The organism is Neobacillus sp. C211, from assembly GCF_051842875.1.
In the GTDB taxonomy this organism is placed as follows: Bacteria; Bacillota; Bacilli; order Bacillales; family Cytobacillaceae; genus Neobacillus.
Genome location: NZ_JBPXRO010000031.1, coordinates 1 through 55,532, shown reverse-complemented (window position 1 = coordinate 55,532; position 55,532 = coordinate 1). Strand labels below are relative to the sequence as shown.

The 55,532-nt window shown below is 39.3% G+C and carries 73 protein-coding genes; 70 read left to right on the top strand and 3 right to left on the bottom strand.

Translation table 11 applies throughout. From position 1 onward, the window contains the following. Window positions 1–297: 297 nt before the first annotated feature. A complete protein-coding gene (locus ACSU6B_RS23430) occupies window positions 298–696 on the bottom strand; it encodes a helix-turn-helix domain-containing protein (protein ID WP_410888674.1) in 399 nt (132 codons plus the stop codon). Between the two features lie 269 nt (window positions 697–965). Between ACSU6B_RS23430 and ACSU6B_RS23425 the strand changes: the two genes are divergently transcribed. The 59 genes from ACSU6B_RS23425 to ACSU6B_RS23135 all read left to right on the top strand — a co-directional run bounded on the left by ACSU6B_RS23425 (window position 966) and on the right by ACSU6B_RS23135 (window position 44,600). Then, window positions 966–1,193, top strand: a complete 228-nt coding sequence (locus ACSU6B_RS23425; protein ID WP_410888672.1) for a helix-turn-helix domain-containing protein — start codon at window positions 966–968, stop codon at window positions 1,191–1,193. A gap of 96 nt (window positions 1,194–1,289) precedes the next feature. Beyond that, complete coding sequence (locus tag ACSU6B_RS23420; protein WP_410888671.1) at window positions 1,290–1,532, top strand: hypothetical protein; 243 nt, start codon at window positions 1,290–1,292, stop codon at window positions 1,530–1,532. A gap of 88 nt (window positions 1,533–1,620) precedes the next feature. Further along, on the top strand, window positions 1,621–2,583 hold the full coding sequence (locus ACSU6B_RS23415) for a YqaJ viral recombinase family protein (protein WP_410888670.1): 963 nt from the start codon (window positions 1,621–1,623) through the stop codon (window positions 2,581–2,583). Further along, on the top strand, window positions 2,580–2,720 hold the full coding sequence (locus tag ACSU6B_RS23410; RefSeq protein ID WP_410888669.1) for an aspartyl-phosphate phosphatase Spo0E family protein: 141 nt from the start codon (window positions 2,580–2,582) through the stop codon (window positions 2,718–2,720). The genes ACSU6B_RS23415 and ACSU6B_RS23410 overlap by 4 nt, the downstream gene beginning before the upstream one ends. 1 nt (window position 2,721) lies before the next feature. Then, window positions 2,722–3,543, top strand: a complete 822-nt coding sequence (locus ACSU6B_RS23405; protein WP_410888667.1) for a recombinase RecT — start codon at window positions 2,722–2,724, stop codon at window positions 3,541–3,543. A gap of 57 nt (window positions 3,544–3,600) precedes the next feature. Then, the gene (locus ACSU6B_RS23400; RefSeq protein WP_410888665.1) at window positions 3,601–4,431 is read left to right on the top strand and encodes a hypothetical protein; all 831 of its coding nucleotides are present in this window, start codon (window positions 3,601–3,603) and stop codon (window positions 4,429–4,431) included. Beyond that, window positions 4,373–5,170 (top strand): ATP-binding protein, encoded by a 798-nt coding sequence (locus tag ACSU6B_RS23395; protein ID WP_410888663.1) that lies wholly within the window; start codon window positions 4,373–4,375, stop codon window positions 5,168–5,170. The genes ACSU6B_RS23400 and ACSU6B_RS23395 overlap by 59 nt, the downstream gene beginning before the upstream one ends. Window positions 5,171–5,245: 75 nt before the next feature. Then, a complete protein-coding gene (locus ACSU6B_RS23390) occupies window positions 5,246–5,551 on the top strand; it encodes a hypothetical protein (RefSeq protein WP_410888662.1) in 306 nt (101 codons plus the stop codon). 74 nt (window positions 5,552–5,625) lie between these two features. After that, complete coding sequence (locus tag ACSU6B_RS23385) at window positions 5,626–5,805, top strand: hypothetical protein (protein WP_439277753.1); 180 nt, start codon at window positions 5,626–5,628, stop codon at window positions 5,803–5,805. Next, entirely contained in the window at window positions 5,799–5,990 is a 192-nt protein-coding gene (locus ACSU6B_RS23380; RefSeq protein ID WP_410888659.1) for a hypothetical protein, read from the top strand. Before ACSU6B_RS23385 ends, ACSU6B_RS23380 begins: the two co-directional genes overlap by 7 nt. Window positions 5,991–6,006: 16 nt before the next feature. After that, window positions 6,007–6,558 (top strand): Holliday junction resolvase RecU, encoded by a 552-nt coding sequence (locus ACSU6B_RS23375; protein ID WP_410888658.1) that lies wholly within the window; start codon window positions 6,007–6,009, stop codon window positions 6,556–6,558. After that, on the top strand, window positions 6,559–7,005 hold the full coding sequence (locus tag ACSU6B_RS23370) for a DUF421 domain-containing protein (protein ID WP_410888656.1): 447 nt from the start codon (window positions 6,559–6,561) through the stop codon (window positions 7,003–7,005). Window positions 7,006–7,026: 21 nt separating this feature from the next. After that, a complete protein-coding gene (locus ACSU6B_RS23365; protein WP_410888655.1) occupies window positions 7,027–7,494 on the top strand; it encodes a sigma-70 family RNA polymerase sigma factor in 468 nt (155 codons plus the stop codon). 1 nt (window position 7,495) lies between these two features. Beyond that, on the top strand, window positions 7,496–7,720 hold the full coding sequence (locus tag ACSU6B_RS23360; protein WP_410888654.1) for a hypothetical protein: 225 nt from the start codon (window positions 7,496–7,498) through the stop codon (window positions 7,718–7,720). 16 nt (window positions 7,721–7,736) lie between these two features. Then, the gene (locus ACSU6B_RS23355; RefSeq protein ID WP_410888653.1) at window positions 7,737–8,285 is read left to right on the top strand and encodes a hypothetical protein; all 549 of its coding nucleotides are present in this window, start codon (window positions 7,737–7,739) and stop codon (window positions 8,283–8,285) included. Between the two features lie 75 nt (window positions 8,286–8,360). Beyond that, entirely contained in the window at window positions 8,361–9,185 is an 825-nt protein-coding gene (locus ACSU6B_RS23350) for an ATP-dependent DNA ligase (RefSeq protein ID WP_410888652.1), read from the top strand. 211 nt (window positions 9,186–9,396) lie between these two features. Then, complete coding sequence (locus tag ACSU6B_RS23345) at window positions 9,397–10,122, top strand: alkylmercury lyase family protein (RefSeq protein ID WP_410888651.1); 726 nt, start codon at window positions 9,397–9,399, stop codon at window positions 10,120–10,122. Window positions 10,123–10,199: 77 nt separating this feature from the next. Next, on the top strand, window positions 10,200–10,598 hold the full coding sequence (gene merR1 / locus ACSU6B_RS23340; RefSeq protein ID WP_152116499.1) for a mercury resistance transcriptional regulator MerR1: 399 nt from the start codon (window positions 10,200–10,202) through the stop codon (window positions 10,596–10,598). Window positions 10,599–10,611: 13 nt separating this feature from the next. Next, a complete protein-coding gene (locus tag ACSU6B_RS23335) occupies window positions 10,612–10,881 on the top strand; it encodes a transporter (protein WP_410888650.1) in 270 nt (89 codons plus the stop codon). Next, entirely contained in the window at window positions 10,878–11,180 is a 303-nt protein-coding gene (gene merT / locus ACSU6B_RS23330; RefSeq protein ID WP_410888649.1) for a mercuric transport protein MerT, read from the top strand. Before ACSU6B_RS23335 ends, merT begins: the two co-directional genes overlap by 4 nt. Before the next feature lie 18 nt (window positions 11,181–11,198). Further along, window positions 11,199–11,570 carry a mercury resistance system substrate-binding protein MerP gene (gene merP, locus ACSU6B_RS23325; protein ID WP_410888648.1) on the top strand — a complete coding sequence of 124 codons (372 nt, stop codon included), beginning with the start codon at window positions 11,199–11,201 and terminating at the stop codon, window positions 11,568–11,570. Between the two features lie 14 nt (window positions 11,571–11,584). Continuing rightward, window positions 11,585–13,480: a mercury(II) reductase gene (merA, locus tag ACSU6B_RS23320; protein ID WP_410888647.1), complete on the top strand. Its 1,896-nt coding sequence runs from the start codon at window positions 11,585–11,587 to the stop codon at window positions 13,478–13,480. A 260-nt stretch (window positions 13,481–13,740) separates the two neighbouring features. Continuing rightward, window positions 13,741–13,926 (top strand): hypothetical protein, encoded by a 186-nt coding sequence (locus ACSU6B_RS23315; RefSeq protein ID WP_410888646.1) that lies wholly within the window; start codon window positions 13,741–13,743, stop codon window positions 13,924–13,926. Between the two features lie 7 nt (window positions 13,927–13,933). Beyond that, window positions 13,934–14,077 carry a hypothetical protein gene (locus tag ACSU6B_RS23310; protein WP_410888645.1) on the top strand — a complete coding sequence of 48 codons (144 nt, stop codon included), beginning with the start codon at window positions 13,934–13,936 and terminating at the stop codon, window positions 14,075–14,077. 310 nt (window positions 14,078–14,387) lie between these two features. Beyond that, window positions 14,388–14,882, top strand: a complete 495-nt coding sequence (locus ACSU6B_RS23305) for a ParB N-terminal domain-containing protein (RefSeq protein WP_410888644.1) — start codon at window positions 14,388–14,390, stop codon at window positions 14,880–14,882. 8 nt (window positions 14,883–14,890) lie between these two features. Then, window positions 14,891–15,949 (top strand): DNA cytosine methyltransferase, encoded by a 1,059-nt coding sequence (locus ACSU6B_RS23300; RefSeq protein WP_410888643.1) that lies wholly within the window; start codon window positions 14,891–14,893, stop codon window positions 15,947–15,949. Beyond that, complete coding sequence (locus ACSU6B_RS23295) at window positions 15,921–16,448, top strand: ParB N-terminal domain-containing protein (protein ID WP_410888642.1); 528 nt, start codon at window positions 15,921–15,923, stop codon at window positions 16,446–16,448. The genes ACSU6B_RS23300 and ACSU6B_RS23295 overlap by 29 nt, the downstream gene beginning before the upstream one ends. 11 nt (window positions 16,449–16,459) lie before the next feature. Further along, entirely contained in the window at window positions 16,460–16,963 is a 504-nt protein-coding gene (locus tag ACSU6B_RS23290; protein WP_410888641.1) for a hypothetical protein, read from the top strand. Beyond that, a complete protein-coding gene (locus ACSU6B_RS23285) occupies window positions 16,944–17,066 on the top strand; it encodes a hypothetical protein (protein ID WP_410888640.1) in 123 nt (40 codons plus the stop codon). Before ACSU6B_RS23290 ends, ACSU6B_RS23285 begins: the two co-directional genes overlap by 20 nt. A 20-nt stretch (window positions 17,067–17,086) precedes the next feature. Then, window positions 17,087–18,229, top strand: a complete 1,143-nt coding sequence (terL, locus tag ACSU6B_RS23280) for a phage terminase large subunit (RefSeq protein ID WP_410888639.1) — start codon at window positions 17,087–17,089, stop codon at window positions 18,227–18,229. Window positions 18,230–18,242: 13 nt separating this feature from the next. Further along, the gene (locus ACSU6B_RS23275) at window positions 18,243–18,479 is read left to right on the top strand and encodes a hypothetical protein (RefSeq protein WP_410888638.1); all 237 of its coding nucleotides are present in this window, start codon (window positions 18,243–18,245) and stop codon (window positions 18,477–18,479) included. 70 nt (window positions 18,480–18,549) lie between these two features. Next, window positions 18,550–19,533, top strand: coding sequence for a S8 family peptidase (locus ACSU6B_RS23270; RefSeq protein WP_410888637.1), 984 nt, complete (start codon window positions 18,550–18,552; stop codon window positions 19,531–19,533). 11 nt (window positions 19,534–19,544) lie between these two features. Further along, complete coding sequence (locus tag ACSU6B_RS23265; RefSeq protein WP_410888636.1) at window positions 19,545–19,856, top strand: hypothetical protein; 312 nt, start codon at window positions 19,545–19,547, stop codon at window positions 19,854–19,856. 31 nt (window positions 19,857–19,887) lie between these two features. Beyond that, complete coding sequence (locus ACSU6B_RS23260) at window positions 19,888–21,354, top strand: hypothetical protein (protein WP_410888635.1); 1,467 nt, start codon at window positions 19,888–19,890, stop codon at window positions 21,352–21,354. 20 nt (window positions 21,355–21,374) lie between these two features. Continuing rightward, window positions 21,375–22,199: a phage minor head protein gene (locus tag ACSU6B_RS23255; protein ID WP_410888634.1), complete on the top strand. Its 825-nt coding sequence runs from the start codon at window positions 21,375–21,377 to the stop codon at window positions 22,197–22,199. 23 nt (window positions 22,200–22,222) lie between these two features. After that, window positions 22,223–22,426: a hypothetical protein gene (locus ACSU6B_RS23250; RefSeq protein ID WP_410888633.1), complete on the top strand. Its 204-nt coding sequence runs from the start codon at window positions 22,223–22,225 to the stop codon at window positions 22,424–22,426. An 11-nt stretch (window positions 22,427–22,437) separates the two neighbouring features. Next, the gene (locus ACSU6B_RS23245; RefSeq protein WP_410888632.1) at window positions 22,438–23,694 is read left to right on the top strand and encodes a hypothetical protein; all 1,257 of its coding nucleotides are present in this window, start codon (window positions 22,438–22,440) and stop codon (window positions 23,692–23,694) included. Further along, window positions 23,694–24,098, top strand: a complete 405-nt coding sequence (locus tag ACSU6B_RS23240) for a hypothetical protein (protein ID WP_410888631.1) — start codon at window positions 23,694–23,696, stop codon at window positions 24,096–24,098. Before ACSU6B_RS23245 ends, ACSU6B_RS23240 begins: the two co-directional genes overlap by 1 nt. Window positions 24,099–24,255: 157 nt before the next feature. Beyond that, window positions 24,256–25,170, top strand: coding sequence for a phage major capsid protein (locus ACSU6B_RS23235; RefSeq protein ID WP_439277741.1), 915 nt, complete (start codon window positions 24,256–24,258; stop codon window positions 25,168–25,170). A gap of 21 nt (window positions 25,171–25,191) precedes the next feature. Further along, window positions 25,192–25,485, top strand: a complete 294-nt coding sequence (locus ACSU6B_RS23230) for a hypothetical protein (RefSeq protein WP_410888629.1) — start codon at window positions 25,192–25,194, stop codon at window positions 25,483–25,485. A gap of 3 nt (window positions 25,486–25,488) precedes the next feature. After that, window positions 25,489–25,893: a hypothetical protein gene (locus ACSU6B_RS23225; protein ID WP_410888628.1), complete on the top strand. Its 405-nt coding sequence runs from the start codon at window positions 25,489–25,491 to the stop codon at window positions 25,891–25,893. 85 nt (window positions 25,894–25,978) lie between these two features. Continuing rightward, a complete protein-coding gene (locus ACSU6B_RS23220; protein ID WP_410888627.1) occupies window positions 25,979–26,464 on the top strand; it encodes a putative minor capsid protein in 486 nt (161 codons plus the stop codon). A 65-nt stretch (window positions 26,465–26,529) separates the two neighbouring features. After that, window positions 26,530–26,940: a phage tail fiber protein gene (locus tag ACSU6B_RS23215; RefSeq protein WP_410888626.1), complete on the top strand. Its 411-nt coding sequence runs from the start codon at window positions 26,530–26,532 to the stop codon at window positions 26,938–26,940. A 6-nt stretch (window positions 26,941–26,946) separates the two neighbouring features. Next, window positions 26,947–28,944 (top strand): hypothetical protein, encoded by a 1,998-nt coding sequence (locus tag ACSU6B_RS23210; RefSeq protein ID WP_410888625.1) that lies wholly within the window; start codon window positions 26,947–26,949, stop codon window positions 28,942–28,944. Between the two features lie 78 nt (window positions 28,945–29,022). Continuing rightward, window positions 29,023–29,424 carry a hypothetical protein gene (locus tag ACSU6B_RS23205; protein ID WP_410888624.1) on the top strand — a complete coding sequence of 134 codons (402 nt, stop codon included), beginning with the start codon at window positions 29,023–29,025 and terminating at the stop codon, window positions 29,422–29,424. Window positions 29,425–29,539: 115 nt separating this feature from the next. After that, complete coding sequence (locus tag ACSU6B_RS23200; protein WP_410888623.1) at window positions 29,540–29,671, top strand: hypothetical protein; 132 nt, start codon at window positions 29,540–29,542, stop codon at window positions 29,669–29,671. After that, on the top strand, window positions 29,672–30,034 hold the full coding sequence (locus ACSU6B_RS23195) for a hypothetical protein (RefSeq protein ID WP_410888622.1): 363 nt from the start codon (window positions 29,672–29,674) through the stop codon (window positions 30,032–30,034). 22 nt (window positions 30,035–30,056) lie between these two features. Beyond that, the gene (locus ACSU6B_RS23190) at window positions 30,057–31,550 is read left to right on the top strand and encodes a hypothetical protein (protein ID WP_410888621.1); all 1,494 of its coding nucleotides are present in this window, start codon (window positions 30,057–30,059) and stop codon (window positions 31,548–31,550) included. Beyond that, window positions 31,543–32,349 carry a hypothetical protein gene (locus tag ACSU6B_RS23185; protein ID WP_410888620.1) on the top strand — a complete coding sequence of 269 codons (807 nt, stop codon included), beginning with the start codon at window positions 31,543–31,545 and terminating at the stop codon, window positions 32,347–32,349. Before ACSU6B_RS23190 ends, ACSU6B_RS23185 begins: the two co-directional genes overlap by 8 nt. Window positions 32,350–32,408: 59 nt before the next feature. Continuing rightward, window positions 32,409–32,942, top strand: coding sequence for a hypothetical protein (locus tag ACSU6B_RS23180; protein WP_410888619.1), 534 nt, complete (start codon window positions 32,409–32,411; stop codon window positions 32,940–32,942). After that, a complete protein-coding gene (locus ACSU6B_RS23175) occupies window positions 32,831–33,262 on the top strand; it encodes a hypothetical protein (RefSeq protein WP_410888618.1) in 432 nt (143 codons plus the stop codon). Before ACSU6B_RS23180 ends, ACSU6B_RS23175 begins: the two co-directional genes overlap by 112 nt. Before the next feature lie 20 nt (window positions 33,263–33,282). Next, complete coding sequence (locus tag ACSU6B_RS23170) at window positions 33,283–35,808, top strand: phage tail protein (RefSeq protein WP_410888617.1); 2,526 nt, start codon at window positions 33,283–33,285, stop codon at window positions 35,806–35,808. Between the two features lie 4 nt (window positions 35,809–35,812). Then, the gene (locus ACSU6B_RS23165; RefSeq protein WP_410888616.1) at window positions 35,813–37,873 is read left to right on the top strand and encodes a hypothetical protein; all 2,061 of its coding nucleotides are present in this window, start codon (window positions 35,813–35,815) and stop codon (window positions 37,871–37,873) included. A 7-nt stretch (window positions 37,874–37,880) separates the two neighbouring features. Next, window positions 37,881–41,936, top strand: a complete 4,056-nt coding sequence (locus tag ACSU6B_RS23160; protein WP_410888615.1) for a GH25 family lysozyme — start codon at window positions 37,881–37,883, stop codon at window positions 41,934–41,936. 14 nt (window positions 41,937–41,950) lie between these two features. Continuing rightward, window positions 41,951–42,250, top strand: a complete 300-nt coding sequence (locus tag ACSU6B_RS23155) for a hypothetical protein (protein ID WP_410888614.1) — start codon at window positions 41,951–41,953, stop codon at window positions 42,248–42,250. A gap of 13 nt (window positions 42,251–42,263) precedes the next feature. Beyond that, on the top strand, window positions 42,264–42,617 hold the full coding sequence (locus ACSU6B_RS23150; protein ID WP_410888613.1) for a holin: 354 nt from the start codon (window positions 42,264–42,266) through the stop codon (window positions 42,615–42,617). A gap of 77 nt (window positions 42,618–42,694) precedes the next feature. After that, window positions 42,695–43,354 carry an HNH endonuclease signature motif containing protein gene (locus ACSU6B_RS23145; protein WP_410888612.1) on the top strand — a complete coding sequence of 220 codons (660 nt, stop codon included), beginning with the start codon at window positions 42,695–42,697 and terminating at the stop codon, window positions 43,352–43,354. A gap of 46 nt (window positions 43,355–43,400) precedes the next feature. Next, window positions 43,401–44,273, top strand: a complete 873-nt coding sequence (locus tag ACSU6B_RS23140) for an N-acetylmuramoyl-L-alanine amidase (RefSeq protein ID WP_410888611.1) — start codon at window positions 43,401–43,403, stop codon at window positions 44,271–44,273. Between the two features lie 12 nt (window positions 44,274–44,285). Further along, a complete protein-coding gene (locus ACSU6B_RS23135) occupies window positions 44,286–44,600 on the top strand; it encodes a phage holin (protein ID WP_410888610.1) in 315 nt (104 codons plus the stop codon). A gap of 887 nt (window positions 44,601–45,487) precedes the next feature. Here the strand turns inward: ACSU6B_RS23135 and ACSU6B_RS23130 are convergent. Next, complete coding sequence (locus tag ACSU6B_RS23130; protein ID WP_410888609.1) at window positions 45,488–45,715, bottom strand: hypothetical protein; 228 nt, start codon at window positions 45,713–45,715, stop codon at window positions 45,488–45,490. Window positions 45,716–46,233: 518 nt separating this feature from the next. On the opposite strand from ACSU6B_RS23130, the gene ACSU6B_RS23125 reads away from it, so the two are divergent. Further along, complete coding sequence (locus tag ACSU6B_RS23125; RefSeq protein WP_410888608.1) at window positions 46,234–46,830, top strand: tyrosine-type recombinase/integrase; 597 nt, start codon at window positions 46,234–46,236, stop codon at window positions 46,828–46,830. A 67-nt stretch (window positions 46,831–46,897) separates the two neighbouring features. Here the strand turns inward: ACSU6B_RS23125 and ACSU6B_RS23120 are convergent, their stop codons facing one another. Further along, complete coding sequence (locus ACSU6B_RS23120; RefSeq protein WP_410888607.1) at window positions 46,898–47,218, bottom strand: hypothetical protein; 321 nt, start codon at window positions 47,216–47,218, stop codon at window positions 46,898–46,900. Window positions 47,219–47,571: 353 nt separating this feature from the next. Between ACSU6B_RS23120 and ACSU6B_RS23115 the strand changes: the two genes are divergently transcribed. The 10 genes from ACSU6B_RS23115 (at window position 47,572) to ACSU6B_RS23070 (ending at window position 55,348) form a co-directional block, all read left to right on the top strand. After that, on the top strand, window positions 47,572–47,826 hold the full coding sequence (locus ACSU6B_RS23115; protein WP_410888606.1) for a hypothetical protein: 255 nt from the start codon (window positions 47,572–47,574) through the stop codon (window positions 47,824–47,826). Window positions 47,827–47,997: 171 nt separating this feature from the next. Further along, complete coding sequence (locus ACSU6B_RS23110) at window positions 47,998–49,887, top strand: DNA methyltransferase (protein WP_410888605.1); 1,890 nt, start codon at window positions 47,998–48,000, stop codon at window positions 49,885–49,887. Beyond that, window positions 49,880–52,513 carry a DEAD/DEAH box helicase family protein gene (locus tag ACSU6B_RS23105; protein WP_410888604.1) on the top strand — a complete coding sequence of 878 codons (2,634 nt, stop codon included), beginning with the start codon at window positions 49,880–49,882 and terminating at the stop codon, window positions 52,511–52,513. Before ACSU6B_RS23110 ends, ACSU6B_RS23105 begins: the two co-directional genes overlap by 8 nt. A 171-nt stretch (window positions 52,514–52,684) precedes the next feature. After that, window positions 52,685–52,849 (top strand): hypothetical protein, encoded by a 165-nt coding sequence (locus tag ACSU6B_RS23100; RefSeq protein WP_410888603.1) that lies wholly within the window; start codon window positions 52,685–52,687, stop codon window positions 52,847–52,849. Continuing rightward, window positions 52,830–53,087, top strand: a complete 258-nt coding sequence (locus tag ACSU6B_RS23095) for a hypothetical protein (protein ID WP_410888602.1) — start codon at window positions 52,830–52,832, stop codon at window positions 53,085–53,087. The genes ACSU6B_RS23100 and ACSU6B_RS23095 overlap by 20 nt, the downstream gene beginning before the upstream one ends. 20 nt (window positions 53,088–53,107) lie before the next feature. Continuing rightward, on the top strand, window positions 53,108–53,278 hold the full coding sequence (locus tag ACSU6B_RS23090) for a hypothetical protein (protein ID WP_410888601.1): 171 nt from the start codon (window positions 53,108–53,110) through the stop codon (window positions 53,276–53,278). A gap of 120 nt (window positions 53,279–53,398) precedes the next feature. Continuing rightward, a complete protein-coding gene (locus ACSU6B_RS23085) occupies window positions 53,399–53,668 on the top strand; it encodes a hypothetical protein (RefSeq protein ID WP_410888600.1) in 270 nt (89 codons plus the stop codon). Between the two features lie 316 nt (window positions 53,669–53,984). Then, window positions 53,985–54,275 (top strand): hypothetical protein, encoded by a 291-nt coding sequence (locus ACSU6B_RS23080; RefSeq protein WP_410888599.1) that lies wholly within the window; start codon window positions 53,985–53,987, stop codon window positions 54,273–54,275. Beyond that, window positions 54,272–54,439: a hypothetical protein gene (locus ACSU6B_RS23075; protein WP_410888598.1), complete on the top strand. Its 168-nt coding sequence runs from the start codon at window positions 54,272–54,274 to the stop codon at window positions 54,437–54,439. The genes ACSU6B_RS23080 and ACSU6B_RS23075 overlap by 4 nt, the downstream gene beginning before the upstream one ends. 69 nt (window positions 54,440–54,508) lie before the next feature. Then, window positions 54,509–55,348 (top strand): hypothetical protein, encoded by an 840-nt coding sequence (locus tag ACSU6B_RS23070; protein ID WP_410888597.1) that lies wholly within the window; start codon window positions 54,509–54,511, stop codon window positions 55,346–55,348. The last annotated feature ends 184 nt before the right edge of the window (window positions 55,349–55,532 follow it).

Genomic DNA, 55,532 nt, shown 5'->3' with positions numbered 1-55,532 from the left:
CTTTTCAAATAATATATCGTAAGTTGGTTATAGGTCTAATGTACTCTATTCGAGAATATAATCAATGTTTTTGTTTGTTTTTTCTTGCAAAACCAAACAAATTGTTAATATACTAGAGAAAAAGTTCTCTAATTGTTAACTATTTTATCAGAAAATAAGTATATTGATAACTAGATATTAAATAAAAATTTCCAATTCTAAAAATTTAATATTATTAAAATCTTTGTCAAAATCGAGGAAAATTTAGGCATAAAAAATAAGCCTTTAAAATTCAAAAAAAAAATAAAAGTTTCTGAATTATATATGATTAGGTTTAGGTTCAGGTTCTTGTTCTAAATTTGAGATTTCTAAATCTTTATTAGGATCCATTTTATAGATTGTATCTAAGTATTTTAATAAAAGTTCTAAATCGTCATTTGTTAATTTTCTGCCTTTATAATGATAATCAGGTTCTTTTAGGATCTTCTCAATATCTTTAGAAGGTTCTTTTGGTGTTTTATCATTAGAAATTCCAAGTAAATAGTCAGCAGATGTATGAAATATTTCAGCTAGTTCATTGATCACTTTTATTTTTGGCTTTCTAAATCCCTTCTCATATCCTGCTATGGTAGATTTAGCCACACCGATTTTTTCTCCAAGTTCTTGTTGATTCATACCAGAAGCTTTTCTTAATTCTTTTAGCCTTTGAGCAAACATGCTCTCATACCCCCATTAACGAAATCTTAAACCTCATTTAATCAAATAATACCATAAAAATTCTCGATTAGTGATTCAAAGTTTACAAAAAGAGAAGTTTTTTTATTATATACCACAAATAGAGAACTTTTAATCCTAGTATTTTAAAGGATTATGTTACAAAAGTATCATTTTTATTTTTCTGATTATTTGGGTGGACAGGTTCCCACTTTGTGATTAAAATTAAAAATGGAAGTTCTCATTATGTGTATTAATTAGGAGGTTGTCAAATGGGAAAGAGAGAATGGATGATCCAAGCCCGTAAGGATAAGGGATTTGCTCGACAGAATCAATTTGCTGAGGCGGTTGGACTTTCCAAGAACTATCTTTCTGCAATTGAAAATGGGGAGCGAACGCCTTCTGGAAAGGCAGCGTTAAAAATTGCGAAAGCTTTAGATATACCAATGGAGCGCTTTTTTGAGGAAGATCAAGAAGTGTGCGAAAAAGTTCTCGATTAGTGAATTATTTTTGTGAAATGTACTTACAAATAGAGAATAACACGGCATTATTAATATTGTAGTTAATATTCGATATTGGTAATGGAGGTGTGGGATTTGGATAGATTCAGTGTTCCTATGTCTTGGGAATATCGAAGAAGATATGAGGATCCATTTATTGAGCCTGAGGAAGATGAAAATATTGTTACGTGTGCTGGATGTGGTGAATTGATCTTCAAGAGTATTGAAGAATGGGAAGAAATTGATACGGATGAAATTGTTCACCGTGATCATGAATGTATCGAAATGTTCCTTGAAAAAGAAAAGAGAGCAGCCGGCCAGGGCAACTCTCAAGGTTAGTCAAATCATCTTAAAGAGGACTGACCATATAATAGTTCGCATTTAGTGTAACATATGGCGGTCCTTCAATCAATTGGGGGAAGCTGGAATGATATTGAAGCTAAAAGCAAAAAAGTTTGCGGATTTAAGAGGTAAAAGCCATAAAGAATGGTTGGAGCTTAGATCTGCAGGAATTGGCGGATCAGATGTTGGTGCCATTCTTGGTTTAAATAAATGGAAAAGTCCTTTAAATGTTTATTTGGACAAAGTGGAAGAACCGGTGGAACAAGAAGAAAACGAAAAAATGTACTGGGGTAACGTTTTGGAAGATGTTGTAGCCAAAGAATTTCAAAAACGAACTGGATATAAGGTACAAAGATCCAATTTTATGTGGCAACATCCGGAGCATGAATTTATGTTGGCCAATGTAGATCGCTTTATTAATATTCCAGGCGAAGGCTGGGGAGTGTTGGAATGTAAGACAGCCTCAGAGTATAGGAAATCCGATTTTCAAGGTGAAACCGTAGATGAATCTTATTTATTGCAAATAACGCATTATATGGCCGTGACAGGGCTTAAAGTAGGCTATCTCGCTGTTTTAGCGGGTGGAAATGAATTTAATTATTGGAGAATTGATCGTGATGAAGAATTAGTGCAATTAGTCATAAATGAGGAAAAGAAGTTTTGGTTTGATCATGTACAAGCTGGGATTCCACCAGAGCTGGATGGATCTGACGCTTCAACGGCTCTTTTAAATATTCTATATCCTCCGGTTAGTGTGAAGGATGAAGAAGAAATTTTGCACTTGGACGAAAAGGCGGCTGAATTATTGGCTCAGTATGATACGGCTAAGGATTTGGAAGCTCAGTATAAAGAGCAAAAAGAGGAAGCAGCTAATAAGTTGAAAAATTTGATTGGTGATTATCAAAAAGCGGTGTGGGATGAACGGAAGATTTCATGGAAAAAGATTGAATCTTATCGTTTTAATAGAAAAGCTTTTGAAAAAGAGAATCCAGACGTTGCAGAAAAGTATTTAGAGAAATCAGTTTCTAGGAGGTTTTCTGTTACATGATGATAGCTGAGCAAATTGAGAAAACAAGAGAAATGATGGTTACAGCGGGGCAGATTTTTGGCTATACTGCCCCCGAAACTTTGGCTTTATCTCAGGAATTGGACGAACTTTTAAATACTTATATGGGGGAACAGTAAAATGACAAACCAAGAAAACAAAGTAAATCAGCAAAGCACGAAAGAAAAGTTAATGAATAAGCAAAATGGACAGGCTCCACAAGAAAAGAAGCAAAGCGGTCAAACGATCGGTGAAATTATCGACAAAATGATGCCCGCCATTAAACAGGCGTTGCCTCAGCATATCAAGCCTGAACGTATGGCACGGATCGCAATCACGGTTTTTAGAAATAATCCAAGGCTTCAAGCATGTACGCCAGTTTCATTCCTGGGGGCGGTTATGCAATCGGTTCAGCTTGGTTTGGAGCCAAATACAAATCTTGGTGAAGCTTATATTATTCCGTATGGTAATCAAAGTACCTTTCAAATTGGTTATAAAGGGATCTTAAAGCTTGCTTATAATACAGGGCAGTATCAAGCGATTTATGCTCATGAAGTGTATGAGAATGATGAATTTCATTATCAGCTTGGAGTAAATAAGGATATTTATCATGTTCCGGCGGATGTGCCTCAGGGTGAGCCGATCTATTATTATGCGGTTTATAAGCTGAAAAATGGTGGTTATGATTTTGCGGTTTGGAGCCGTACAAAGGTAATTCAGCATGCGGAAAAGTTTTCGGCGGCGGTAAAAGGCAACAGGGAATCTCCGTGGAAGTCTGATTTTGATTCAATGGCGAAAAAGACAGTGCTTTTACAGGCGTTAAAATATGCTCCGAAGTCAATTGAGTTTGCTAATGCGATTGAGCAGGATGAAACGGTTAAAACGGATCTTTCTGAAAAGGCGAAAAAGTTGGATGAAATTATTGATATTCCATTTGACGAAGGCGAACAACAGGGAGCCTAAAAGGATTAGGAGAGGCTTCTGGCCTCTCTATTTTTGTATATGGGGGGAGGGGGTATTGTGCAAGGCTGGATAAAGCTTCATAGGGAACTAATGAACAAACCTATTTGGCTCGAATCAACTCCTGAGCAAAAGGTGATTCTTGTAACTGTTCTTATGATGGCCAATCACAAAGGAAATGAATGGGAATGGAAGGGCCAAAGATATAAGGCAGAACCGGGCCAATTTGTTACAAGCTTGGAAGCAATAGCGAAAAATTCAGGCAAAGGCATTTCTGTGCAGAATGTGAGAACTGCTTTAAAAAGATTTCAAAAATATGAATTTTTAACAGACGAATCAACAAACAGAAATAGGCTTATAACCATTGTAAACTGGGGGATTTATCAGTCCGAGGAAGATGAAGCTAACAGGCAAACTAACAGTCAGCTAACAGGCAACCAACAGGCAGTTAACAGGCAACTAACAACTAACAAGAATGATAAGAATGAAAAGAATGAAAAAGAAGATATAAGTTCAAAATCCAAAAAGCAGAATTTTGAACAAGTTCATATGGATTTGGCTGAGTATTTATTAAACGCAATTAAAGAAAATCATCCTGAGTTTAAACAGCCTACTAATCTTGGAAATTGGGCAGTTACTTTCAGGTTAATGATAGATCGTGATAATCGAACAGAACAGGCTATTAGGAATTGTATTGATTGGGTGTCAGGGCATGATTTCTGGCACAAAAATATTTTGTCAGCTGATAAATTACGAAAGCAATATGATCGGTTGGTGATTGAAGCAAAAGAGGATAAAGCTAAATTTGGCGTTATCAATGGGGGGAAAAATAATGAGGACCATAGGTCAAGTTATGGGAAACGAGATTTTTCAAAGTACAAGTTTAGGTAAAGAGACTTGCGCAGGGTGTGGGCGCGAAGTGGAGATTATCGAAATGCCGTTGATGGGCGGTCCAAATAAGGGAAAGCTGATCCAAATGAGGCAAGGGTGTAAATGTGAAGATATAAAGCTCGCACAGGAAGCCATGGAGACGCATGAGAGGCTTAAAAGCAAAAAGCTGATAGAAGTCTTTGATACTTATTCTTTAGTGCCTCCAGAGCTAAGGGAAACGACGCTGAATGATTATAAACCACAGAATAAGGCTCAGGCTAATGCCAAGCAAGGGGCGGTCGATTATGTCCGTCTGTTTGATCCGAAGGTGCCAAAGAATTTGATCTTTTATGGTCCGTATGGAACCGGGAAAAGTCATTTATGCCGTTGTATTTCGCGGGGTGTTATGCAAAAGGGATATAGCAGTATTTTCATTTCCGTTCCTAAGCTGTTGCGAAAGTTGAAATCTACTTATAACAAGGATTCTGAGGTTACGGAAGATAAATTGATCTCAGCATTGGAAACGGTGGATCTGTTGGTGCTGGATGATATTGGAGCGGAATCGGAAACAAAATGGGTATCTGAAAAGCTGTTTGATATTGTGGACAGCCGGCAAGGGAAATCCACTTTATATACGACCAATCTTTATCCTGAGCAGTTGCTGGAGCGGGATGAACGGAACTTTTCAAGGGTGCTGAATTACGATACTACTCCATTTGAAATGGAAGGCGAGAATTATCGCTTACGGAAGTTTAAGTGATTGCTAGGTTGGGAGAAGCCTGGCACTCTTTTTTACAAAAAAACAATTGGCAAATGAGGAAAGGAACGGAAATTCATGGCTGAACATTATTATGGGGATCTCAACTTAAATTATGTGGCAATTGCTTTAAAAGATGTGATGAAGGAAAGAATCAGGCAATATGAAAAGTTTGGTTTGCAGGCGGATTTGTCCTGGGGTGAGCATATTGCCATTTTAGGCGAGGAATTTGGAGAAGCATGTCAGGCTTTAATGGGTGTCATGCAGCTGGATTCGGTAAAGGAAACGGATCAAGATGATCCAGAAATGGAATTGATTCATGTGGCAGCGGTTGCCGTGAAAATGGTTGAGCTGCTTCGTTTGAAGAAGGAAGGGCGGCTTTAATGTTATTTTCGCCTATCAAGCATTATGAATATTGTCGGCGGAGTATTTACGTTGCTTTGGAGGATGTGCCTGATTTGGATTTTTTCTGGGATTCAAAAGAGATTAATATGTTTGAAATTCTATGGAATCGGGAGCTTCCTATATCAGAAATTGCCGAAATACTTGGAAAAACAGAAATTAGTGTTTTGTTTTTATCAATGGATAGGATCTTAAAAGAAAAAATTGAGCCGAGAAAAGGATGGTGTTTATGGTAAAGCCACAATTAAAGCTGATCGTGATGGAAAAATCTACAATTAAGCTGCCAGATGAATTAATTGAAAAATGGGGAGAGTTTTATACGTCGGAGTATGTGAAAAATCATAGGCCAGATGTATATGAACTGGAGTTTATTGAGTTTATTCAAAAACAGGCGATCCGTTATGGCTATGCAGTTTCATAAAAGGGGCTGAGGCGATTTGAACTATCCGGGCAATCCGAAGCGAACGTATAAAAGAAGGGTGAATTATGCCAATCGAGGAAAAGCCTTTGAAAACGGGCTGATTGCTACAAATAACGGTTATCTGGCGAAGGGCTGGGGGTTTGTGGAGAAGGTGGAACCGGCGATTCAAATTCAGCAGGAGATTCCTCCAAATAAAGTGATCGGGTTCAAGAAGGAAAAAGGCTTTGTGGATTTCTTTGGCTGCTCCCACGGGAGGGCGTTGGCATTTGAAGCGAAGAAAACCAACAGCAGGACTAGCTTTCCTTTAAAGAATATCAAGGATCATCAGATGGAGGCTTTGAGATATTGGCAGGATCAGGGTGGTATTGCTTTTTTTCTGATCAATTTTGAGAAGTTGGAAGAATGCTATTTTGTGAAATATGAGCAGGTGGAAAAGTGGTGGATCGGACAGAAGCGGGGCGGCCGAAAGTCTATTCCTTATCAGTTTTTTTTGCTGGAGTGTGAGCTGGTCAAAAATCAGAGGGGTGTTCCTTATGATTACCTGGCATGTATCGGGAGGTTAGGATAGATGGATTATTTATTGATCATGGGAAAGCTTGCTTTTGGGTTTGCGGTTTTAATGATCATGATTCGATTAACCGGAAAGAAGGAATTGGCTTCTGCAAGTCCGTTGGATGTGGTTTATTCCGTTGGGCTGGGGGATCTGATTGTGGATGGTGCTTATGATGATAAGGTTACAATTCTAAAAATAGCCATTTCGATTGTGTTCTGGACTGTTTTTATATATGGCTTGGATTTTTTGGCTAGGCAGTTTAAATGGTTTGGAAAGCAAGTAAAGGGCAATGCTGAGGTTTTGATTATGGAGGGAAAGATTCTCAGGGAAGTACGAGACAGGCACAGATTGAGCCAAGATGAAGTGGAAAGCTTATTAAGGCAGAAGGATGTATTTGATATAAAAGAAGTCAAATTGGGGGTACTGGAGCCAAATGGCAGCCTATCAATCTTAAAAAAATAAAGGATCTGGAGGTGTGGCAGTATGTCCAAAGCGAAGCAGAGAAAACAGCAGCGGTTTAAGGTGATTGAAAATCACTTGCGAAATTACCGTAATTATCAGGCTGGCATTAAGAATCTTCAAATACAGTTGGATTACATATTGCCGAATATTACGGCCAAATATGAGATTTCAGAAGGATCCGTGGGTTCATTTGTCTTTAAATCAACGACAGAGGATTTTGCGATTGATCGGATCGAGGGAAAAAGGGCGTTACAGTTGCATGAGGATATAGCCATTTTTCAGCTGATCATTGATAGTATCGACAATGCGATTAAGGAGCTAGAGCCTCACGAAAAGGAGTTTGTGAAACTACGATACTTTCAAAACTGGACGTATGGGAAAACGGCTCTTGAAATGGGTTATACGGAAAGGAATCTGTTTTTTGTCAGGCAGAATGTCAGGGATAAGCTGATGATAAGTTTAAAAAATATCCTCAATTTGGAGGTTTGATATGAGGATTTATATCGAGGGGGAAATTTATGATTCACGATTTACTCCTATTTTAATAGAGTTGGATCCGGAGGAACAGATGGGCATGGGGCTTCCTGTTAATCGTATTCTGGCCACTCCTGTTTATATGACGGAAAAGGCAAAAATTGATCTGGCTACAAAGGATATTTCTCGGCTGGGGTATCTTGAAATGTTTATGGATACGGATGAAAGAAAAAAGAGGTAAGAGGGGGAGTTTAGGGATGATGGAGAGGCCTGAATTTAAAAAAGAGACGATTGCTAAGCTGGGCAGGGGTTTCCGTTTTTATAAAATGATGGTTAATGCCAAGGATATTAAGATTTCCAGTGATCATATTAAGGATTATTTTAAGCAGTTTTTTAAGGATGCGATGGCTGATATTCTTCAAAAGGATGATAATTTTAAGAAGCTGCAGGAACTGGAAAATGAGTTGATGGAAAGAATAACAGCGTATGACGCGACTTTAAAGGAAATGGAAACATTGGCGGGCATACAGTTGATGTTTTTGCACCATTTAGAGGACAGCTTATCATGGAAATTACGAGCGGAGTTAATGCAAAGTATCACAATGATAGAAAATGAGATCCGTGAAGAAATCATGACCATTCCGGATAAAAAAGTGGCGGATTATGCTAGACGTCAGGCGGAAAATTTATTTGCTTTAGAAGATCTAGTCATGAAGGAAGTGGCGCGAAGCTTTAAAGAGAAAGGAATGGAAGGAATGGTGATCGGGATCGGACTTCACGGCGGATTGAAGCGGTTTGATATTTGAGATTTCCATATATGTAAATTAGTTACCAATGAACTCGTGGTAATTGTGTCGTACAATTATCTTGAGGTGGTTTAAGTGTTTTTTTCACCAATGCTATTACAAAAATCTGAACAGCCGTTTGACGATGAGTCATATATTACAGAATTAAAGCTGGATGGAATAAGGCTGATTCTTTCGAAGTTTGATAATAAGATAAAACTTTATACTCGCCATAACAATGAGGTTACGGCTAAGTTTCCGGAGTTATTAACCATAGATATTCCGAATGGTACCGTATTAGATGGGGAAATTATCGTATCGGATTCATCAGGTAAACCGGACTTTGAAGCCATGATGTCTCGGTTCCAGTCCAAACGAAATAACCTTGAAGAAAATTGTTCTTTAAGTTATGTGGTTTTTGATGTCATTCAATATAAAGGTAAGTCAGTTTCTTCTCTGCCATTGATGGATAGGAAGCAGCTGCTAGACGAAATAATCACTCAAGATACAAGTCTAGTAGCAAAAGTTAAATATATAGAAGGATACGGTACTGCCTATTTTGATTTGGTCCGACAGCAAGGTTTAGAAGGCATAGTGTTGAAGCGTAAGGATTCGCGTTATGAGGTAGGGAAACGTAGTCAATCGTGGCTCAAGGTGATTAATTATCAATATGATGAAGTAATCATTACAGGTCTTAGAAAAGATGAATTTGGTCTGTTACTAAACTTTGCAGATGGTAAACCGGCCGGGGTTATGGAATTTATGCCACCAGCTGAACGTAAAAACCTATACCGAATGAAGAAAGTCGTTTCAGAGGATGATAAATTCATGTTTATCGAACCAATCAAATGCCGTGTGAAGTATAGGAATCTAACTAAAGCTGGGTATCTACGGATCCCGTCATTGGTAGAATGGAATTAAAAATAAAAAAAGGATGAAATCCAAATAATATGATTTCATCCTTTTTTATTTTATACATATACGAATATGACGGATTTCACCGGGCAATTCAGTTTAAGTAAAGTAAAATAATAAATTATACTTGACCCTGTACTATGGTACAGGGTTTATTCTGTACGGGAAGATAAATTTTTGTAAAGATTTGTAGATTAAATTAAGGAGGCTTTCCAACATGAACAAAAGTTTTAATGCTTCGTTAAAAGTTAAGGTTTTACAATCACTAGGTTTACCAGATGGAGGATTTGAAGAAAAAATCCGTTTATTGTCTCCTTCAGAGAATGGTATTCGTTTAGATATTCTTCTTTCCATGGCTGAAGGAAAAATCGTCAACATCAATGATTTAACTGTAACAGAGGAACAAATTGATGACCAATCTGCGCTTAGGCGTTTAAGGGAATTGGATTTAATTCACTGGGACCAAAACTCTGGGGATGTGATGGTGGCGTATCCTTTTTCCGGGGTTCCGACACCGCACCGGGTCACTGTGGCTGGAAAGTCGCCTGCTTATTCCATGTGTGCGATTGATGCTCTAGGCATTCCGTCGATGTTTGCAGATGCAGTGATCGAATCTGAATGTGCATTTTGCGGTGAAAAGATCACTATTGAGGTTAAAAACAACGTACCTGTTGCACAACCAAATACCGTGGTCGTAGGCTTGGGAACAACGGGTACTGCCAATAGTAACGCATGCTGCGAGTCTTCTTGCGGACCGAATGAGCCAACACCTGTTGCAACTAGTTGTTGCCCAGCCATTCAATTTTATTGCTCTGAGGAACATTGGCAAAAAGCGAATGGAAAGAATGCAATAACGGCGAAGGACAAGTTGACTCTTGCAGAAGCCTTTGAGGTTGGAACTGCTGTCTTTGGTGGCACGTTATCTGGCTCTAAGGGTGAGTAAAACCTCATGAATGAAGTAAACTATGTATTTATCCTGTACTAAGGTACGAGGTTTATGGAGTAAGTGAGGTGAGACGTATGCAGTTTCGTATCGGAGAACTGGCTGACAAGTGCGGTGTTAATAAGGAAACCATTCGGTATTATGAGCGTTTAGGCTTAATTCCAGAGCCTGAACGTACCGAAAAAGGATACCGAATGTATTCCCAACAAACGGTCGATCGATTGCATTTCATAAAACGGATGCAGGAATTGGGATTTACTTTAAATGAAATCGATAAATTGCTAGGGGTCGTTGATCGTGATGAAGTAAAGTGCCGTGATATGTATGATTTCACTGTTATTAAGATAGAGGACATTCAGCGTAAAATTGAAGATTTGAAAAGAATTGAACAAATGTTGATAGATCTTAAAGAAAGATGTCCCGAAAACAAAGATATTTATGAATGCCCTATTATTGAAACACTTTTGAAAAAATAAGAGGTGAAACAGAATGAAAAACACAATAAAAAGTTCAGGTTGGTTTCTTGTCGCGCTCATTACATGCCCGTGTCATCTGTTTTTACTACTTCCGTTGATTGCAGGAACAGCACTTGGGACATACTTCACGGAATATAAAGATTTAATTTTCATCTTGATGGGTCTGTTGTTTGTCTTTGCTCTTTTCAATGGTTGGAGGAAACTTGAACCAGAAACAAAAAAGGAAACAAAGAAAGATACAACAACACACGATTGCTGCAGTATGGAGAGGTTCAAGTCATGAAGGAAAAAGTCTCGCAAGTAGCCACAGTATTTTCAGCTTTTATTATGGCTTCATGTTGCCTGGGTCCATTGATTTTGATTCCCCTTGGATTAACTGGTTTTGCAGGGGCATTAGCCTTTTATTCATTGAAGTATCGTGTCTTGTTCAGCATTGTTACCATCATCCTTTTGGCTTACTCCTTTTATATGGTTTATGGAAGAAAAGGAAAAAGAAAAAGTTCTGTCATTGGCTTATGGATCACGACGTTTTTTGTTTTCGGTATGTTTCTTTTTTTATTCCTAGTTGAAGGTGGAATATAAAAAAATGAGGTGCTTTATATGAGAGTACAGATAATCAAGATTATGACAATATTATCCCTTTTGCTAGTGGTTAGTGCGTGTAGTAACGAAAAAACAGTTCAGAATACTAAAGAGTCCAAGAGTGAAGTGAAAACAGCTGATATGGATTCCAATAAGAATGGTAAACCTACTACTGAAACTGAGAAAACGGGTACATTCACGGTTTTAGGGATGGATTGTTGTCCACCGTCAGTTGTAACAGAAGTCCTGAAACGAGTAAAGGGCGTTGGCAAATCAGCCATTAAAGTCAGTGGCAGCGAGGCAGAAGTGACGGTTTCCTATGATGATAAGAAGACGGATTTAAACTCAATTAAGACGGCAGTGTCTAATTTCGGGCTTCCAGTCGAGTAAAAGGAGGGTTTTACATGAAAAAATATAGATTAAACGTTCAAGGAATGACTTGTACGGGATGTGAACAACACGTATCAGTTGCTCTTGAAAATGCAGGTGCTAAAGGGATTGAAGTGGATTTCCGTCGCGGGGAAGCGGTATTTGAGTTACCAAATGATGTAGAAGTGGAAATAGCGAAAAAAGCCATTGCTGATGTAAATTATCAACCAGGAGAAGCAGAAGAAGTTCAACCGGAGCAAAAGACGAATTCACTTAAAAAATATCGGCTAAATATTCAAGGAATGACCTGCACGGGTTGTGAAGAACATGTTGCGGTTGCTCTTGAAAATGTAGGTGCAAAAGGGATTGAAGTCGATTTTCGACGTGGAGAAGCTGTATTTGAGCTTCCGAATAGTGTAGGGATTGAATCAGCGAAACAAGCCATTGTTCATGCAAAATATCATCCAGGAGAAGCAGAAGAAATAAAAGAACAATCGCAAAATAAATCAGATGTTAGTTTTAATGATGAAGGTATCTATGATTATGATTACATCATCATCGGTTCAGGCGGAGCAGCCTTTTCATCTGCCATTGAAGCCGTTGCTTTAAACGCAAAAGTGGCTATGATTGAGCGTGGAACGGTGGGTGGAACTTGCGTTAATGTCGGATGCGTTCCTTCTAAGACCTTATTAAGAGCAGGGGAAATCAATCATCTAGCAAAAAATAATCCATTTGTAGGATTACACACTTCAGCTTCAAATGTTGATTTAGCGCCATTAGTAAAACAAAAAAATGAATTAGTAACCGAGATGCGAAATGAAAAATATGTAAATTTAATTGATGATTATGGTTTTGAATTAATAAAAGGCGAAGCAAAATTCGTAAATGAAAATACAGTTGAAGTAAATGGCAATCAAATCACAGCCAAAAGATTTTTAATAGCTACAGGTGCTTCTTCAACTGCACCTAATATTCCCGGATTAGATGAGGTAGATTATTTAACAAGCACAAGTTTATTGGAATTAAAGAAGGTTCCAAATCGTCTTACCGTGATTGGTTCAGGCTATATCGGCTTAGAATTAGGACAATTATTCCATAATCTAGGCGCAGAAGTTACTTTGATACAAAGAAGCGAGCGTTTATTAAAAGAATATGATCCTGAAATTTCAGAATCCATAACTAAGGCCTTAACAGAACAGGGAATTAATTTAGTAACAGGTGCAACTTATGTACAAGTAGAGCAAGATGGAGATATAAAAAAGGTTCACGTAGAGATAAATGGTAAAAAACGAATAATTGAAGCAGAACAACTTCTAGTTGCAACTGGAAGAAAACCAAACACAGAATCATTGAATTTACATGCAGCAGGCGTTGAAGTTGGTTCCCGTGGTGAAATTATTATTGATGATTATCTTAAAACGACCAATTCCCGAATTTATTCAGCTGGAGATGTCACTCTCGGTCCACAATTTGTTTATGTAGCTGCTTATGAAGGGGGACTTGCTGCTCGTAATGCAATTGGCGGACTAAATCAAAAGGTGAATTTAGATGTAGTACCGGGTGTTACGTTTACTTCACCATCGATTGCAACGGTTGGTTTAACAGAGCAACAGGCAAAAGAAAATGGATATGAAGTGAAAACATCAGTCTTGCCTTTGGAGGCTGTTCCAAGAGCGCTGGTCAACCGGGAAACGACAGGTGTTTTCAAATTAGTGGCAGACGCGAAAACATTGAAAGTGTTAGGGGCACATGTAGTGGCAGAAAACGCAGGAGACGTGATTTATGCTGCTACATTAGCTGTCAAATTCGGTTTAACCGTTGAAGATCTTCGAGGAACAATGGCTCCATATTTAACAATGGCAGAAGGATTGAAATTAGCTGCCCTTACGTTTGATAAAGATGTATCAAAATTATCTTGTTGTGCAGGTTAAGGCTCCTTTTCAGGAGCTTTTTTTATTACCTCTTTATTCAACAAACTCCCCACGTTAGTTGAAGTAGAGAGCCTTTATAAGGATTTCAGTTTTTGTTCAGTTTTTTAGCAGTATCATTACAGTTTTCGTCTTTGATATAAGGGTACAATGGTAATATAGCTATTCCCCCATACGAATCAGCTATCATAAGAAAAAGGGTGCTCCTCCCACACCTGGGGCACTCTTTTTTTATGTCTTTTTTAGGTAAAGGAGGGCTTTGGATGGATAAGCAAACGGAAAACCAAAGGGTTATAGTTTTGTGTAATCATTGCCAAGCTCCTACTAAACTGCCAAAAGAAATAGAATATAAGATTGCCCATTTTATAGATCTTCAATGTTGGGAGTGCAAAAAACAGGTTCCCATTACAAAGGATTTGCGTGCGTTTATATGGGCTACTAGGGAGTGACGGACCAATGAACAGATTAGAACAAATCAAGCTTTCTATCAAAAATGGCACATTAAAGTTTGAAGATATTGATTGGTTAGTGCAGCAAGTGGAAATTCTTCAAGAGCAAAATAAAGAAGAAACAGAGGATTTACAGGAACATGGTAAATAAAACGGATGAAAAAAAGAAGTGGTATTGTTTAAGAAATCGTAGGACTGGGGCAGAAATCAGAACTCAAAGTGAAGCAAGAGTTTTATGGAAATGCCTTTGCGGGTGGAAGATTGTCAGCATTTATGATCCTTACATTGATTAAACCATAATGTTAATAAAAATATAAATATTAATATTAGGAAGGACTGGGTGTTCCTTATGAAGGACGATAAGGTCCTGTTTGTGCTGTTTTTATTGGTTGCTTTTTCGACTGGTGTCGTAGGGGGCTTTGTTTGGTTTTGGGGAGCATTGTTTTGGTAGGAGGTAACAAATGCAAATCGTAAAAATGAAGATGGCCGACTTGAAGCCGGCGGATTATAACCCTAGAAAGATTTCAGGTTCTGATTTTGAGAAGCTCAAACGAAATATAGAGGTTTTTGGCTATGTGGATCCGATGATATGGAATAAACGGACACAGAACATAGTCGGAGGGCACCAACGATATAAAGCCCTGGCTGATTTAGGATTTGAAGAAGTTGATGTGGTAGTGCTGGATATGGATCTCACAAAAGAAAAAGCATTAAATGTGGCTCTTAATAAGATAGCGGGAGAATTTAATCTGGAATTGTTGAAAGATGTTCTCCTTGAAATTGATGTGGGCAACGTGGATATTGAGCTTTCAGGTTTTAGTCTGGATGAAATTGAGGGCATGATGACACGTTCTTATCAGGAATTTGATAATGATGAAGTGGATCTGGATGATTTTGAAGATGATAAATTCGATTGTAGGTGTCCAGAGTGTGATTTCCACTTCAATTCTAAGTAGGTGAAAAGATGAATTGGAAATGGTATCTGTCCGATTTAAAGGATGTGCCGAAAAATGGCTTAAAAGTGTTTAGCTGCTTCTCATGTGGCGGCGGGTCGACCATGGGCTATAAATTGGCTGGCTGCACGGTGCTGGGCAATGTGGAAATTGACGATAAAATGAATAAACTCTATAAGAAAAATCATGATCCGAAATACAATTTTAAAATGGATATTCGTAAATTCAAGGATATTCCTAATGATGAATTGCCAGAAGAATTATTTGATCTGGATATTTTGGATGGCTCGCCTCCGTGTTCTTCGTTCTCCATGGCGGGATCGCGTGAAAAAGGATGGGGCAAAAAGAAAAAGTTCAAAGAGGGTCAGGCGTTGCAAACGCTGGATGATCTGTTTTTTGATTTTATAGATGTAGTGGAAAAGCTTAAGCCGAAAGTGGTTATTGCGGAAAATGTGAAAGGCATGATTGCGGGTAATGCCAAGGGCTATGTCCGTGAGATTGTTAAACGATATAAGCAAGCGGGATATGAAACTCAGCTATTTTTGCTTAATGGCGCTCTAATGGGAGTACCACAGGCAAGGGAGCGGGTTTTTTTCGTTTCAAGGCGGATGGATCTGAATATGCCAAAAGTAAAAATGGATTTCAGGGAAAAGCCTGTGACATTTGGAGAAGTGGAAGCCAATATTTCAAGTTCCATAGGGAAGCCAATCAGCCAAAACTTACGGCAGTATTATTTTAAATGTTTGGCTGGGAAGTCTTTAAGCACGGTTCATCCAAAAGGATCGTATTTCAATTATTCTAAGCTGCATAAAGAGCGGGTGGCTCCAACGGTAACGGCAGCGGATAACAATTTAATGCATTATAAAGAAGCTTATTATTTATCTGATCATGCCATTATCAGTTTGCAGTCATTTCCACAGGATTATGATTTTATGGATCAAAAAGTGCAATATGTATGCGGAATGAGCGTGCCTCCTTTAATGATGAAAGGTGTGGCTGGTGAAGTGGTTCGTCAATGTTTTGGGAAGGAGTTAGCAGCACATGGAAACAGCAAGGCTGAAAATAGATGATTTAATTCCGGATACCCGAAATCCAAGAAAAGATTTAAGGCCCGGGGATTCTGAATATGAGGCATTAAGGCGAAGCATTGAGGAATTTGGCTATGTTTCTCCTGTGATTATCAATAAGCGAAATAATTTAGTGATCGGCGGACACCAACGGCTCAAAGTTCTAAAGGAATTGGGCTTTGATGAAATAGATGTGGTGTATGTGGATCTGGATGATGAAAAGGCAGAAATGCTTCTTAATATATCACTCAATAAAATATCGGGTGAGTTCGATATGGAAAAGCTGAGTGAAGTGATCAAGGATATACAGGAAGATGGTTACGACGCGACTTTAACAGGCTTTAGTTTGGATGATATTGATGGCTTAGTAGGTTCTTTTGATCCATTGGCTGAGGAAACAGAGGATGATTCTACTGATTCAAATGAAGATGATGAAAGTGAGCCAATGGTGGTCTGTCCGAAATGTCAGCATGTCGCTCCAAAAGATGATTTTAAGATTTGAGGTGATACTGGATGGCAGGGAGAAAATCAAAATTAACTCCTGCCTTAATAAAAGACGCGGAAAAACTTTTAAAAGGCGGGAATTATGTTGAGACAGTTTGCGAGTTTTTAGGTATCAATAAATCCACTTGGTATCGGTGGCTGGCTGAGGGAGAGAACGCAAAAAGCGGTTTAAAAAGAGAATTTCGCAACGCTATTAAAAAGGCGGAGGCAGAAGCTGAAATTCGATTGATTACGGATCTCCAAAAGATAGCAGAAGCTGATCAAAAGTGGCAAGCCCTCGCTTGGATGTTAGAGAGGAAGTATCCTGAGCGCTGGGGAAGAAAAGACAAAGTGTCTGCGGATGTTCAGCACTCTGGGGAGGTGGTGGACCGTCATGAGCACAAAGTCAGTATCGAGCAAAAAGTCATACGAACCGAAGAAAAATATGGAGCTGCAATCGAGCGGATCATTAGCAGTAGATTTCAAAACCGAGTATCAGAGGATGTTGGAACATGTGATGGAGACGATAATTGACAATCCTTATATTCCCCATGAGCCGACTGAAAAGCAGTTTGACTTTTTAATGCTGGAAGAAGTCCGAGAGAGTTTATTCGGAGGTGCTGCTGGCGGTGGTTAGGTAAGTCTGACGCGCTTTTAATGGCGGCTTTGCAATATGTTCATGTTCCTGGTTATGCAGCGATTTTGTTCAGGAAAACCTATGCGGATTTATCTTTACCGGGAGCGTTAATGGACAGGGCTCATGCTTGGCTCAATGATACAGACGCCAAATGGAAAGAGAAGGATAAAACATGGACGTTTCCATCAGGGGCAACGGTGACTTTTGCCTATTTGGAGCACCCAAACGATAGATTCAGGTATCAGGGATCTGAATATCAGTTTGTAGGATTTGACGAATTAACGCAATTTGATGAAATTTCTTATCGTTATTTATTTTCTCGTTTAAGAAGATTGCAAGGATCTAAGGTGCCGATTCGTTGCCGTTCAGCTTCCAATCCTGGGGGAAAAGGCCATGAATGGGTGAAGCAGCGTTTTTTAGTTGAGGGTGAGGAAAAGGGCAGAATTTTTGTGCCAGCCACTTTGGAAGATAATCCTTATTTGGATACAGAAGATTATGAAGAATCTTTAATGCAGTTGTCTCATGTAGAGCGTCAGCAGTTGCGTTATGGTGATTGGAACGCTATGCCTGATGGTGAAATGTTTAAGAGGGAATGGTTCAAGATCGTGGATGAAGCCCCGGCGGATGTGAAAAAGATCCGTTATTGGGATTTGGCTTCAACAGATAAATCAAAGGCAACAAAAACTAGTGCTTATACAGCGGGCGCTTTGGTCGGAGTGAAGGATGGCCAATATTGGGTGATGGATATGAAAAGGGTTCAGAAATCCCCATTGGCAGTGGAAAAACTGATCAGGCAAACGGCAGAGATTGATGGTGTAGGCACTTTAATATATATGGAGCAAGAACCGGGTTCAAGCGGTGTTAATACGATTGATCATTATCAAAGAAAAGTTCTAGCTGGCTTTGCTTTTTATGGTGATCGGCCGACTGGACCAAAAGAGGAAAGGGCACGGCCACTTTCAGCAGCGGCTGAGGCGGGCAATGTGTTTTTAGTGAGAGGTACATGGATTAGTGATTTTCTTGATGAAATTGTGGCATTTCCAGAAGGTCAATATAAGGACCAAACAGACACAGTTTCAGCTAGTGTAGCCATATTGAATGAAATGAAGGACAGAAAACGATTCACTTTGCCTACATTGGCAGGGATTAAAACAAGAAGCTAGGAGGATGATTGTAATGGGTGATCATAACAACGGAATGGGTTGGGTTTGGACGATATTAACGGTCATTTTAGCAGCAGTATTAATCTATTTTGTGGTTAAAGGTGTTTTGTTCGTTGGTTGGGCTATCGGTGGAGTTATTGGAGTTATCTTGGCCATATGTATTTTGCTCGGAGTTCTTAATTTAGGCGGCTTTATAGGTACGCTGATAGGAGTTCTGCTGTTAGTTTGGGTAATTGATTTCTTTATGTAATATTTTTTTGGTTAAAAGTTCACAAATTGAGATTTAATTATAAATATTTGTTTACAAAAGGAGTTTATTTATGAGCAAGAAAAATGATGATGTTCGATTAATTCCCTTTACGGTAAATGCCGTTATGGAGAAAACTTCTAAGATTCCACAAGGGGTTGAAATGGTAGGAGCTCCGAAAATGTGGCTGGAAGATTATCAGGGGAAAGGGATCGTGGTTGCCATTCTCGATACAGGTTGCCAAAAGGATCATCCCGATTTGAAAAATAGAATTGTTGGCGGTCGAAATTTTACTCTTGATTATAATCGAGATCCTAACAATTTTAACGATAATAACGGCCATGGAACTCATGTGGCTGGAACGATAGCAGCGGATGGAACAGGCGGGGGAGTATTAGGGGTTGCTCCCCAAGCGCAATTATTGATTTGTAAAGTGCTGGATAGTAAAGGCTCAGGAAGTTATGACAGCATTATTCAAGGGATTTATTTTGCGATTGGATGGCGCGGTGCCAATGGTGAGCGTGTCAGGGTCATTAATATGAGCCTTGGAGGTTCAGAGGGCACAGATCTTCTTCATAAAGCCATTGTGGACGCGGTGGAAGCAGGAATATCCGTGATTTGTGCAGCGGGGAATGAAGGAGATAGTTCAGAGGATAGTTTTGAGTACGCGTATCCGGGAGCTTATAACGAAGTGACGGAAATCGGCGCGGTGGATTTTGATGGGAAGCTGGCTTATTTCAGCAACAATAATACAGAAATTGATTGTGTGGGTCCTGGGGTGGATATTCTTTCAACATGGCCTGGGAGCAATTATGCCACGATCAGCGGAACAAGCATGGCAACCCCTCATATTGCTGGATGTATGGCATTAGTAATCCAAAGAGCTGAAAAAGAATTTGCTCGATCTATTAATGAGGCGGAGGCTTATGCTCAGCTGATTAAGGAAACGATTCCTCTTGGATTCAGGAAAAGCAGTGAGGGAAATGGCTTGGTTAAGCTGCAACATGCTGCAAGCTTACAGAAACTGATCTTATATGTGAAAGAAAACTTTGCTTAAAAGGAGTGAGCATGGTGAAAGTTATTGTTTATGATAATGAAAATATTATTATTAATATTTTTAATGATGTTTATGATCCACAAATTGATCGTGATAGAGGGGTCATTTCCCATGCTAACGGCAAGGTGTACGGCTTAAAAGATAAGGATTTTATTATTGTTGAGGATCATGTTCCCGTAACGCTTCATTCTTTTATGAATGATGATTTAAAGGATTATGATCGTTCTCATAAATACGATGGCTTTACGTTTGAGGATGTAAAAGAGGTCATTCAAGAAGGTATCAAGGAAATCAAAAACATTCTCAAAGATAAGGACAAATAATGTTCTGAATGCCTCAAAAGGGGGTGAAAAATTGGCTTTTTGGGATCGCTGGATTAAAAAGCGTATAGATTACGATGTGGCGAAAGTGGTCAGGGCTTCTATGCAAAATGCTATGTTGCCGAGAACAAGGGCAAGGGAAACCATTGGCAGATGGGAACAGCAATTTAATTGGTATGACGGAAATATTATCAAAAGATCTGAGCTGAAATCAAAGCAGCTGATGGATAATTTGCGAATAATTCGTGATATAAATCCTGACGCTTCAATGGCAGTTTGGAACATTTTAAGGCTGGCGAACAATGGGCATGAGCTCGAAGTGGAAAAGCCTAATGGGGCGATTGATAAAAGGGCAACCGATTATTTGAATCAGCTGGCTCCCAATGTAGGAAGGCTTTATGGAGGCGGTACTGATCAGTTAATAAATGTTCTTCTGTTAACTGGCTACACTCAGGGCGCAATTGCTTTAGAGGTTGAGCTTAGTGAGGATATTTCAGCCGTTAATGAGTTTCACGCGGTGGATCCTTCCACTTTAGATTTTAGGCGCAATCCTACTAATGGTGAGCCAGAGCTAGTACAAAAACAATCGAATGGTGAATATAAAGTTTTGAATCCTGAGACTGTTTTTTATTTTCCGTTTGATCCTGATGTGGGAGATCCACACGGAAGAAGTCCGATTTTGCCAGTTTTACAGATTGTCTTTTTCCAAGTGGAAGTTTTGAAGGATTTAAAAAAGGTGATCCATCATCAGGGCCATCAGCGCTTTGATATAAAGGTGCTGGAAGAAGCGATTGTGGAAAATATGCCTGATGAAATAAAGCACCAAGGTCCTGACGCAGTGAAGAATTTTGTTATGAGTTATGTGGCTGACGTTAGAAATCAGATGAATCAGTTAGAACCGGATGATGATTTTTTCCATACGGATTCGGTTGAAATCGATATGGCTGGCGGTGCGATTGGTCAAAGTTTAGACGCTACAAGAGTAATAGATATTATTAATCAACAAGTGGTCACGGCTCTTAAACAGCTTCCTATCTTGTTAGGGCGCAATGAGGGGAGCACAGAGACACACGGCACAATCCAATGGCAAATATATGTCAATGGAATTGAAAGCATTCAGAGGGGTATCAAACGGATTCTGGAGAGGGCTTATAATGTGGCGTTGCAGGTTGGCGGCTTTCAAGGAAGGGCAGTTCTTACCTTTGATACACTGAGGACTTCTGATCGTTTGAAGGACGCACAGGCTGAAAAGACGGAAACAGAAACGAAAATTCTACAAATCAATCAGGGCTGGATTGATAATGATGAAGCGGCTTTGGAAATGGTGGGCCATGAGGCGGTAGCTGAGCCAAAAGCTCCGACTACTGGACAGACAGGACAGATAAATCAGCAAAATTCTACTTCTACGGCTGAAAATGAGGAAGAAAACCAAGATGAACCGATTGACGAAAGGCAGCGGGCTTTAAAAAAAAAGATTCGCGGGCTAACGATGGTGAAATAGTCGATACGGATCATGATTGGATGGAGGATTTGCTGGAAGTTGAGAAAAAAGCGACTAGATCCTTTACTCGATTCCTTAGAAATCAACGAAATACTTATATTGATAGATTGAAAGAAGCGCCTGATCTTCCGACTTCTGTATTAGTGGAGGCAAGAACGCTCCGAAATTTGCAGAGGGAGGAAACGCCTGAGCCTCCATATGCTTTTCAGGTTTGGGTCAATTCTAATATTTTGACGGATTCACCTGAGCAGCTGGAAATGTGGGTGGAGGAAGGCAGGGATTGGATTGAAAACGCGGCAATCTTGGCTGGAACTCAAGCACTTTTGGAGCTTACTACTGATATTGTGTTTAATGAGCGCGATACAAGGCTTTTAAGATGGCTGTCGGAAAGGTCGAGAAGGTCAGCACAGCTTATTCAGGGTGCTTCGGATGAAAGTGTCTTAATGACGTTATGGGATGTTGTCTATGAGGGCAATTTTACGATCAATAAAGCTTCTAAGGCTTTACGAGAATCCTTTGCTTTTAGTCCGGGAAGGGCTGAGAGAATTGCAAGGACCGAAATTTTGTCAGCTGGAAGGGCTGGGCAATATCACGGTGATCGGCAGTCGGGTATGGTGATTGGGAAGAAGTGGATGGCAGCAAAGCAGGAGAGAACAAGAAAAGGACACAGAGAAGCGGATGGTCAAGTGGTGGCGTTTGATGAACCGTTTTATGTGGCTAATGGCAAAGGTCAGGTTGAGCCATTAATGTTCCCTTCTGATACGTCATTAGGTGCTTCTGCCTCGAATGTGATTCAATGCCGTTGCTGGTATAAGCGGATTCTGGAGGGGGAGGAACTTGAATAATTGAATAAGGGGAACTGAGGGAAATGATGGATAAGCCGATTAATCGAATGGAGCTGTCAGGTCCTAATCGGAAAACGATTAAAAAAATATTGAATAATGACAGGAAAATTGTCACTCAAATTTTTATGGCCAGTGCCATCAATGTTTTGGAAAAGAGATATGGCTGGGATCAAAGCAAAATCCAAGAATTTCAGCAGCACTTGCAGCAGGAAATCAATAGATTTTAACTTGAAAGGGGGTGAAGAAAATTAGCGAGCTCTTGCATATTCCAGTCAGAATTAATCAGCAGCGGGAGATTCTTGATCGTGATACTGAATTAATTCTACAAAAAATAAATCGTTTTACGTTGGATCCATTTCGATCATTGGACCAACTTTATTTATTTTCAGGGATCTGTTCAAATAATCGGCTGGATTCATACATGACAAAAATGCATGAAACGAGTTTAACCAATTATGCGAATGATTTGAGGAATGGGGTGCCACTCCTTCCTAACCATGATATAACTCAATCCCCTTTAGGAAGAAGTTATGATGGTACTTTTGAAAATGAAGAAGTGGATTCTTATTGGTATATGGTCCGTGATTTGAATATTAATGGCGAAAATACCAATGATACAATTCGAGCCATCCAAGCGGGGATAAAAAAAGATTTATCCATAGGCTTTGGCGGTGATCTATGGTATAGATGTTCATCTTGTAACCGTGATATGTGGGATTATGAGTGTCCTCACTTTCCTGGTCTGGAAGATGAAAATGGAATCCGTGTGTTTGTCTGGGTGATGGACGCAACGCTTCGTGAGGTCAGCTTAGTGTATAAAGGGGCTACTCCGGGGGCGTTTGTGAACAAAGCCAGAGAATTTCATAATCAAGGTGATCTTGATTCTAAAAGAATAGTAATGCTGGAGAACGCTTATAACATTCGTTTAGACGATGGCAAGCGTTCTTTTTATTTACCAAACAAAAATGAGCAAAAGGAGGATGAACAGATGGGAAATCAAGCAAGAAATTCATTGCTGGATGATATTCGCACGGCTATCCGTGAGAACAAGATTGAAAAGGCTGTTATTTATGACATGTTGGCAGAGGAAGGGGATCCATTCCGTCAGCCTGAGGATATTGCGATCCGAAATGAGCTTGGAAAGGATTATTCCAGTGTTCAGGCGATTCGCCAATTAAAGAAGGAAGCACAAACAGGTCGCCGTTATGTGGCGGATGTGATTGATATGGCTGTTGCGGCAAGGGTAAAAGCGCAGGGCGATTCTTTTAATGCGGATTCCTACCGTTCCATGCTTTCTATGAGCGGCGATATTGATCATATCAAAGATGAAATTGATTCTTATGAGCGTTTGGCGAAGCAGCGTTTTGTCGGTGGTCGTCAGACTGAGCCAGAAGATTTAGAGCCAAAAGATGATGATCGTGATGATTCAGAAGAAAATGCTCAAAGGTTAGATCCAGATAGTGACAATATTTTCTCGAAGGAAGGTGCTGAATAATGCCAAGAGTTAATACGACAATGCCTGATTCTTACGGGCTTTCTTTAACAGTTTATGTTCCTACTGCTTCTGCTGCAAATCCAGTAAATAGCGGGGATCTTTTAACGTGGTCTACTACGGCGGGTTATAGTGCGGTGCCAGCGGTTGCGGGTGATCCAATTCAATTAAGGGCAAAGCACCCAGTGGATGATCCATTACAGCCACTTGGAGTGCATGCATTTGGTTTTCAAAGGGTTGAGCGCTTCCCTATTATCGGAGCGGCGCCAGCTTTAGGTGCTTCTGTGGTGGTTGCGGTAGACGGAACGACAGGTGATGTTGGGGTGGCTGCAGCGGGAACGGCAAATGGTACTCGTGTCCTTTATGTGGATACAGCGGCTGGTCTTGTTGATGTAGCAATGCCTTAAAAAATACTAGAAAAGGAGTTGAACAGAATTGAAGATTAAAAATAAATTCGGTAAAGAAGTAAATATTGCAACAGATGGCTCTTTAGCCGTTGAGATTGAAAGAAAATACGGTTTATCTTATGCCCAAAAGGCTTCATCTTGGGCTTATAAGCGTTATTTGGCTGAGCATGGGGTGACAAAAAAGGATGTTCTCCGAGCTCTTGGAATTGAAGATGTAAGCAAAATGCAGGTCCGTGCGTTACTTGAAAATGATGGTACTCGTCCTTTATTTAATGCGATCGTGGAAGATGGATTGCGAATGGGCTTTGAAAGGGGCTCAAACTGGCAGGCTTTAACGGCTCGAACGATTGACGCTGATCAGTTTTCGGCTCAATGGTATTACCTAGATGAAGATTCAGTGGACGCTGAGCTTCTTGATGTTGGACAAGCTGCTCCGATTCCAACCGGTACGCTGAAATTAGGCGATCAGTCTATTCGTATGCATAAGCGAGGCCGTGGTATTGAGTGGACAGATGAAGCTCGCCGGGCAAATATTGATCTGGTTGCTTTATTCTTGCAAAAGATGGGTGTCCGTTTAGGTCGTCAATATGAAGATGTAGCGGTTGAGCGTTTGCTTAATGGTTATTTCCCTGATGGCTTTGACGCGGCTCCAACTCTTGGGGTGGATACGGCTGGAACGGTTACGCTTGCGGATCTGTTTTATGGTTCTGCTTTTATGGAATATGAATATGGATTTACGCCAAAAATTGCGGTGATGAATCTTGAAACAGCTTATACCATTACAACTTTACGTGATGGCGACGCGTATCTTTACCGTGATGAACTGGAAGCGGGTCAGTTTGCGGATGTGGTAAATTCTCGCCCATTCATTTCTAACCGTGTGCCAGATAATCGAATTATTTTGGTGGATACTGATTTTGCCCTGGTACGTTATGAAGGGAAGCCGTTTGGGGTTGAATCTGAGCGCTCAGCTAAGACACAGGTCGAGGGCTCATATGGTACGGAGATCAGTGAATTTGTACCGTTTGAAAAGAACGCTCGTTTGATTTTAACACTTGATACGGCTCGATAATTAAAAAGGAGGTTTTGAAAAATGGCTCAAAAGAAAAATGCTAATGCAGCGGCTCAAAATGAAGCGACTGAGCAAACAGTGGAAGCGCAAGGAGTTAAACTGACTGAGGCTGAAATGGACGCAATTCAAGTGCAGGAGCAAGTGACTGCAGGTGAACAGCCGACAGGTAAATATAAATTAAAGGATCCTGAAACACAATTTTCAGACGCAGCGTCAGGTTTTACGCTTGCAGGTGATCAGGAAAAAGAACTTCCAGAAGATCCAAGCCCTGAGCTTCTGGCAAGGATTCGATCTGGTTTTATTAAAAAGGCTTAAAAGATGTTTATCACTCCACAGGAAATCCGAGACAGGACTTCTTTTGAGGAAGTGAAAGGGCTAACCGATACGCAGCTGGAGGGTTATATTCAGCGGGCGGATTCTTGGATTTTAAGGGCAACAAATCGGGATTATACGCAAACGACAGATCTTTTCATTCAAGATGATATGGGGGTTGCCACATGGCTCTTGGTGGAATATTTGTGGCTTTGGGATAATCCTGAGCTGAAAGAAGAACTGATGGGCCATGATGAAGTGATTCGTCTTGGCTCTTTTACTGTGAATAAGGGTGCTAAGCCTGAAAATGGTTTAACGGGCGTTGAGGAATTGGATTCTATTCTGATGAAATACCGATTTAGGCCGAATTTCGGGATCGGCTTTTTTTCGGTTTTAAAGAAGGATTATTAAAATGATGTACTTCGTACTTTTCAACTGTCACTTACATTACTCACAATTTTGTAAAAAGACAAAGGGAGATTGGAGGGGGTAGCTTGTGAGAATTAAAACATTATTGATTCACCGGGCTACTCTTCTTATTCCCGGTTATGAAAATGGAACTGATGAATATAACAGGCCAATCATGACGGAGCCGACTACAAGGCAAATTCAATGCCGTTTGGATCAAATGAGGGTGCGATCTTCCACAGATGAAGAAGGAACAGATGTTTTACTGGATTATGTTCTTTATATTGCGCCTGATGAAAAGATTGAAATGGGCATGAGGATTTATAACGTCATTGATGAAGATGGAAATGTGGTGGCGGATGGTACGTTTACGATTCAAACGATCATTCCGATTTATGGCCGAAAAAAGCTTCATCATTATGAGGTCGGTGTCCTGAGAGGTGATGTGAATTATACAAATCCTATTTCTGATCCGGTCATTCAAACGCAAATTGTTAATTTTCAAGGTAAAAACACGAATGATGGTGATGAAACTAGGAAGATTTATTTTGGATTAACGGAAGATGAAGATTAACTTCCAAAACCCTTATATATCAAGGGGTTAACTAGGTTAATGAGGTTAATAAAGGAGGGAGAAACATGCCTGGCTTTTCAACTTATTTAGAAAATGCGGTGCTGGATCAGTGGTTTGGGGGTGTGGCTGCAACAATTCCTGGTACGCTTTATGTTGGATTATCGACTACGGATCCATTAGAAGCGGGTACAGGAATCACGGAGCCTCCAACGGCTAATGGTTATACAAGGGCAGCGGTTGCGAATAATACGACAAACTGGCCAGCAACGGGTGGTGATGGAACTAAAGCCAATGGAACGGCGATTGCTTTTCCTGCGGCAACCGGTGATTGGGGTACAGTCACTCATTTCTTTATTGCTACGGCTGCGACAGGAGGAAATATTCTGGCTTCTAGTACGATTGGAACGCCAAAAACGATCACGAATGGCGATACAGCTTCATTTGGTGCAGGTTCTTTAACCATTACATTGGAATGATGATAAATGGCGCTTGTTAATCAAGTATTGAGGCCTCAGGCCATAGCGTTTATCCGAGACTTTTCTCCAAACGATGTAACGTATATTCAAGATGATCCATATACAGCGGATACTAATAATATTGTGGCTACCGGAATAGCAGGTGGCAATCCAACGTTAGATTTATCATTTGGGAAGATAAACGGCACTTTCACAGGAACACAGAATATCAATGTAAAGTTTGTGGATCCCAATTGGGTTGGTTTGCATATTGAGGTTTATGATAATGGCTCTTTGAAGCATACTTCGGCAGTTTCTTATAATGGCTATAATAATTTGGTTGCAAAATTTCCATTTGACGCGAGTTTGCTCACGAATAAAGATGGAAATGGTGTGCTAATCAGGGTTATAGGTCACGTTTATAATGGTTTAACGATCACTTCCGTTAATGCGGTGAGCTGGGAAGCGGCTTTTGAGGAAACTGTTACAGGACCAATTGGAGTGAATCATGCTCTAAATGGAACTGTCACGGCTACTTCTGGAGTTACTTCTAATTTAACTGTTATACAAGCCCATCATGTTTTAACTGGAACGATTGGAGCGGCTTCAACTGTTTCAGGGGCGTTAAATGTGATTCAGGCTCACCATGAGCTTACAGGGGTTATTGCCGTTAATAGTAGTGTTACGGCTGAATTAAATGTGATTCAGGCGCACCATGTTTTAACCGGCGCAATTGATGTTCTTTCCAATGTTACAGCTGAATTGGCAGTTATGCAGGCTCATCATGAATTGAATGGGTCTATTTCTGTTGAATCAAGTGCAGCTGGAAGCATTTTAAATAGATTAAGCAGTTTTGAGGCTGATATTTCAGTAGTTTCAGAAATTTCGGCTGATCAGATTTTAAAAATGGTGGATCTGGAAGCGAATATTGGAGCAAATGCTGATATTTTGTCTCCTGATTTACTGGTCCATATGGAAATAGAGGGTGAGCTTCAGGCGGTTGCTGATGTTACAGCTGAATTGGCTAGGGGCTTGGAGATTGAGCCAGAGCTGATTCAAGTTGTTTCAGAGGTTATGGCTAATCGTTTATCTGCTTTAAGTGAATTAAATGGATCTATAAACAACCAATCCAATATAACGGCTCATTTGGACTTACAGGGGCAAGTGGCTTTAACAGGTAGGATTGCCTCTCAAAGTTTAATTGATTCCGATTTGAATCAAATTATGAGCTTAAGCGGGGAGATTTCGGCTCATTCGGAAGTAGTTTCACAGATTCGGAAGGGATTCGGAATCACAGGATCTTTAAATGCTATTTCCTCTATTGATGGCTCAATAAAAAAGTTAATTCGAGTGAGTGGCAGTATTTCAGCAGGTTCCTCATTAGCGGGTGATTTTACTGGCACAGGCTCAGGTCTGAGCGGTGTGATCGTAGCAGTTTCCTCTTTAGATGGTGATATTACTAGATTATTAGGGCTCAGTGGTGGCATTGAGGCTATTTCTGATCTGGTGAGTGAGCTTATTGTTGGGGGGCAGATGTTTGCTTTAGAGGGCAATATTGAAGCTGTCAGCAATTTAAGGGTGCGTGCTCCAATCAATGCGTTTATAGAGGTTGATGATCCTGATTATGACGGAGTGGAAGCTGTTAATGATGGAATGCGGTTATCTCATTCAATATCTGAGGGAATCGGCAGGCATATTGAGTTTCATTTTGAGTTTGTCGTTGATCCTTATTTTTTGGAAAGTGTTGAATTTCGAGTAAAGGGCACTCCTGGGGAGCCTTTCACTTTGAGAGCTTGGAATGTTAGCTCGAATAGATGGGATCTAAAGAATCAGGCTGTTTATGATGGGCAGTTAGATTCTTATGTTTCTTTGAAGATAAGGGATTTTGATAATTTCCTAGATGTTAATAATAGATTGAAAATTTCTATGAGATCCGTCGAGGCGTTTACAAGCGGCACTCTCACTTTAAGTACTGACTATGCAGAACTAAGGAAGTCGTATTTTCAGCAGGGGGTGAGCTCGTGAGCTTAACGGCAACGGAGATCGATGAAATTATTAAAATGCTGCTCGATTCTAAATTTAAAGAATTGGAGGCTGAGCAGGATGGCCAGAAAAGGAATCAATATAAAGGTCACGATTGACCAAAGAGCAATTAATTTTTTCCAAAGAAATGCGCCTCATAAGTTGCAGCAAGCCAGAAAAAATGTGGTGGAAGCGGCTGGGATGGTTTGGGCGGATGAAGCCAAAGGGATTACGCGAGCCGAAGATCATATTGATACAGGCTTATATATTAATAGTATTGGTTACACGACGGGCTCCCCTTCTACTCCGTTGTATGAGCTGAATGAGGGAGCAAGGGAAACCGTGCTTCAAATTGGTGCGGATGTTGCCTATGCTGAATCACTTGAAAAGCGTTATTCCATTATGGCAAGGGCTTTAGATGTGGCTGAGCCAAGAATGCTTCAAGTGGCTGAAACTCAGGTAAGAAACACACTTGGATTATAAAGGAGTGATTCTGATGATCCGAAAAAAGGGTAAGGCTAAAGGCGGTCGCGGGAAGAAGGATGGACGTAAGAAGAAAAATAAGTAAGGCAAATGCTGATTTAAAGGAGGTGAGAGGATGAAAAAGATTTTAAAGTTTGGATTTCCCTTTCTTGCTGCTTCCATTCTTCTTTCGGCTTGTGGTGATGTTGAGGAAGAAGAAAATGGGGATGTGGAAGTGGAAGATGTGGAAGAAGTGGAGGAAGAATAAATGATCAATTATGTTGATCCAATCCCTCCGGTTATTCGATTATTAAATCCTGTTTTTAAAAACAGGTTAACCATTTACGGCAATACGTTTCCTTCAACAGTCAGGCTCCCAGCTTTGTTAATTCGTACAGCTGGAGGGAATGGCTTTTTTCGTTTACAGCTCTTATCACGAGCCAATGACGATATAACGGCAATGAAAAATTTAATAGATTGCATGAATTATCTTGAACGGTATGGCCAAAGCATGACAGGAATCAGGGTGAGATGGGTAAGCCGTGAATCCAATCCTATTCCAAGTGTGGATACCGATTCAGGGAAGCCTGAGGCTTGGTGTTATATGAATGTGGAAGCATTAGAAGTCTAAATAAAATGAGGGAGAGATCAAAATGGCAGACAATAATCAAAATCAAGGTCAATTCCAAGGTCAAAATAACGGTGGAAATGCTCAAAGTTCTGGAAATAACAATGGTGGAAATAATGGCGGTCAAACGTTAAACAGCCAATCTTCTGCTGATAATCAGGGAATTCAGGGAGCAAGCACTTTAAATAATAGCATTGGTGGAAATGGTGGCGGAAATGGATCTGGAGCTAGTACGCAATCTAATGGAGCTGGTACTCAGTCTAATGGCGGAAATCAAGGATCTGGAGCAAGTGCTCAATCTGGCGGATCTGATGGAAATGCTTCTGGTGGAGGAAATACTGGCAATATTTCAGGAGGCGGTGCCAATGATGGAGCAAGTGCAATAAGCACGCAAACTTCTAATGATGGCGCAACAGCTTCGGGCGGTTCTCCTACTGGCAATACCAATTCTAATGATAATGGGCAAGCAGGATCAGCTCAGGTTCAGGTTGGACAGGCTACAAATCCAAATAATCAGGTTCAAGGTCAGCAAGTGCAAGGTCAAAATCAGTCTCAAAGCGGTGACGTTGATCCGGTGTCTGAGGTTAATGCTCATAGTGCTCCGAAATTTTCTCAGCAAGCTCCGGGTTCGCAGGAGGGTGTTCAGATTCAACCAAACAGCCAGCCTCAAATTCAGCAGCAAGGGCAAGATCAAAATTCCCAAATTAAAGCTGTTGGTGGCGGTTGGTATGAGTTGCCTGATGGTTCAAAAGTTCAAGGTCAGCAACAAGCTCAGCAGGCATTAAGCCGATTACAGGCGCAAGGTGGAGCGCAAGGTCAGCCTCAGGGCCAAGGTCAAACGCAGGGGCAAGCGCAAGGTCAAACGCAGGGCGGTGATCTAAATACTCAATTAAATCAATTAGAGGAACAGCACCGTATGCAAATGGAGCAATTAAAGCAGCTTGAACAGGCTATTCAAAATTTACGTCAGTCTCAGCAACAAGGTCAACAGCAGGGCGGTCAGCAAGCTCAGGGAATGACGACTAATCAAGAGCCTCAGCATATTGGAAATGATATGTACCGACTGCCTAATGGTGTAACAGTACAAGGCAAAGAGAATGCAGATAAAACATGGGATCTCTACAAGCAAAATCAAGAGGTTACTGTTCAAGGTCAACAGCAAGGCGGTCAAAACGGCACTATGTCACAAGCTGATCTGGAAGAACAAAGCGCACAGAATGTTCAGGCTGGACAGGATCAAGGGCGAGTTCTTCAAGATGGTGAATGGGTGAGCCAAAGCCAACAGCAAGGAGCTCAGGCTCAGGTGATGGAAGGTCAGGCTATTGTGGCTCGCGGTCCCTCTGATGTTAATAATGGGGCTCAGGTTTTACGTTTTACTAAGTATGATGGATCTGGATCTGTTGATATTCAATCTGGCCAGATTTTATATGTAGGTCAAGATCTGACAGTGGAAGAAGCTCAGCAGCTATTAAACTATAATGTTTGGACATTTGAAAGGGTGGATGTGAATAATGGCTGATATTTACTCCGTTAATTCCAATAATATTGTGGGAGGACCGGGGCGCCTAGTAGTTAAAACATGGGATGGAACGTATCCAGAAACGATTTCTGATGTAATGGGTACAAGTGATCCGTATGCTTTGGCTTCTGGGTGGCGTGATCTTGGGGCAACCACGGAAGGTATCACGATTTCCCGTGGGTTTGAAACGGAAGATTTTACCGTTGACCAAGTGAGCGGTCCTGTTGAAACGTCAATTACTGGCTGGACGCATTCTCTAGCAACAAACTTGGCTGAAAATACGCCAGAAAATCGTCAATTAGCTTTAGCAGGGGGCATGATCATTGAGACTGCCCCTGTTTTAGGTACTGCCACGACTACGACTGGCATTACGGCTCTTGGCGGTACGATCATAAATGTAACGGCTGCGGATGGCTTTACGGCTGGAGGATATATTCAAGTAAATGGGGAGACTTATCGAATTGCTTCCATTAGTGGAAGTGCCATTACTTTAGATAGGCCTGTTACTGCAGAAATCGCGGCTTCAACTTCTGTTTCTCCTGTTACGACACTAGGAACTAGAAGGATCGGTTATGGAACTGTGGATGATATTGCATTTAATACGTATGCATTGATTAGCCAAAAGAAGGATGGTTCTTTATATATGGCCGTATTCCGAAAGTGTAAGATTACTGGGGATGAAAAGGAGCAAGTATTTGGAGCTGAAAAGCGGGTGCTTCCTTTAGCATTAGCGGCGTTTCCTGATGGATCGCAAACTAAAACTGAAAATGTCTATTATGAAATCGAGCAAATGGTGTAAGAAAAAACGGGGAGAATGGAGCAATCTATTCTCCTTTTATTTTTATATTGGAGGATATTATGGAGCAAAAACTTAAAGCGTTAGATTTAGAAGAAGCAATTGGATCCGTTACGTTATCGAATGGGCAAGAATTGGAGATTCCGAAGCTTTCAATGTTGAAGATTTTAAAAATCGTGAAGTTTTTAGGGATTGATGGCTCGAAATTGTATGCTCAACTGCAAGAAATTATTGCGGATGAAAGTCTTGAAGATATAGAGAAGTTTGCGGTTGTCCTGGAAACATTGGATGAAAAGCAATTGATCAGGATTTTCAGTATTATGCTCGATCTGAAAGATGAAGATGTTTTGAAATTGGATCTAAATGAAATGCTGGAAGTCTTAATTGAGCTGGTGGATAAATTGGATTTAAAAAAAACATATTCTTCAATCCGAACGTTGCTCAAAAAGATGTTCAACAAGGAGCTTCCGGAGAGTTTGGGCGATTGGTGGAAGCAAGCTCAGGAAAACAGGGTGAAAAGAGCTCAGAAATTGCAACAAATGAGGCAGCAAGCGGTTCTAGTAGCAGCGCAAGCGGGGGATGGGAAAACCTCTTAGATCAATTTATTAAGCAAATTGAAATGGTATCGGCTCATTTTAATTATACGGAAGAATATGTGCTCTCTCATACGCCATCATGGGTTTCTCGTAAGTTGAAACAGGCTCAAAGTGAGATGTTTGAGGATCATAATGCCAAAGTATTAGAAGGGTTTCAGAGTGCTTTGCTTCTTTTGGACGCTGTTTTTAATAAGGGGAAAGAGTTTAATAAGATTTTGCCTCCTTCTATTGAGGCGGCTATGGAGCATTCACGGAAAAAAGCTGAAATTGAGAGCCGATTTGTTACTGGCCAATGGTGGAAAGGATCAGGAGTTCACTAAATAGGTAAGGGGGTGAAACAATGGCTACTGTGGGTAATGCCAATATAGATATTACAGCGGATAGTGGACAGGCTGAGGGTGCCATATCTGGTTTTATGGGATCGCTCAGAAGAATTGGATCCATTGCCACGGGTGTTATGGGTGGTTTGGCTCTCTTTGATACGTTGAAAAGTACATTTAGTGGACTTTATGACTCTACGATTGGCGCAAATGCAAGCATGGAGCAGTATCAAAATACGTTGAGTATTGTTTTAAATTCGTCAGAAAAAGCGGCGGATATGATGAATTGGGTAAAAGATTTTGCTGCTAGTACTCCATTTGAAATTCCGGGGCTGGTCGAAGCGACAACGGCTATGAGTGCATATGGGCTTAATGCTCAGCAATGGCTACCGTTAGTCGGTGATATGGCTTCGGTAATGGGCAAAGATATTATGCAAGCAACAGAAGCAATTGCGGACGCCCAAACTGGGGAACTCGAACGGCTTAAGGAATTTGGAGTGACAAAGGACCAAATTATCGCATATGGGCAAGAAATGAGAATGGCTGCCTTTGTTAATAATAAAGGACAAATTACGGATCAGGCAGCATTTAATCAGGCTTTAATGGGTCTGATGAAAGAACGCTTTGAGGGTGGTATGGCTATTCAATCCACTTCTTTCAAAGGGTTGATTTCTAATGCTCAGGATAGTATGGGCCAATTATTAACCACTATGTCTCAGCCTCTATTTGAGGGATTAAAGGAAGGACTTTCCTCTGTTGTTCCTATTATGGGTGCTTTTACAGCGGCTTTTCAGGGTGATTGGCTAAAGGCAAGGGAGCAATTAGTTGGTGCTTTTGGTGAAGATACGGCTATGAAAATTGAGGTTGCTTTTACTAGGATTTTCGCGGCTTTTCATTCATTAAAGGAATTTGTTCTTAGCTTACAGCCAACATGGGAGAATTTAAAACGGATCTTTATTGGTTTACTGCCTGTTTTCCAAATGGTCGGTGGAGCTATTGCTGTTTTATGGGGAGTGATCTCCGAATATTTGCCTCCTATTCTTGAATTTATCACTGATATAGCGGCAAAAATCGTAGAGTGGGAAGGATTTGTTCCTTTAATTGCGGGAATTGCAGCTGGATTTGTAGCATTCAAGGCCACGGCTGCCATTGTTAATGGTGTCAAAATTGCCATGACAGCATTTCAGACTGTTTTGTGGGCGGTGCGAAATGCTACATTCCTATTAAGATATGGAATGATGTTACTTAATTCAGCATTTTTAGCCAATCCGATCGCGTGGGTAGTGGCTTTGATTGTTGGTCTGATCGCGGTGTTTGTCACGTTATATAAGCGAAATGAAGCGTTCCGTGAGCTAGTCGATAAGGTTTGGGCTGCAATTAAAAATGCCTTTGCCTCAGTGATTGAGTGGGCAACCACAACCCTTCCGGCATGGTGGGAATCTTTGAAACAAGGATTCTCTGATTTTGTGGAGGCAACAGTTGGATTCTTCCAGAGTTTAGGTGAGCGAATTATGGCATTTTTACAGCCTTTTATTACGTTTTTTGTCCAAAGCTGGGAGAATTTGAAATTGCTAGTCCTGGGAATCATTCAGGTTTTTATTTCTCTAGTGACAGGAAATTTTGAGGGTCTGAAATTAGGACTTCTTGCAATTTGGACAGCGATTAAAAATCAGGCGCTGGCTTACTGGCAGTTACTGAAGGATACCGTGATCCAATTAGTCGTGAATTTGTGGAATGGTGCCGTTAATCTCTTCCAAAGTGGAAAGGATAAGGTCATTAATTTTGTTAAAAATGCAAAAGATGGCGTGGTTAATGGCTTCCGTGAGGCCAAAGATAATGCCATTCAGCGCGTGAAAGATATGTGGAATGGAATTGTTACTTGGGTTGGTAAGATACCGGGCAAATTCCAAGAGATGAAAGATAATATCATTCAAAAAGTGAAATCTATTGATCTAGTTGAGATTGGTAAGGATATAGTCCGAGGCCTAATTAATGGTATTGGCAGCATGATTGAATCAGTAAAGAAAAAGGCACGTGAAATTGCGGGTGGCGTGGAAGAAGCCATTAGAAAACGATTGGATTCCCGTTCACCATCTCGAGTTATGGTTGATGTTGGTTATGATACAGGAACAGGTTTTATTATTGGTATGAATGACACGATTTCACAAGCTACAGCTAAAGCAAAGGAGCTTGGTGGAGCCGTGGCTGACGCAGTTGGAAAAGCAAGTGAGGCTATTCCTGGGGGATTATTTCAATTTGGTGGAGATAATCCATTAGCAAAATATTTTAATGCCATTATTGAAGATGGAGATTGGATGAATGATTGGGTTACTCATTTGCCTCAGAATATGAGAGGGCAAGTGATGGAGCTAGGGAAACAGTTTGCACAGTTTGAAGGATTACAAGCGATAACAAGCGGTAGTCAGCAGGGATTTGTTACGGAGCAGCATGTTCATTATTGGCAGATAAATGCGGATGAAATAACCGATGTGGCTTCACTTATTGATGTGGTGAATGGCATAGTCCAAACGGTTAGGAGTAGGTGATTAAATGGCTTCTAAAAACTTTCTGGCCACATGGATGGGCCAATATCGAGCGGATAATGCTACTTATGTTGGAGGGTCTAACCCAATTCGCACGGGTGGATCTCCGTGGTATCACTCTTATATAGGGATTGATAAAACAGGAATTTTAAATGCGATCAATACTTCCAAAACGGCTGCAAGGGTTTATTTGAATTTTTATTCTACCAATGGAGCCGAGTTTGATGTTGGTTTTCATAAAGAGGGAAGCAATAAAGCTTCAAATGGTATGCCGTTTTATCGGTATGCAAATATTCATCCTATTTTGGGAACAGGTTGGCAGCGGATTGATTTAACGGACGCCGTACTGCAAACAGAAGGAACAACCGGATTTAAAAATATTATGAATGCTGGTTATACGGGTCCTGTCCTTTATGGCGGTCGTGGAGCGGACCAGGGGGAAGCTTACGGTGTTACGAATAACCAATTTCATCTTTATATAGAAGTCACAGGAACATGGAATACACCACCGGGCAAGCCAACGATTACAGCGCCAACGGCTGGAACAAGGGTGGATAAAACGTTTGAATTGAAAGCCACGGCGGCAACGGACGCGGAGCAAACTGCGTCTCAATTGGATTACAATTGGCAAATTTATGATGGAACGACATGGCATGATTTAGGCTGGACTGTTCGTGGAGCAGGACCGAATCGAGTAGTTGATTTTAGTTCTTATCCTGAAACAGATCGGGCCCAAGTTTCCGTAAGAGCTGGGGATGGACAAGGAGCAGCAGGAGCATGGGCTTATTCTTCTAATTTTACGATTGCTCATAATAAGCCTCCGGGGGCACCGACTGATTTAAGCCCTGTTGGGGGATCTTTGCATGATCGTACAAAGTCTATTACGTTTTCATGGGTTCATAATGACGCGGATGGGCAAACGGCTTATGAATTTAGGTGGAGGCAGCAAGGGCTTACGCTATGGAATGAAAGTGGAAAAATCGTCACGACTTCTAAAAATAGGGTAGTGGCTGCAAATACATTTCCGTTAGGAACGATTGAATGGCAAGTAAGGACATATGATCAGGGGAATCTAGTTGGGGATTGGTCAGCAACGGCTTTATTTAGTGCCACTGAGCCTTCTGACGCGCCAACGATTACAAGCCCGTCAATGTCAGCTGTCATTCCGACTTCTCGAGTAAATATGTCTTGGACAGCGCCGGCGCAGGATGAATATCATGTGCAGTTGGTTGATATTAATAACATGATTTTATGGGAAGATGATCAGGTTTCATCCAATCAAACGATTGATATTCCTTATGATCTTGTAAATAATTCAACTTATCGGCTTCGGGTTCAAGTGGCTACGACAGGGGAATTGTTTTCTAGTTGGGCAGAGAGTACTTTTACGACTTCTTTCACAACTCCGGCGGTTCCGATTGTTGAATTGTTTGAGTGGCAAGATGAAGGAGCGGTGGATGTTAGGATCACCAATCCTATTTCTGGTGAAGTTGGGGAGCCAACGGTTACGTATAACGATATTTATCGGAGAGTGTATGCAGCAGAAGATAGTTTTATAAGGATTGCAACCAATGTAAGCAATAATGGGGTTTTCCGAGATTATACGCCAGCTGCAGGGGTGAGTTATGAATATGTGATAAGAGCATGGGGAGATAATGGCACATTCCAAGATTCTGAAACTAGCAATGTGTCTATTACGATTGATAATACCATGATTAGTATTGCCTCCAATCCTACTCGTTTTGTGAGGTTGCAATATAATCCGAGCCGATCAGAAAAAAGATCCAATACAAGAAGCATGTTGCAATTTAACGGCAGAAAAAATCCTGTTGCTGAGTTTGGAATCCATCAAACGGTTAATTTAGATCTGGATTTTGATGTGAAGAATCAAACGGAATTAGAGGTTTTAATGGATATTATAGATTCACAGGAAACTCTATTATACAGAGATTCTAGGGGGCGCAAGGAGTTTGTCACAGTGGACACGTTATCCATTACAGACAAATTCCCTAAGGGGTACAGCGTAAGTTTCAGCCCAGAAAAAGTCGAATTTATAGAGGAAGTGTGATCTAAAAATGGTAATGAAAGCAAGAGCAAGTACAGATTTGCAGGGGGCTGATATATCGTCATGGCAGACGATAACCAATCCTCAGCAATTTTTTACTGACTTTAAATTTGTTTATATCAGGGCTTATGGTTCTGATGGTTTAGCAGATTCAAAGTTTATCGAGTATGTAAATCTGGCCAAGCAGTATGGGGTTCCGTCTGGAGGGTATTACTTTGCAAGGCCTACTCCTAATGCTGATCTTAAAACGGACGCAGAGGCTCAGGCTCAAAAGTTTATAGATAAGCTGCAGGAAGCTTATGGCACAGGCCAATTTGGGGATCTGATTCCTATGTTGGATGTGGAGGAATATAGGGGAACTTTAGCACAAAATCCTCCTACATTAGAGGTATTAAGGGATAATGCTTTCTATTTAACTTCTTTAATGGAAACGTCGACTTATCGGGAAGATTTTCCTCATATGCACGGGGTCACAAGCGGGAATTTTGATGGCGCCGGGGTTAGTCATGGCGCGATCCAGTGGAATTTTAAGAGTAATAGTTTACAGCCTATATTGAAAGATTTGATTAATAATCATAATGATTTAGTAAGAGGGATTTTTGGTATTGATTATGATGAATTTTATGATGTGGTTTTTAATAGGACCACAGCGAATCAAATTGCCTGGGGCGCGGAAATTACGAATCCGAATAATAAACATGAGTTACTTCCTCCGTGGAATGATTATTTTTATAGATTAGGAACAAGTCCTGAGGGGATTCAGCGGCAAAAAGACGCAACGATTGATTATCATAATCAGGCAAAAAAATTATTTGATCAGTTTAAGCTATGGACTAGGAGAGGCTATGCTTTATGTTTTGATATTGCCGTGCAAAGCTGGGCACCAAATGCAACAGCCACGACGAATATTAATAATGATATAGCAGCACTTAATGAGGCAAGTATGTCAGCTGAGGAATATGAGCACCAAAAATTAGTGATTATTGCTAATCGAACAGCTGATACAATTGATATTTCTTGGAGAGAGTCATACCGTGAGAGGAAATTAGCCATGGCTAATGGATCTGGAACGGTTTATGGCTCTCTTTTAGTTGATACGGTTCCTTATGATATGATTCTGGAGCCTGCTTTTACGGCTAGAAATGAAGAAGTGATGGGCTTTCCGTATGCTTGGGGCATGACAGGAACGCAGCTGAAAGATTGGATTCTTTATTTTAGGAATTACTTCAGAAGCAAGTCAAAATATAGGGCTCTTGGGATTTATACGAATCGCTGGTTTCTGACAGACGCCGATAAAATGGCCATGACGACTGAGGATCTGGCGGCTCTTTATAATAGCAGCGTGGCGATTCCGTTATGGTTAGCGGATTGGAATCAAACTGAGGGCTATACGCCAGCTAATTTAGGGAATTGGACAGAATATGCTCTTTGGCAATATGGGGTTATTGACGACGCTTCAACTCACGGGGTACAGCATGGGTCCAATCAATTGGATCATGATTCTACTCAGTCATTGGCTCTCATTATGCCTCCTAAACCGGCAAGCGATATTCAAGTAACGCAAAAGGATAATAGCACGATCACGGTTTCTTTTACGCCTCCTGATGATTCTGATTATATTGGATCAGATGTTTTAGTGGATGGTGTTTGGAAAAAGTGGGCGGCAAAAGGTACGAATGCGGTTGATATTGCGGTAACTACTCCGATTGGCGGGGTGCTCAATGTTCAAGTAAATACGCAAGATAAATATCAGGATTCTACTTGGGGTCCAAACGTATCTTATACGATGAAAGATACGACGGTTCCAATCGTTGAGGCTGATCAAGTCATTAATTTTGTTGGTCGAGCGGCTGGGGATGAAAGCCGAAAAATCATGGTGAATGGCTTGGCAGGAACGGAAATTGCGCCTACTTCATTTGGTGCTGAGTGGTGGAATTATCCTGGCATTGTTGCGGATGATGGCTCTTTAATGACATATACCATTTCCCCCAATAATGGGGCCAATAATGGTGATCATATTCAATATTTGTTTCAATTTGAGGTTACGGCTGATCCAACTCCGGCGGAAGAATTAGTTTTTCGCGTGAAAGGAGTTCAAGGACAGCCTTTTTCTTTGAAGTTTTGGGATCATGTAGCGGGTGCCTGGGATGAATTAACCAAAGTTACGTTTAATGGCGGGGTCTCTCAGTATGTTGAAATAAGGTCCACAAACTTAGCAAGGCATAAGGGTGCTAATAATCGAGTTTATATCAGTATGTTCTCAACAAATGCCGTGGTTGATCCGGCTATTGCAGTATCGAAAAGAAATTATCCGATTAATTGGTTGAGTGCATGGAGGCAAACGACAAGCGAAATTATTTCTACATTAACGCCTTTATATGCTGGGGGAGCTTCTGGCTTGGCGAGTTTTATCGGGATTGATCGTGCTGAAATTATTGATTCTTTGAATAAGTCACGAAGCACTCCGAAAGTTTATATCAATTTTAATGGCACGGTGGCGGGGTTTGGTCGTTTAGGTTTTCATAATGAAGCAGCACAAAAAACAACGGCTGGAATCCCTACGCTTACGGGTTCTGATTTAACGATTAATTCTGTGGTGGGTTGGAATCGCTGGGACGTAACAAATGCCGTGGTAGGAACAAATTCAGGGTTTAAAAATGTTTTGATCACGGGCGGTTTTCAAGGTCTTGTTATTTATGCTAATGCCAATGAAGGAACAACGATTACAGCTTACGGGGCAACAGGTGACGCGAACGAGATTTATTTAGAGATTGAAGGGGATTGGCAAGCAACAAGCGGGGTAACGTTAGGCGCAGATTATGCGGAATTGCTTATTTATAGGGGCGAGCCTGTTCCTGAGGCACCTCCAAAGCCTGAGCCGGTTGCTCAGCCTCCAGATCATTTAACTTATGATTATACGGAAGAAGATATTCAAAATATGCTTCATGCGAAAACGGGAAGCCGTTTTCTTATGTTCCGTTATGATTTGTTAGATGTGAATGAAAATAAGATCCGTGAGCTTCGTAATGTGGTGAGTGGCAGCGTTCAAATGAGTGCTCTCAGTACGATTAAGCGTACAGCTCGATTCAGGATAAAAGAAGATCCGAATGAGCCAATTAATTTTCTGAATAATCGGATTCAACCATGGGCCATGTTCAAACTGCCTGATAAATTTGTGCAGAATGCGGATGGTACGCGGGTGCTCCTTGAAGGTAAATGGATTGAATATCCTCTAGGAGTTTATTTGCTATCTTCTCCTAAGAAATCAGAAGTAGGAAATGATGTTTTTCGGGATATTGAAGCCTATGATGGCATTGTGATCTTGGAAGAAGATAAGTTTATTAATCGCTATACGGTGAGAGCGGGCACGAAATATACGCAGGCGATTATTGAGATTTTGCAAGGGGCTGGAATTACGAAATATAACATAGGGGCTTCTGATAGAGTACTGCCTAATGATGTGGAGTATGAGCCAGGAACGGAGAAAACAAAGCCAATTAGCGATTTTCTCACAGCTATTAATTTTACGGCTCTTTATGTTGATGAATATGGCTATTTTACGGCTCAGCCTTATGTTTCTCCTTCTGATCGTAATCCAAATTATCGTTATATAGAGGATCAATTTAGCGTGGTTCAAAATGGGGTTGAGGAAGAACTGGATCTTTACAGTGTGCCGAATAGTTGGGCGGCGATTTATACGAGCGTGGATTCTACTTCTGAAAATCAAATTGCGTTAATTTCCAATTATACCAATACGAATCCTGATTCTCCTACTTCAACAGTAAATAGGGGCAGGACGATTGTTGATTATAGAAAAGTAAATGAAATTGCGGATCAGGCAGCATTGGATCAATATGTGCAGCGGATTGCTTTTGAAGCTTCACAGATCTTTGGAAAAGTGACATTTGAAACGGCTATTATGCCTTTTCATGGGTTCCAAGATGTAATTTATTTAGAAAATAAAACGTTAGGGATCGCTGGAAAGTATGCGGAAACAGCTTGGAGCTTTGATTTGCAAGCGGGGGCTAGTATGAAGCATGAGGTAAGAGCGGTTATTAATATCTAGGGGGGATTTATTCAATGCTACGGCTTAAAAGTACCAGTGATTTGGTGAATGCCTTAACACTGTTAATTGATAAATCTCAAAACAAGAATAAAAAGCAAGATGATTATGTGCTTAATAGCATGGATACCACTTTTAAATTAGGTCAGATTGATTCTACTTATATAAGTGGGAGGCCGAGGATCGTATTTGAAGGGGAAAGTCAGGCAAGTTTAAAGGCTTATCCTTATTTATCTTCCTATACGCCAAAGGCCGGGGATGTGGTGCTATTGGCTAGAGTAGGAAATTCTTATATTGTCCTGGGGAAAAGGGTTTAAGGAGGGCTGAGGAATGGATGTGATCCAATGGATTTTAGGACAGGCCCAAAACATGGTTTTAGGTGTAGATGGTCAGCCTTATGCCGTTGAAATTACGGAGCCGATTGGCTTCACCGTTTATATGGGGATGGCTTTTGTGCTTTATGCGATCCGTGAAACGGAAATTGTACCGATTCGATTTTTGCCTTTGGTAAGTATTGTGATTGGTTTGCTTTATAGCTGCTTAGTGGAGTTTCAAAAGTTTGATGAGGAAAGTGTGGTGGCGGGAATCCGTTTAGCACTTCTGGGAATTGGCTCTGTTGCTACGATTAAATATTTTTTAGATGGTGATCGTACGCGAACAGAAACAAAAAGATTAAAAGAATAAAAATGGAATTTTTAGGCGGCAGTTTATCTATTATGAGCTCGGTATAATGAAAAAAAGTAGATTAAGAGAGGATCGTTATGCCGAGAAGAAAGGTAGAAAAAATAAAATTTAATTGTATCCAATGTGGTAAAGAAATATGGGTTCATCCTTCACGGGCTAAAAGAGGAAATGTTAAGTTTTGCTCTAACTCTTGCACGACAACTTATCGCAATTTGAAAAATAATCCATCAAAAAATCAAGAGATTAAATTGAAAATTGGTAAGGCAAGTAAAGAACGGCAAGTAAATATGGATCGCGGTTTGCATGGTCGATATGGGTCAGATGGAAAGCATGGTTATGGAAAAGATAATCCAACTTATAAAAATGGAATTGCTTTATATAGAAGGATTATCGAGGAACGTGGTTTTTGTTGTGAAAAATGCGGAAATGCGTTTGATCCTAAAATGCTGGAAGTTCATCATAGGGATAAAAATCGAAAAAATAATGAACCTGATAACTTAGAAGTTTTGTGTAAAACTTGTCATCATGGAGATAGGCATAATGTGGTGGATCGGTTAAATAATGATTATGAATTAACCCAAAAACGAAAGGCTTTTTTCCTTGAACAGTATAAGGAAATCAGAAACGCTAAAAAGATTATGGAAATGATGGGGCTTCATAGAGATCGTTATAACCGGTGGAGAAAAACAGATCCTGAGTTTGATAGAGCATATAAGGAATTACAAAGAAATCGCTAAAATTAGCGGTTTTTTTTATTACCAAAAATGAAAGGAGATTTTTTTTATGCCGAAAGTTGCGTTATCTTATGGCCATGGTGCTAATACGTATGAGGATTCTCGGTCAAAATTTGTTGTTAATGGTGGAAAAGTATATGAGGAACATACGCATAATGCGTCAGTAGGATCAGAGGTGAAAACTATTCTGCAAGCTCACGGGGTAACGGTTTTAGAAGTTCAGCCTCCATTTGGGAAGGATGTTCCATTAAAAACAAGGACCGATAGAGCAAATGCCTGGGGAGCGGATCTGTATTATTCGATTCATGCGAATGCAGCGGCTTCGTCGGTGAGAGGTTATACGGCTTTTTATTGGAATGGTTCAGCAAAAGGGAAGCAAATTGCGGAGCTTTATGCCAAGCATATAAAAGAATTAGGGTGGCCTTTATATCATAATGGGGTTTATCCTTCTGTGAAAGGAACATGGAACGATTTTCATGAGCTTCGCGAAACGAATATGATTGCTTTGCTTACGGAAAATGGTTTTATGACGAATGCAGAAGATTTTAAAAGGATCTTTTTAAATGAAAATGACGCGTGGGATAAGGAAGCCAGGGCGCACGCAAAAACGATTTTAGAGTATTTCGGGATGAAATATGATCCGGTAAAAGGCGGGGAAATCGTGAAACCAAGCCAACCGATAGCAGCACCAAAGCCTCCATCTGGAACGATTTTAAGGGTTCAGGCCGGTGCTTTTAAAACTGAGAGTGGAGCAAAATCGAGAATAGCAGCGTTAAAAAAAGCGGGATTTGATTCTTTTTATGTTCATGAGGGATATTTTTACAAAGTTCAAGCGGGTGCCTTTACTTCAGAATCAGGTGCAAAAGCGAGAGTGGCAGATTTAAAGGCTGCTGGATTTGACGCATATTATACTTCTCATTAAGGAGCTGATAAGATGAAAAAAATTAACTGGAAAGTGCGATTCCGAAATAAAACGTGGCTGGCTGGATTCATTTCTCAAACGCTGCTGATTATCCAAGCGATCATATTTGGTCTTGAAGGCCTTCATGTGATTGATATTGATATGGAACAAGCGGAACAGTGGCAGGTTTTTGTTATGGGGATTGTTGATCTGTTTTTGGCTTATATGGCTTATCTGGGAATTGTTACGGATCCAACAACGGAGGGCGTTACTGATTCAGCTAGAGCTTTGAAAAGGTCCGAGCCATTGCCAGAAGCGAAGAAAAATGAATATTGGACAAATCAATAATAATATTATTATTAATGATATTGTTATAAAAATAGCCCTGGCATATGCTGGGGTTATTTTTTTTGCATGAAAAAAGGCTCTAAAGTTGAGCCTCTTCCAGAAAACTGATCTATATTAAAAAGGAGGAAAATGAGGTGGTATGGCGGCACCTCGAATCATGACTTGTTTTTTATATTCCCTTTTTAATAGAAATTAAGAGGGTTTTGATTAAGCTTTCAGTTTTCTTTCAGTTTTTTGAAGCAAGTTTTCATTTAAAATGGGAACTAAAGATAGTAAGCAGTTCCTCTCTTTGATTTTTGACGTCAAATCAAATAGGAAGTGATCTAATATCTCCGGAAAAGCTGGGCAGAAATGCTCGGCTTTTCTTGGGAAAATCGCTGTGTTTCGTTTTGTTTGATCGCAGTGTTTCGTTTTGTCGAAATTTTTGGTGTCATATGTCATAAGTTTTATGGTTTACATTACACTGTGGAGTGCTATACTAATATTGGGTATAGATTTTTTCACGAAGCCGAGTGGTGTCGACTTCGCGATTGTATTTAACAAACGTTACGATTTTCGTATGGATCGGAACTCCGTACAAATCCAGTACCAAATTGTTCAAGAAACAAATGGGTAGTCAACTCTTGACCGAGAGCTACCAGTACAGGAAAGCATTGTTTGCTTCCAAAGAAAAAAGTCCTCCTGACTAGAGGGCTTTTTTTTGTTGCATATACATATTATGAAAGGATCGTTCGCCTCATATACTCCCATCTTTCTGAGTGGTGTATTCGATTGCAGGGGCATACTGTTTTTCAAGCCTTTTGTGGGTGACTAGTCCACGCAAAACGTACTCAACAGCTTTACGGCTCGTATATTTTGGGTAATAAATCCTTATAATATGTTTAAGGTTATTGCTTGTTCATAAACGAAGCAATGATTGGTGCAATTAAATCTGGCTGGAGAGATTTAAGGTCAACTCCAAGCTTTGGTGCAAACACGATAAATGCTAAAAAGGTGATTAGCATTATCCAAGGCATAACGGCTGTCAAAATGGCAGCTTTGCCTTCTTGCATGGTTTTGTAAACAGTGGCTTCCTTTACGGAAGTTTTTTTCTTTTGGGTTTTTGATTTTTTCACTTAGCCCATCCTCCTTTCATGGAAAGATGAAGATGGGCACCTGCTGTCTCTATTCTATCAGCTTATGTTCTCTCCTAGTAGTCTTTTAAATGGAAATATTTTCGACAGGCTGAGAACTTCGGAAGCTCCCCTCTTTTAAATTATCAGAAAACTCCTGTCAGACGAAATTAGATTTGTTCTCATATAGAGTTATCCATCTAAGTCTCTTAAAATGCGATTCTCCGACATATGTAATTTTCAAAGGGCAGTGGTGTGCCTTCATATCTAGTATGGCCATGATTTGAAGAAGATATACATATTATATTGAGTTTTTTTAAAACGTAAACCAAAATCAGAAAAAAGTTAGAAAATATGAATCTTACATTCCTAACAATTGTCAGATTCGGAATGTTGATATATCAAGGTTTTAATAGAAATAAAAAGTTCTCAAATAGTTGTATCTGACCAAAATACGGTATAATAGAAGAAAGGTCAGATTGGGGGATTTGGCTGAAATTTGATGAAAAAAGGTGTGGAAAATGAGTACAGTACAACCGATTCGAGAGATAACTAAGATCAACGCCATGAAAAAGATTTTATTGGGGCAGAGTTTAAGAGATTATACTTTATTTACGTTAGGGATTAATTCTGGGCTGAGGATTTCTGATCTGTTGAATTTAACGTTTGGGGATGTGCTGGACGCTGATGGAAACTTAATTCACGAATTGAGAATTTTAGAGCAAAAAACGAGGAATAAAAAGAATAGAAAATATAAGGATTTTCCATTAGGAAGAAAAACACAAAAAGCACTGAATGATTATATAAAGTCAGTGGGTGATTTTGAATATACGGATCCATTGTTTTTTAGTAGGAAGAAACAGAACGGGCAGCGGGTTCCGATTACGAGGCAGCATGCTCATTATATTTTGACGCAAGCAGCTCAGGATGTTGGAGTGAAGGAAAGTGTAGGATCGCATTCTATGAGGAAAACTTTCGGCTATCATGCTTATAAGAATGGAACTGATCTTAGTTTGCTCCAGGATATTTTAAATCATGAATCTCCACAAGTAACATTGAGGTATATAGGTATAACAAAGGATGAAAAAGATAAAGTTTATATTTCGTTGGATTTATAGGCGATTTGGCCAAGGGCCTAAAGATCATAAAAAGCTGCCAAAGTAAAATGGCAGCCTTTTTGATTTTTTAGCGATAGAGACCATTCGGATGAAAATGCCACCACCAATTATCTACCTTTTTAAATTCTTCCTCTACCGTAACAAATGATTTCACTTCTGTGCCGAAAAGATGTTTGTAATATGCTTTGAATTGTTCGCAACCTCTCGTAAACTCAATGGCTCCCTCTTTACTTACTCCGTCTTTCATTCCGACAACAATAAAAGGAACATCATCTTGATGGTAATTAACATCTTCATAATGTAGAAGTATGTTTCCTCCAAAATAAATATCATATAGTTCAGGTAATTCTTCTTTCATAGCTACTTCCATCATAACAAGTCGGCTCATATTTTCACTCCTTTTTCTTTCTATTATGAATCTATAACGATTAAAAGAAATAGAGTAATTGTGGATAAAATTCGAAATCTTTTTTAATATTGTGATATTAATTATATTGTTTTAAATCCATTGCTTTAGGTAGGTAAAATGTCGAATGCCTTGAAACGTAATATTAATAAAAATAATAATGTTATTATTAATAAATAGGAAATAACAATGAAATTAGGGGGCAGTTTGTCCTCTTTTTTTTGGTTTTTTCTGTGTTATTTCGGTAAAAACTGGTCACTTACAATCCAATAAAATCACGATATTATATAAAAATAAACATTAATATTAATATTTATTTTTAGGGGGAAATATAAATGAATTTTAAAAAATGGATTGAAACGTTTGTTGAGGAAAAAGGTTTTCAAAATGAGGCTTTCACTTTTGAATTGCAAGAACAATTTCATATGGTTGAAATGGATTTCCTGGTGGAGTTCTTAAAGGAACTTGATTCTGTTAATCAAAAGAAGATCAAAGATATGTTGGTGAAAATTGATTTTATGAATGGTAATTGCCTCGATTTCTTGAAGCATTGTGCGAAAGGATACGTACATGCCACATATTGTGATTAATGATAATATAAATAAAAATATTAATATTAAAAATAATAAATAAAATGGTATATATGATCAAGTGAGGATTTACTATTTTTGGTAAATCCTTTTTATGTTTACTCTTATTTTTAAAAATGGTGTAATATTTAAGCATACATAACATGAAGTGAAAGCTTAGAGGAGATTCATATGAAAACAACCATTGAAGAACGTTTAACATCTTTATTGAAATCATTGCCTACCTATTGGGAAAATGAGCAATTAAATAAAATAAAAGTCATTGAAGCAATCAGAAATTACGATGAACAATTGATGAAGTTACTTTTATCTGATGATTTAATCAGAACAACTTACTCAACTGAAATAGGAGGGACGGTAATCTTTAAACAACAGGAATTCGTTGATTTTTTCCGTTACAAAGATTACTGGGATAGCAGTTATACAAGATATAGTAACGAAATCGGTCTTACAACTGAAGGAAGGTATCTGAAATACAATTCAGATGTTGTATTGGACTTTCCTTTTAAAGACACTATTTTTGAAGGTGGAATGTCAAAAGAGGACATTGCTAAGAACGAAGTTTATTATCATACCGTAATAGCTAAACAAGAAATTGACATCATGTTGTCTGAAAAAGTTTTATCTAGGAGTAAAAGGATTGATAAACATGGTGAACAGGAAATTAAGGAATTTGACAATAAAGATAATCTGATTTTAAAAGGAAATAATCTTGTTGCTTTACATACCTTAAAAAAACGGTATGTAGGACAAGTGCGGTTAATCTACATTGACCCTCCTTATAATACGGGTGGAGACAGTTTCAAATACAATGATCGTTTTAACCACTCAACCTGGTTAACTTTTATGAAAAACAGGTTAGAAATAATGAAAGAGTTGTTATCAGATGATGGAAGCATTTGGATAAATATCGACGATAAAGAAGGGCATTATTTAAAAGTTTTATGTGATGAAATTTTCGGAAGAAACAATTTCATTTCAACTATCGTTTGGCGTTCAAGTGATAATAGTAATAACGACGCAAAAAGATTCTCACAAGACCATAATTATATTTTAGTTTATTCAAAAAAAGAAGGTTGGCTTCCAAATAAAGTTGAACGAAGTGAAGAACAGGCTAAGCATTATACCAACCCTGATAACGATCCAAGGGGACCGTGGTTTGATGGAAATCCAATATCTTCACCAAATCCTAGACCTAATCTACGTTATAACATTATTGCACCAAATGGAAATATAATTACCCCTCCTGCTTTTGGATGGAGGTGGTCGGAAGAAACTCTAAAAGAAAAAATGGCTACTGGGGAAATTAGGTTTAATGAAACATTCACCAATATAAAAAGAAGAACTTATTTAAAAGAACAAAAAGGAATTCCAGCTTCAACTCTTTGGGCTAATTTGGAGGAAACAGGTCATAACAGACAGGCTAAATATGAACAAAAACATTTATTTTCTGATAGAAGTAAAGAAGAGTGGTTTTCAACACCTAAGCCTGAACGATTAATTAAAAAAATATTAGAAATAGGTAGTAATAGCGGTGACTTGGTTCTAGATGGATTTGTTGGAAGTGCTACGACTGCTGCAGTAGCACACAAAATGAATCGACAATATATAGGAATTGAACAGATGGATTACATAGAGACAATCACCATTGAAAGAATGAAAAAAGTCATTGAGGGAGAACAAGGTGGAATATCCAAGGATGTTGATTGGCAAGGTGGGGGAAGTTTTGTTTATGCTGAACTTCTTGAATCCAATCAATTATTTATTAATAAGATAATGAATATTTCAACTGACGAATCTCTGGTTAAATTTGTATGCGAAATAAAAGATAAAGCCTTCTTTAATTTTAAAGTTGAGTTAGATAAGCTTATCAATAACATATTAACGAACGATGAATTGTCATTGGAGGATAAGAAGAAACTTGTTTTAGAATCGTTAGATAACAATCAAAACTATGTAGCCTATTCAGAAATAGATGATGTTCTTTTTGCTATTTCGGAACAAACTAAAGAGTTTAATCATTCGTTTTATAAAAAAGAAGTAGGTAATGGTAATGAATAAAGAAACTCTTCATCATCAAATTGAAAATATTTTAAGTAAATTTATCGGGAACAACAACGAATTAGTTGAACGTCCAACTGTTCCTATGTACATCCACAAGAACTTAAAGCACGAACTAAGACCGTACCAACAAGCTGCACTAGAACACTTACTTTTTATTGAGGGAAAACCTGCATCTAACCACTTATTATTTTTAATGGCGACAGGTTCAGGAAAAACTAACGTTTTGGCTGCTGCCATTTTGTATCTTTATAAAAAGAAAGGCTTTCAAAACTTTTTATTCTTTGTTAATAGCGACGCCATCATTCGAAAGACGGAAGAAAACCTTTTGAATTCAACATCCACTAAGTATTTATTTAACCCAGAAGGTATAGAAATTGAGGGTGAAAAAATCTCTATTCAAGTTGTTGACGTTTTTCCGATAGTGAAAAGTAAACAAACGATATATTTAAAGCTGACTACTATTCAAAAGCTTCATATGGAATTGACGCAACCTCGTGAGAATGGCTTAACTTATCAATCGTTAACCGAAGAAAAGCTTGTATTGCTAAGTGATGAAGCTCACCATATCAATGTCCAAACGAAGAAAAAGAGCAATAAAAAAGAAACAAAAGTAGAAATTGAAGAAAAGAACTGGGAAATGACCGTCTCTAATATTATGAGAGCGAATCCAGAAAATCGTATGTTAGAGTTTACAGCTACACTTGATTTGAGCAATGACAATATATTTGATAAATACAAAGATAAGGTTCTCTTTCAATATGATCTACCACATTTTATGAATGATAGGTATTCAAAGAATGTTCTCATTGCTAAACATACTGAAGATGACCAAAGCAAAATGATGAAAGCCACTCTTCTAAGTCAATACCGTAAATATGTTGCGAAGGAAATAGGAATTGAACTTAAACCTGTCATCATGTTTAAGTCCAACACCATTGCTTTATCTCAATCTGCTAAAGATGTATTTATGCAAATGATTCAAGAGTTGTCCGAAACATCACTGAAAAAGATGGTACAACGAGAAGTAAGTATTCATAAAGGAACATCCACTGTGTGGGAACAAGTCTTTAATTATTATGAGAGCGTAGATCTATCAAAAGTTATACTTGACTTACAATATGATTTTACGCAAGATACGATTTTGTCGGTCAATTCCCAAGAAATCTTCTCGGAACAGGACGCTGGACTTTTGAATTCGTTGGAAGATATGAATAATCCAATTCGGGCAATTTTTGCAGTCGCAAAATTAAATGAGGGTTGGGACGTTCTAAATTTATTCGACATTGTACGGTTAAGTGAAAATGCTTCTACTACCAAAAAAGCAACGGATTCAGAAGCTCAACTGATTGGACGTGGTGCAAGATATTACCCATTTGAATTTGAGGGGGAAAAGTCCTTTCAGCGTCGATTTGATTTATCGGGGCGAAAACTTTCTGTGTTGGAAGGCCTTCATTATCATACGGTAAATGAAAGTGCTTATATTAAAAACTTGATAAAATCATTAGACGCTGCTGGTATCCAAACGAAGGACGAGAAGTATAATCGATACGAAGCAAAAGTGAAAGGTAAATTTAAAGAAACGCCTTTATTTAAACACGGAAAAATCTATATAAATCGTTGGATTCAAACAACGCCTGATGACTATAATTCTTTTGATAAGTATTCTATCGATAATCAAGTAGCCTATGATTTTGAACGAACAGAAGAGCAACAATACGGGAAAAAAGAACAAGGGGAAAAGGCTTTGTCAGAGTTATATACCGAGACTCAGCTGCCTATCGATAAGAGAATAATTCAAAAAGCTATCCAGAGGAATCCATTTTTTCGCTTTGCTACCTTAAGGAAATACCTACCATCGATAACTAGTATTCAAGATTTTATCGAAAATCCTTCTTTTATGGGAGGATGTAACATCCTTGTACGACTTCCACGTGGAATGGATATTGATGATTTGTCCAAGAAGGAGCAATTAACATTTGTAGAGAAGTTTCTACAATACGTTGAAGAAAAAATGAAACTCAATTATGCCAAAGAAAAAGGGACACCGGAATTTATCGGACAATCTTTTTCAAGTTATATTGAAGATTACGTGATTGAAACGAATATCGTGACTTCCAACAGGCTCAGCCTTAATACTCAAGTAATATCATCAAAAAGTATGCGTGGGCAGGATTGGTACATCTATGACCAAGCAATTGTAAATGATCTTGAATGGGCATTAATTGAGGAAATTAATCAATTTTTAGAAATGCTACAAGAGAAATATAAGAATATCTATTTAGTAAGAAATGAACGTAAAGTAAAGTTTCGTGAAATTGGTCGTGTTCGAGGTTTTATGCCTGACTTCCTTCTTTTTATGGAAGACGAAGATTTCACGTATCAGCTCTTTATTGAACCAAAAGGACAACATTTAAAACTTCAGGATAAATGGAAAGAGGATTTCATGTTGTCGTTAACAGAATGTGATGATATTGAAGTTTTACATGATGGAAAAAAAGCACGTTTGATTGGCTTTAAATTTTATTCAGACACAAAAGAAGATAAACAGGCATTTCGTGAAGACTTTATAGAAAAATTAAATATCAAAGAACCTACTCAGGAAGAATTTAAGTTGAGTTACTAAATAAAGGTGTGCCAAAAATGGTACACCTCTTTTTTGTTCTCAAAAATCATTGTTAATTAAAAATAGTTCTCGTATTGTGTATTTTTCGCTGACTTTCTATCAATACCACGGTAAGATAATAATAGAAAGTTAACAAAAACATTAATATTAATATTAGGGGAGAGATAATAGATGGAACACTTATTAATTATTGTAAATGGCGGTAAAGAACACATTCTTATTAAATCTGATTTAAGTGAAAAATTGGATGGAATTAAATTCAATGATCCTATGAGTTTTATTAATCACTTAAATGCAAAATACGGAATCGGAAATTATGAACTTAAAAATGTATAAGGGGGAAAAGAAACTGGAATTTATTTATCAAGTAGTAACGACAACCGGTGCAAGCTATTTTGATAGTTTGGATGATTATATGATCAATGAATGGAATAACAATCCAAGGCAGCGTGAAGAATTACAGGATCAGCCTAAGCTAGATGGCCTGATTGGTCCAATGTTCAACGGTAATAAGGATGGAAAGGTATGTATCCGTTATGAAACTTATGAAGCTTATAGAATGTATTCAGCTTAATAGAATAGGAGTTGCTTATAATGAAATTAATAAATGTTTCTAAAGGTAAAATTCATATTTCAAAGGATGGTAAGGATCAGAGCATGTGTGGACAGGCTCCATGGTCCTTACCGGTAACGTTTTTTAGTGGAGAATTTGAGGAAGTAACGTGCAAACGTTGTAAGGAAGCAAAAGAAAAGGAAGCCAAATAAGGCTTCTTTTTTTGTGGTAAAATGTTTTCAAAATGAGAATTATTATAGCTTACAGTTCTCGATTTGTGCGTTAAAATTGTTAATGTGATTGATAATATTAATATTAATGGAGGCTATTATATGAAGTGTGCTAGATGTAATGGTAAAGGCGGATACAGACAATTAACAGGTTTCAGCGAGGATGATGTGGCTTGGGATCTTTGCCCTGAATGTGATGGTAAAGGAACCGTGGAGCTGGAAAAGAAGGAGCGAAAATGTGTCATGTGTGGGAAGGTTCATGCTTCTGTATTTGATGATGAACCGTTTTGTTCTTGGAAATGTGAAAAGGAATATGAGGATCATGTAAAGGACTTTCATTTTCCTGGCTATGGGGAGTTTTTAAAAAGATGATGTGCTCAGCTAATTTAATTTCAAGAGGCAACAAGATTCTGATCGGAAAAAGCGCTTGTGAAGTGATTCATATAATGCAAGATTTGGGCAAGATCACGTTTCAGATAGTAACTCCAACCGGCAGAGTAAAAACGAAAACAGTAAAGCCAAATCAAATGTTAAAATGTGTGTGAGAGGGATCTATGGATCCTTCTCTTTTTTTATGGAAATTTCCCAATTAGAGAACAAAATGGAGTACAATGTTAATTAAGATTAATAGAATTAATGGAATTAATAGAGCGATTAATGTAATTAATGAAGTTATGGGGGAATTTTAATGCAAGTGGTACAAGAGGCGAAACTGCCGAATAGTCTGCTGATGTTTTGTGAGTGCTGTGAAACGCAGTGGGATCGCTGGGATATAGATGTGGTGGAGCCAGATGAAACAGTTTTTGGAGTGAACAAGCTGCTAAAGGATTTTGATGAAGAAGAAGCGGAATTTAATTTTGCTTGCCCGGTGTGTGTAACTAGATATAATTTAAAGCCTGTTCAAACAGAACAAGCAAATAAATTCAGATATAGAAATGGCAGATTGAAAGAAATTTACCTGGGAGCCATCATTCAATGATTGAAATGAGATTGCGCGGAACGTTGAAGGATATGGAGGCCATGATTGAAACACTAAAATTTAATTATACGGTCCTATCTGTTTCTAAGCCGTATAAGGATGGCGGAGATTCGGAGCTTTATAGGATTTATATAAAAATAGAGGCGATTGAAGTATTAGGTTAACTCGATTAATGCGGTTAATCGTTGTTATATCAAGGTTTTGATAGTTAACATTAATAGGAGGTTAATAGAATGCCCACGGTTGGATTTAATGTCACGGATGAATATAAAGATCATGTGAAGCAGCTGATTGCAAATATGGGGTTAGAAGCTGAACCGGGAACTTGGTTCAAAAAAGCGGTTTCTTTGATGGAGCTTCAAAACATTCAGGAAGGTTCCGAGTTTGCGGAGGATCTGAAAGAGTTTGAAGGTCATGCATTACGATTATATGAAATTATGGATAATATCGTCAAACGCGGTTTATATAAAAGGGATGAAGCGGTTAGGAAAATTCAGCAGGATTTAGATCAAAAAGAAGCTGAGTTATTAACGGCACAGGTAAAATTGAATGGAGCGGAAGAAGCGGTTAAAACAGCTAGATCAGAAAAGGCAGCCATTGAAAAAATCAATGAGGATCTATTAAGGGAATTAAATGATGTTCGGAAAACGAATGAATCTCATGAGGAATCGATTAAGCTTTATAAAGGAAAAGTGGATGAATTATCTGGAATCATTACCGAATATAAAGGCTTTAAAGAAGAAAATCAGCGTTTAAAAAAGGAGCATGAGGCTCAGCTTCAAGAAGTCCGTGCGGAATTGATCAGTTTGAATGAGGCGAACGCTGAACTGCAGCAGGATTTAAACGATCTGAATTATCAGCTTAAGGAGAAAGATGTTGAGCGGGATCGTGCTTTATTGCAGCTGGAGCGCCAATATCAATCCAAACTGGCTTCTGCACATGAAGAATATAATGAGACGTTAAAAGGGTTATATGAGCAAATTAATAGTTTAAAGGATCAGAACAGGGAGCAGCAGCGTGATTTTGACGCAATGCTGAAAGAAGCTTTGGAAGAACGAAAGGAAGAAATTTAATAGGATGATAGCAAAAAAACCTTTCGAGCTTATCGAAGGGTTTTTTGTTGCTGTTCAGTATGTAGAGGATTAAGGCCGTGATCAGTAAAGGCTTGGAGCAAATGATCAATTTCATGGCTTTCAGGTAAATCTGAAAGATTATGTTTTTCTTTGATCTGAGCAATTTTCTCTTTTATGCGGTGCT

Bases quoted from the DNA above. Each gene is read 5' to 3' on its own strand.
- ACSU6B_RS23430 (WP_410888674.1), bottom strand. From the start codon at position 696: ATGTTTGCTCAAAGGCTAAAAGAATTAAGAAAAGCTTCTGGTATGAAT.
- ACSU6B_RS23425 (WP_410888672.1), top strand. From the start codon at position 966: ATGGGAAAGAGAGAATGGATGATCCAAGCCCGTAAGGATAAGGGATTT.
- ACSU6B_RS23415 (WP_410888670.1), top strand. From the start codon at position 1,621: ATGATATTGAAGCTAAAAGCAAAAAAGTTTGCGGATTTAAGAGGTAAA.
- ACSU6B_RS23410 (WP_410888669.1), top strand. From the start codon at position 2,580: ATGATGATAGCTGAGCAAATTGAGAAAACAAGAGAAATGATGGTTACA.
- ACSU6B_RS23405 (WP_410888667.1), top strand. From the start codon at position 2,722: ATGACAAACCAAGAAAACAAAGTAAATCAGCAAAGCACGAAAGAAAAG.
- ACSU6B_RS23395 (WP_410888663.1), top strand. From the start codon at position 4,373: ATGAGGACCATAGGTCAAGTTATGGGAAACGAGATTTTTCAAAGTACA.
- ACSU6B_RS23390 (WP_410888662.1), top strand. From the start codon at position 5,246: ATGGCTGAACATTATTATGGGGATCTCAACTTAAATTATGTGGCAATT.
- ACSU6B_RS23380 (WP_410888659.1), top strand. From the start codon at position 5,799: ATGGTAAAGCCACAATTAAAGCTGATCGTGATGGAAAAATCTACAATT.
- ACSU6B_RS23370 (WP_410888656.1), top strand. From the start codon at position 6,559: ATGGATTATTTATTGATCATGGGAAAGCTTGCTTTTGGGTTTGCGGTT.
- ACSU6B_RS23365 (WP_410888655.1), top strand. From the start codon at position 7,027: ATGTCCAAAGCGAAGCAGAGAAAACAGCAGCGGTTTAAGGTGATTGAA.
- ACSU6B_RS23360 (WP_410888654.1), top strand. From the start codon at position 7,496: ATGAGGATTTATATCGAGGGGGAAATTTATGATTCACGATTTACTCCT.
- ACSU6B_RS23355 (WP_410888653.1), top strand. From the start codon at position 7,737: ATGATGGAGAGGCCTGAATTTAAAAAAGAGACGATTGCTAAGCTGGGC.
- ACSU6B_RS23345 (WP_410888651.1), top strand. From the start codon at position 9,397: ATGAACAAAAGTTTTAATGCTTCGTTAAAAGTTAAGGTTTTACAATCA.
- merR1 (WP_152116499.1), top strand. From the start codon at position 10,200: ATGCAGTTTCGTATCGGAGAACTGGCTGACAAGTGCGGTGTTAATAAG.
- ACSU6B_RS23335 (WP_410888650.1), top strand. From the start codon at position 10,612: ATGAAAAACACAATAAAAAGTTCAGGTTGGTTTCTTGTCGCGCTCATT.
- merT (WP_410888649.1), top strand. From the start codon at position 10,878: ATGAAGGAAAAAGTCTCGCAAGTAGCCACAGTATTTTCAGCTTTTATT.
- merP (WP_410888648.1), top strand. From the start codon at position 11,199: ATGAGAGTACAGATAATCAAGATTATGACAATATTATCCCTTTTGCTA.
- merA (WP_410888647.1), top strand. From the start codon at position 11,585: ATGAAAAAATATAGATTAAACGTTCAAGGAATGACTTGTACGGGATGT.
- ACSU6B_RS23315 (WP_410888646.1), top strand. From the start codon at position 13,741: ATGGATAAGCAAACGGAAAACCAAAGGGTTATAGTTTTGTGTAATCAT.
- ACSU6B_RS23310 (WP_410888645.1), top strand. From the start codon at position 13,934: ATGAACAGATTAGAACAAATCAAGCTTTCTATCAAAAATGGCACATTA.
- ACSU6B_RS23305 (WP_410888644.1), top strand. From the start codon at position 14,388: ATGCAAATCGTAAAAATGAAGATGGCCGACTTGAAGCCGGCGGATTAT.
- ACSU6B_RS23300 (WP_410888643.1), top strand. From the start codon at position 14,891: ATGAATTGGAAATGGTATCTGTCCGATTTAAAGGATGTGCCGAAAAAT.
- ACSU6B_RS23295 (WP_410888642.1), top strand. From the start codon at position 15,921: ATGGAAACAGCAAGGCTGAAAATAGATGATTTAATTCCGGATACCCGA.
- ACSU6B_RS23290 (WP_410888641.1), top strand. From the start codon at position 16,460: ATGGCAGGGAGAAAATCAAAATTAACTCCTGCCTTAATAAAAGACGCG.
- terL (WP_410888639.1), top strand. From the start codon at position 17,087: ATGGCGGCTTTGCAATATGTTCATGTTCCTGGTTATGCAGCGATTTTG.
- ACSU6B_RS23275 (WP_410888638.1), top strand. From the start codon at position 18,243: ATGGGTGATCATAACAACGGAATGGGTTGGGTTTGGACGATATTAACG.
- ACSU6B_RS23270 (WP_410888637.1), top strand. From the start codon at position 18,550: ATGAGCAAGAAAAATGATGATGTTCGATTAATTCCCTTTACGGTAAAT.
- ACSU6B_RS23265 (WP_410888636.1), top strand. From the start codon at position 19,545: ATGGTGAAAGTTATTGTTTATGATAATGAAAATATTATTATTAATATT.
- ACSU6B_RS23255 (WP_410888634.1), top strand. From the start codon at position 21,375: ATGGAGGATTTGCTGGAAGTTGAGAAAAAAGCGACTAGATCCTTTACT.
- ACSU6B_RS23250 (WP_410888633.1), top strand. From the start codon at position 22,223: ATGATGGATAAGCCGATTAATCGAATGGAGCTGTCAGGTCCTAATCGG.
- ACSU6B_RS23240 (WP_410888631.1), top strand. From the start codon at position 23,694: ATGCCAAGAGTTAATACGACAATGCCTGATTCTTACGGGCTTTCTTTA.
- ACSU6B_RS23230 (WP_410888629.1), top strand. From the start codon at position 25,192: ATGGCTCAAAAGAAAAATGCTAATGCAGCGGCTCAAAATGAAGCGACT.
- ACSU6B_RS23225 (WP_410888628.1), top strand. From the start codon at position 25,489: ATGTTTATCACTCCACAGGAAATCCGAGACAGGACTTCTTTTGAGGAA.
- ACSU6B_RS23215 (WP_410888626.1), top strand. From the start codon at position 26,530: ATGCCTGGCTTTTCAACTTATTTAGAAAATGCGGTGCTGGATCAGTGG.
- ACSU6B_RS23210 (WP_410888625.1), top strand. From the start codon at position 26,947: ATGGCGCTTGTTAATCAAGTATTGAGGCCTCAGGCCATAGCGTTTATC.
- ACSU6B_RS23205 (WP_410888624.1), top strand. From the start codon at position 29,023: ATGGCCAGAAAAGGAATCAATATAAAGGTCACGATTGACCAAAGAGCA.
- ACSU6B_RS23200 (WP_410888623.1), top strand. From the start codon at position 29,540: ATGAAAAAGATTTTAAAGTTTGGATTTCCCTTTCTTGCTGCTTCCATT.
- ACSU6B_RS23195 (WP_410888622.1), top strand. From the start codon at position 29,672: ATGATCAATTATGTTGATCCAATCCCTCCGGTTATTCGATTATTAAAT.
- ACSU6B_RS23190 (WP_410888621.1), top strand. From the start codon at position 30,057: ATGGCAGACAATAATCAAAATCAAGGTCAATTCCAAGGTCAAAATAAC.
- ACSU6B_RS23185 (WP_410888620.1), top strand. From the start codon at position 31,543: ATGGCTGATATTTACTCCGTTAATTCCAATAATATTGTGGGAGGACCG.
- ACSU6B_RS23180 (WP_410888619.1), top strand. From the start codon at position 32,409: ATGGAGCAAAAACTTAAAGCGTTAGATTTAGAAGAAGCAATTGGATCC.
- ACSU6B_RS23170 (WP_410888617.1), top strand. From the start codon at position 33,283: ATGGCTACTGTGGGTAATGCCAATATAGATATTACAGCGGATAGTGGA.
- ACSU6B_RS23165 (WP_410888616.1), top strand. From the start codon at position 35,813: ATGGCTTCTAAAAACTTTCTGGCCACATGGATGGGCCAATATCGAGCG.
- ACSU6B_RS23160 (WP_410888615.1), top strand. From the start codon at position 37,881: ATGGTAATGAAAGCAAGAGCAAGTACAGATTTGCAGGGGGCTGATATA.
- ACSU6B_RS23155 (WP_410888614.1), top strand. From the start codon at position 41,951: ATGCTACGGCTTAAAAGTACCAGTGATTTGGTGAATGCCTTAACACTG.
- ACSU6B_RS23150 (WP_410888613.1), top strand. From the start codon at position 42,264: ATGGATGTGATCCAATGGATTTTAGGACAGGCCCAAAACATGGTTTTA.
- ACSU6B_RS23145 (WP_410888612.1), top strand. From the start codon at position 42,695: ATGCCGAGAAGAAAGGTAGAAAAAATAAAATTTAATTGTATCCAATGT.
- ACSU6B_RS23140 (WP_410888611.1), top strand. From the start codon at position 43,401: ATGCCGAAAGTTGCGTTATCTTATGGCCATGGTGCTAATACGTATGAG.
- ACSU6B_RS23135 (WP_410888610.1), top strand. From the start codon at position 44,286: ATGAAAAAAATTAACTGGAAAGTGCGATTCCGAAATAAAACGTGGCTG.
- ACSU6B_RS23125 (WP_410888608.1), top strand. From the start codon at position 46,234: ATGAGTACAGTACAACCGATTCGAGAGATAACTAAGATCAACGCCATG.
- ACSU6B_RS23120 (WP_410888607.1), bottom strand. From the start codon at position 47,218: ATGAGCCGACTTGTTATGATGGAAGTAGCTATGAAAGAAGAATTACCT.
- ACSU6B_RS23115 (WP_410888606.1), top strand. From the start codon at position 47,572: ATGAATTTTAAAAAATGGATTGAAACGTTTGTTGAGGAAAAAGGTTTT.
- ACSU6B_RS23110 (WP_410888605.1), top strand. From the start codon at position 47,998: ATGAAAACAACCATTGAAGAACGTTTAACATCTTTATTGAAATCATTG.
- ACSU6B_RS23105 (WP_410888604.1), top strand. From the start codon at position 49,880: ATGAATAAAGAAACTCTTCATCATCAAATTGAAAATATTTTAAGTAAA.
- ACSU6B_RS23100 (WP_410888603.1), top strand. From the start codon at position 52,685: ATGGAACACTTATTAATTATTGTAAATGGCGGTAAAGAACACATTCTT.
- ACSU6B_RS23095 (WP_410888602.1), top strand. From the start codon at position 52,830: ATGAACTTAAAAATGTATAAGGGGGAAAAGAAACTGGAATTTATTTAT.
- ACSU6B_RS23090 (WP_410888601.1), top strand. From the start codon at position 53,108: ATGAAATTAATAAATGTTTCTAAAGGTAAAATTCATATTTCAAAGGAT.
- ACSU6B_RS23085 (WP_410888600.1), top strand. From the start codon at position 53,399: ATGAAGTGTGCTAGATGTAATGGTAAAGGCGGATACAGACAATTAACA.
- ACSU6B_RS23080 (WP_410888599.1), top strand. From the start codon at position 53,985: ATGCAAGTGGTACAAGAGGCGAAACTGCCGAATAGTCTGCTGATGTTT.
- ACSU6B_RS23075 (WP_410888598.1), top strand. From the start codon at position 54,272: ATGATTGAAATGAGATTGCGCGGAACGTTGAAGGATATGGAGGCCATG.
- ACSU6B_RS23070 (WP_410888597.1), top strand. From the start codon at position 54,509: ATGCCCACGGTTGGATTTAATGTCACGGATGAATATAAAGATCATGTG.